This window comes from Candidatus Binatia bacterium (assembly GCA_023150935.1).
Lineage (GTDB): Bacteria > Desulfobacterota > Binatia > HRBIN30 > HRBIN30 > JAKLJW01.
In genome coordinates this window covers 1-56,335 of record JAKLJW010000024.1, presented here as the reverse complement: position 1 = coordinate 56,335, position 56,335 = coordinate 1, and the positions used below count along the sequence as shown (strand labels likewise).

Here is a 56,335-nt window from a genome sequence, read left to right as displayed (position 1 = left end):
CGGCTTGCTCACGCAGATGCACATCAACGCGTGGCCGCCCGACGACGACAATCGCCGGTATTACCAGCAGGATATCGCGAACGAGACGCAGTGGACGACGATGTGGGCGTTGACCGCCGGGCCGCGCTTCTCGCTGCCCGTCTTCGACGATCTGGTCGACTTGCACGTGGGCGCGCAGGGCGGTGGGTATAAGGCGATGGGCGGGCGCATGAACCAGTGGGCCCCCGGCTTCCAGGTGGGCGGCGGTATCGATTACAACCTCTCGCCGAACTGGGCCGTCGGTGCCTTCGGCCGCTGGAATCGGGCCTACATGTCGCCGCACCCCTACTATCTCGGCGGTCCTAAGCCGGCCCCCCTCGATCAGCAGGGCCCGGCCGACGCGCAGTGGGCTACCGCGGGTATCTCGGTGAAATACACGTTTGCGGAAGAGGCAGTTCCACCGCCGCCACCGCCGCCGCCTCCTCCCCCGCCGGTTGCCGCGCCGCCGATGAAGAAGAAGATCGTTCTGCGGTCGGTGCATTTCGATTTCGACAAGTCCAACATCCGGCCCGACGCGATCCCGGTCCTCGACGAGGCGATCAAGGTGCTCAAGTCCGAGCCCGAGAGCGTCGGCGTGATATGCGCCGGGTACACCGACAGCGTCGGCTCGGATGCGTACAACATGAAACTGTCGATGCGCCGCGCCGAGGCGGTACGCAATTACCTCGTCAAGGGCGGTATCTCGTCCAAGCGGATCAAGGTCGAGGGCTTTGGCGAGTCGAATCCCGTGGCTTCCAATGAGACGGCGGACGGACGCGCCCAGAACCGCCGCACGGAGCTGCGACTCGATTGAGGTATCGATCGTAACGAGCACCCGCCCGGCGGGTACTCTCTGACCGCGAAGCGAACGGGCCGCGATCTCGAAAGGGATCGCGGCCCGTGGCGTTTGTGGGGCCTGGAAATCCTTCCGACTCCCCGGGGGACGCTCGGACGGAGGGCGCAGCCATCGCGCTTCAGGATGGCAAAGCCTCGGGACTCTCCTGACGCCCGCTCTCCCCCTCCGCCGCCGGCGGGCCGGTAATCACGAGGATCGGTCGGTCTCCGCATTCGATGACCCGCTGCGTTATGCTGCCCATCAGCATGCGGCGCGGCCCGCTGCGTCCGCGCCGTCCCATAACGATCAGGTCCACGTCCATCCGCGCGGCGTTCTCGATAATCGCCACCGCCGGGTCGCCTTCACTCAGTTCTTCGCGATGGTCCACCCGCAATTCGCCGGCCAGACGCGCCACGTCGTGCAGGTACACCCGGCCGTTTTCCGTCAGCTCCTGCAGGGCGGCGCTCTCGCTCACCGTTCCTCGTCGGGTCAGCGCCTTGACCACCTTGCGGTCGACGACGTGCAGGAAGATCACTTCCGAACGCTGCGCGGCGGCCAGACGCAACGCATACTGGGCCGCGAAGCGGGAGAACTCCGAACCGTCGACGGGAACGAGCAAGCGTTTCACTCGATATGACTCACTCATCTCCGCCCCCTTCCGACGCCGCGATCTGGCGCCCCTTGAGCAGCTTCATCTGGAACAGTCCCTCCCGTTCCTTCTCCTCCAGCGATCCCTCTATGAACCGGATGGTGTCGCGGTACTCCGGGATGAAAATGTGTTCGAGCGCGTTCACTTTGCGCTGGGTCTTCTGCAGCTCCGTGGCCAGGCGGCGGCACGAAACTTCCACCTCGGCCTGATGGACCAGCGCGGGTAGCAGAGCGCGGAGGCGGCGTCCGACCAGCGCTGCGCCCGGGCTCGCCATGCCCCCGGCTACGGCAGCGACCGCCGCCGGCGGGCCCTCGAACGAGAGCAGCGGCACGGTGACCCCCATGACGCTGCGTTCCCGCACCCGCAGGGTAGCGGGCGGGGCGGGAGCGAGAGCTTCGGCTTCGATGGCCGGCTGCCCGTCGGTTACAAGGGCGGCGCGCAGCGTCGCATAGGCGCGCTGCAGCGCGGCGGTCAATTGCCGGCGCGATCGCTTGGCGTCGCGCGCGATTTGCATAAGCTCTTCGAGCAGGATCTCGCGTTTCTGCTCGAGCAGTTGGTGACCACTGCGCACGAAGACGAACTGTTCCCGCATGCGCAGCAGGTTGCTCTTGGTGGCTGGAACGTCGGTACGGCGCATGGCAAGCACCTCACACTCGGGCCGGCTCGCTCGCGCCCGCTGCCTCCGGCCGATGCCGCTGCAACAGGGCACGGCCGATGCGGGTGAGTTCGCTGTCCGGCAGCGGCGCCAACGCGTGCCAGCCCAAATCGAGGGTCTGGTCGAAGGTACGATTATCGGTCAGACCCTGGCCGACGAATTGGCGCTCGAAGCTCTCGCCGAACTGCAGATAGCGCCGGTTCACCTCCGAAAGCTCCTGCTCGCCGATGATGCTGGCGAGGCGCCCGACCTCCTTCATGCGCGCGTAGGCGGCGTATAGCTGGCTGGCCAGCGGAGAGTGGTCTCCCCGCGTCCGCGCCGCGCCAATGCCGTCCTCCATCAAGCGCGATAGCGACGGCATGACGTCGATCGGCGGATAAATACCCCTGGCGTGCAGGTCGCGAGACAGGACGATCTGCCCCTCGGTGATGTAGCCGGTCAGGTCGGGAATCGGGTGCGTGATGTCGTCGTTGGGCATCGTGAGGATCGGGATCTGCGTGATCGAGCCGGGCCGGCCCTTGAGACGGCCCGCTCGTTCGTAGATCGACGCCAGATCGCTGTAGAGATAACCGGGATAGCCCTTGCGGCTCGGCACCTCGCCCTTGGCGGTGGCGACCTCGCGCAGGGCTTCGCAGTAGTTGGTCAGGTCGGTCAGTACGACGAGAACGTGCAGGCCGATATCGAAGGCGAGGAACTCCGCGACGGTCAGAGCCGCCCGCGGCGTCACCAGCCGCTCGATGCTCGGATCGTCGGCGAGATTGAGAAACAGCACGCTGGTGCGCAGCGCGCCGCATTCCCGAATACTGCGCTGAAAGAACGCGGCGACATCGTGGTTGACGCCGATGGCTGCGAACACGACCGCGAACTGCTCGCCGGCTCCCGGAATCGTCGCCTGCCGCACGATCTGGGCGGCAAGCGCGTCATGCGGCAAACCGCTCCCCGAGAAGATCGGGAGCTTCTGACCGCGCACGAGCGTGTTCATGCCGTCGATCGTCGAAATGCCCGTCTGGATGCAATCGCGCGGGTAGTCGCGGCGCACCGGGTTGATCGGTTCGCCGTTGACGTCGCGCAGCGCCTCGGCCAGCGGCGGCGGGGCGCCGTCCAGCGGCCTGCCCAGACCGTCGAAGACCCGGCCGAGCATCTCCCGCGCCACCGGCACTTGCAGCGGATGACCAAGGAAGCGCACCCGCGTTTCGGCCACCGATAGCTCGCTGGTCCCCTCGAGCACCTCGACCACGGCGAGATCGTGCCGCAGTTCGAGCACCCGTCCGTGCAGCGTCTGCCCGGTCGGCGACACGATCTCCGCCAGCTCGCCGTATCCGACGCCGAGCACCCCACGCAGAAAGATCAGCGGCCCGCGGATCTGATGGAGCCCGCGATATTCCAGCCCGGCGTGGTCGGTTACGGGCGCGTCCATGACTCACTCCGTCGCGAGCCGGTCCATCTCCGCGTCGATCGCGTCGACCAGCTCGTCGAACCGCTCGATGGCGTCGTCGGGAATCTCGAAGCGCATGCGCATCAAGCGCGCGCGCACCCCCAGTTCCTTGACCCGGTAAATCGGGATCTTGCGCTCGATGACTTCCATGCCGCGCTCGACGTACCCGAACACGGCGCGCAGCATGCGTACCTGCTTCGCCGGCGAGCTGTAGCGGTCGATCGCGTCGAAGGCGTTCTGCTGCAGGAAGGCGTTGCGCAACACCCATGCGCCCTCGAGCACCATGCGTTCGCGGTCCGGCAACGACTCCTCGCCCACCAGCCTGACGATTTGTTGCAGCTTGATCTCCTCGTTCAGCAGCGCGACGGCGCGCGCGCGCAAACCCGGCCAGTCGGGAAAACCATTGGCGCGCCACCACTCCGCCAGGTCGTCGGCGTACTCGCTGTACGAATCGCGGAAATTGATCGCCGGAAAAAAGCGGGCACTCGCCAGCTCCTTGTCGAGACCCCAGAAGCAGCGCACGAAGCGCTTGGTGTGCTGCGTCACCGGCTCGGTGAAGTCGCCACCGGGAGGCGACACCGCCCCGATCACGCTGACGGAACCCTCCGTGCCGGCAAGGGTGGTGACGCTGCCGGCGCGCTCGTAAAACGCCGCCAGCCGCGTCGCCAGGTAAGCCGGAAACCCCTCCTCCGCCGGCATTTCTTCCAGACGACCGGAGATCTCGCGCAGCGCTTCCGCCCAGCGCGAGGTCGAGTCGGCCATCAGCGCGACGTGGTAACCCATGTCGCGGTAGTACTCGGCGATCGTGATGCCGGTGTAGATCGAGGCCTCCCGCGCCGCGACCGGCATGTTCGACGTGTTGGCGACCAGCACGGTGCGCTCGAGCAACGGCCGCCCGGTGCGCGGATCCTCGAGTTGCGGCAACTCGGTCAGCACCCCGGTCATTTCGTTCCCCCGCTCGCCGCAGCCGATGTACACGATGATGCTGGCGTGCGCCCACTTCGTCAGGTTGTGCTGCGTGACCGTCTTGCCGGTTCCGAAACCGCCGGGAATCGCCGCCGTACCGCCCCGGGCCAGCGGGAAGAATGCGTCGATTACCCTTTGCCCGGTGAGCAACGGGACGTTCGCGGCGTTGCGGGCGCGGGCCGGCCGTTCGCGCCGCACCGGCCAACGGTGAAAGAGAAAGACGTCGCGCACCATTCCGACCCCCGCCACCAGGGCCACCGGGTCGTCGAGCGTGTAGTCGCCGGCCGGGGCTACCCGCACGACCGTGCCGTTGACGTCGGGCGGCACGAGGACGCGATGCTCGATCAACGCGGTTTCCTGGACGGTGCCGAGCACTTCGCCGCCACTTACCACCTGCCCGGCCCGCAGCATCGGTTCGAATGACCACGCGCGGGCGCGGTCCAACGGCGCCGCCGCGGCCCCGCGACGAATGAATTCTCCGCCGCGGCGGGCAAGGGTTTCCAGCGGACGCTGAATGCCATCGAAGATGTTGCCGAGCAGACCCGGCCCGAGCTCTACGAACAACGGCAGGCGGGCCGCGTATACCGGGTCCCCGGGACGCAACCCGGTCGTTTCCTCGTAGACCTGTATCGTCGCCTGATCGTCGTGCAGCCCGATGACTTCGCCGACGAGCCGCGCCGCGCTGACCCATACCAGCTCCGCCATGCCCAGGGTCGGGGTGACTCGCGCCCTGACCACCGGACCATTGACGCCGGTGACAATACCGCAGGTTTCCGGGGCAGAAGTCATGGTCGTCAATCCGGCCTGGTAACCGCGGCGAGCTGGTCGATGTGCCGCGCTTCGGCAACTGCCCGCCGGAGGCGATCTGCCAACCGCCGAAGGCGCGCCCCGAAGGAATTGTCGAACCGCAGTCGACCCTCGGGCGTTTCGAGAATTACCCCTCCACCCGACGGAAAGTCAGGCTGCAGCTTGATCTCGATGCGCGCGCCCCCGAGACGGTCGAGGGCAGCGGCATCGAGAAGACCCGCGTAGGCCTCCGGCATCGATACGCGCACGGGACCCGGCGGAAGGATCTGCAATCCGGCGGCAATCAAGCGCTCGACGACGATCGCGGCGTCGGGTCGCGTGGCTAATCCGGCGAGCCGCTCGCTGGCGTGCGCGATGCTCTCCTCGATCAACCTTTCCCGCGCTTGCAGGTAACGGCGCTGACACTCCGTCTCCGCCGCGGCGAGGAGTTGTGCGGCCTCCCGGCGCCCGCGCGCGGTGCCCTCCTCCCGAGCGTCATGCTCGACGCGTTCGACCTGCCGCGCTCCCGCCTCCCGAATGCGTTCGGCGCGCTCCCGCCCCTGCGCCACGACGGCGGCCGCCTCTGCCGCCGATTGCTCGCGGATGAGCGCGGCGAGGCTTTCTGCCTCCAGGGCCGTTGCGGGAATCGTGTTCACAGTTGGACTCCCAGTACGCGCTCGACGAAGTGACCGACCGGATCGCCGCCGGGCTCGTCGCCGAAGCCGGGAATCTCGATCACCAACGGACCCCTGGTGTCGAGAACGGCCGCATCGACAAGGTCGCGCGCCAGGTCGGCCACCCGCGTGGTGATCACCAGCAGGCACGGGACGATCGTCCCGGACGCTTCTTCGGCGCGCATCGCGTCGATCGCCTCGGCAATGGCCGCGCGGGCATCGGCCGCGGCGTGGACGATGCGGCCGGCGACGCCGCCGAGCGCGAAGGCGAGCACGGTGTCCGCGTCGCCCAGGACTTGCAGTACGGTCATCCCAGCCGCCCCAGAATCATAATGGCGACGATCAGCCCGTAGATCGCGACCCCTTCCGCCAGGCCGACGAAGATCAGCGCCCGACCGGCAATCTCCGGTCGCTCGCCCATCGCTCCGACGGCGGCAGCGCCGACGTGTCCGACGGCGTAAGCCGCCCCCAAAGAGCCGATCCCGGTGGCCAGCGCGGCGGCCATGAATCCCCACATGACGGCCTGGTCACCGAGCGGGCCGGCCCGGCCCGCGGGCGCAGTCTCGGCGCCGACCGTGAACAGGCTGCCGAGAACCAGGGCGACGACCAGCGCCACCCCGCCCACGACGGCGAGGTTCGCAAGTACCGCCCATACAATCCGCCGCCGCGGCGTGGCCGCACCAGGTGCGATCGTTCTGTTATCGAGGATGGTCATGGATGCTCTTTCTCCTCTCTCCGCTCAGCGCGGGCTTCGCCCGCAACCCATTGCGGATTGCGGAATGCGGATTGCGGAACTCATGAATCCCTCGTCCGCAATCCGCAATCCGCATTCCGAAATTCTTCGCACCATGCGACGAACTCGCCAACTAGTAGCTCGGGATGGGCCGGGCGGAACCGCGGCGATCCGCAAGGGGCGATACTCCTCGCCGCCGCCGCCGTAGAACTTGCTGAAAAACTCGAAGTACTCGAGCCGCACACTCTGGATGGCGACGATCAATCCCTCCAGAACGATGATCAGCAGATTGCCGATCACCAGGACGAGTGCCGCCCCGGCACTTCCTGCCCCGCTCTGCCCGACAACGTCGGCCAGACTGAAGACGGCCAGGAAGAGGCCGGCGTGACTCAAGGCGAAGGCGGCCAGCCGGATGAACGTGGCCGTGTTGGAGACACTGCTGATAAACGTGTCCAGAACCTCCACCGCCGCCTGCACGAGGGAGGCGAACACCTCGTTGAAGTCGAGCCGCTTACCCTCCCGCCGCGCCCGCCACACCGCCGCCGCCGGATCCTTCAGGAAGATTGCCGCCAGCGGGACAGACACCCAGATCAGCGCGGTTCCGAGAGTGACCGCATCCGGTCCGCCGATCAGACGGCGCAGGAGCAGGCCAATGGCCGTCCAGTAGGCCACCGCGGCAAACAACCCGTTACGCTCCAAGAGCGCCCGGAGATCGCGCCGGCGCCAGGCGTTGAACAGGTTGAGGAGGAAGCCGAGACTGAGCAGCAGAGCGCCGAAGATCACCGCGGCGCGAATCAATGCCGGCATGTCCTCCATCGGCCGCAACCACAATGCCGGCAGCCAGTGCTCGACGCCGAAAACGCTGCCGTAAAGGAATCCGAAGACGATCGCCGAGACGCCGCATTCCATCAACATGACCGCGTAGTCGCGGTAGCCGGCCGGACGCCGGTACAGGAAGTAACCGACAGCGAACAGGACGGCGCCCTGACCGACATCGCCGAACATGAAGCCGAACATGAGAAGGAAGGTTGCTGCGAGAATCGTCGTGGGTTCGATCTCGTCGTACTGCGGCAGGCCGTAATTGCGCAGCAAATGCTCGAACGGCCGGATGAGCCACGGGTTGCGCAACAGGATCGGCACGCCGACCATGCCTCGCCGCACGGCGGTCAGAGCCTCCGGTGCGCTCCACTGCAGGACACAGCGATCTTGCGTTCCGTTCCGGACGGCGGCCTCGAGACGAGAGGCGAGGCGGGCGGGAACCCAGCCGGCCAGTAGCGCCGTGCGTTCCGAACGACCCATCTTGCCACGCGCCTCCAGGAACAACCGTTCGCGTTCGACCCGGGTCGCCAGGGCCCGCAACTCCACGCGCCGCTTCATCCCCAGCGCCCTCCGCTCCGTTTCCAGCCGATCGAGCTCGGCGTGCCGGGCGTCGATCCCGTCCGTTACTTCACCGAGTAAATCGTCGGGAGTGCCATCGAGATCGGCCGGCACTTCGACCCGTTCGAGCTGGGCGCCACGCAAGGCCCGATCGAGGACGTCCTTCGACGGCTGCAAGCAGACAGCGCTTATGAGCAATCGACCGTCCCGGCCCGGCGCGCTGCTGGGTATGAGCAGGTGCGGGATAGTGGCGAGGCTTTCGCGCAGGCGCGGCAGGTTGCGCTGCGGCAGTAAACCCGAAACGAGGGTCACGTAGCGCAGGTTGCGCAGGGTCTCGAGCGCGACGCCGACGGGAGCCAGCGCGCGCAGATGGCGCTGCCGCGTGGTCAGCCGCTCGATGTCGGCATTGACCGCCGCCATTTTCTCGCGGAGAGCGTCGATTTCGGCAGCGAGCGTGGTGACGCGCGCGTCTACCTCGCTCGCGGCTACCGTGTCGTCCGGCGGCGCCTCGCTCTCGTCGGAATCGAACCTGACCGCGCCGACGAAGGCGGTCGCCTGCCGCAGGGTTCGCGACAGACCTTCGAGATGCGCGACGCGCTCGGCCACGTCGTACGGGCGGACTGCGGACGGCGCGTGGATCGAGTGCCGGACGTCGAGCAGATGCAGTACGCCGGCGGTCGCCACCGCCCGGGTTGCCGCTTCGAGATCGCGGTCGAGCACCATGATCGAGAGATGGAGCATCGGTTCCGGTGTCAACATGCGATCGCCTCAGTGTCGAACGGTGGCCACCAGACCACTCTCACCCGCACCTCCGGCGCCCAGAGCCTTCGCCGCCAGGATGCGCTGCAGGTCCCGGATCTCGATCTCGTAGGACATCACGCACGCCAGGGGTACGCCGAGGTGGAAGGGGTACCCGGCACATGCGCTTTGCGCCGCCGCGGCCACCATGCGGGTAAGCTCCAACGCCGGGCGCTCGAAATTCACGTCCGGCGCGAATGCGGCGGCGTAAGGCGTCCGCTGCAAAGGCTGGTCCCAGTTACGGGCCGGGAGGGTCGCCAACTCTCGGCGCCGCCTCGTGGTCAGCCATCGCCCCTGGCGCAACGTGTACGCGAGCGTTTCCTCGGGCGACAGGCCGCAGGCTTCTCGGTAACGGACGATCCAGCTCAGGTTGAGAACGTCGAAAAGCGGACCAAGCAAGCCCCGTACGGCGTCCCGGTCGCGGCTTGTCAGGGTAGCGGTGGCCGCCCATAACCGGTCGTAGAAGTCCAGTTCGATGGCGACTTCCAGCGCAAACGGACCGGTGGTCCGCCACTGCGGCAGGGCCTGGCGGAGCGGGCCCGCGTAGGGGCTGGTTGCCAGCCGGTCGACGAGGTCGGGGATGTCCTTGCTCGCGAGCAGAGGTTCGAGATCGAGGGTGCCGACCCCGTCGAGCGCGACGAGGTGCGGCCGCAGCCGCTCGGCCGGGAGTCGCGCTGCCACGCCCCGTACGAGGACTTTGAGGTTGTCGACTTCATGGTGCAGGAGATACCGATGGAGGAACGCCCGTTCCGGGTCGTGAAGCGTGCGCAGCAGGGTCCGCCCGACGACGGCGGCCCGCTCGGCGAGGGCACGCTCGGCCCTTACCCCTGCCGGGGCCAGCGCCGCCGCGTACGGCGTCTGTTGCAGCGCGTCGACCACCGCGCCGGCGGATGGCTGGCCGGCGAGAGCTTCGAGTCCCTGGCCGCCGATCAGACGGCCGAGGAGAGAGCGGGCCCGGGCGTTGGCGACGGCGTAGCGGGCGAGATCAGTCGCCATGGCCGACCCCGATGGCGAGGACCAGAGCCAACACCGCCTCGACGGCGGCGCCGCCATGGGCGGCGGCCGTGGCCTCCATCCGTGCGATGGCGGTCTGGCCTTCCTGCCGCAGGCGCGCCGCTTCGGCGCGCGCGGCTTTGATCAGGTCGCCGGCGGCGGCTGCGGCGATAGCTTCGCGGGCAGCCTCGGCGGCCGCACGGTTACGGCGTACTTCATCCTCGGCGGCAGCGACGAGGGTGCGAACCTCCCCTTCTGCCGCGTCGAGTTCGGCGCGCGCGTCCGTTTCCGCTGCCAGGATGACGCGCAGTGGCTCTTGCATGGCCACGGCCTCCACGCTGCGCGTGGTTTGTAATGTGGCGCAGCCACGAAGGTACTGAAGCAGCAAACATGCCCGCGGCGTCGACCCACATTGCTAGCGAGGCCGGGCACCCCGCGGCGGACGCTTGCTTCGCAGTCCTGGGAAGATGCACTCTCAGGCAGGGTTGCCGTGGGGGTGCGCGGCGCTGGTGGGACGGTGTTGGACTGGGCGGAACGGGGTGTGCTTTGGGGGGCTTGTGGGATCGAGGGCTTGAGGGTTGGGGGGAGTTGGGGTGAGATGGTGAGCGACCAGGGAATGGATGCGCGGACTTACGCCGTACGCGAAATCCTCAAGGACGGGGGTTCGATCAACATCCGCGCCATTCGCCCCGACGATAAGGGGCGTCTGGTCGACCATTTCCAGCACATGAGTCAGCGCTCGGTCTACTTCCGCTTCTTCGGGGCGAAGAAGCGGCTGACCGAGGACGAGTTGCGCCGCTTTACCGAGCCTGACTTCGTACGTCATGTCGCCCTGGTGGCGACCCTGTGCATCGGCGGCGAGGAGCAAATCATCGGGGTTGGGCGCTTCATGGCGCTGGAACCGCCGGAAGGTGGGGACGAGGCGAGTTCCCCGTCACGGGCCGAGGTGGCGTTTGCCGTAGCGGACGATCACCAGGGTCGCGGCATCGGGACGGTGCTGCTCGAACATCTCGTGCCGCTGGCGCGAGCCAACGGTATTACCGAGTTTCAGGCCGACGTGCTGGGCGAGAACAACCAGATGCTGGAGGTGTTCGCCAACAGCGGCTTCGTGGCGCGGCAGTCGATCGAAGCCGGTGTCGTGCGGGTCACGTTTCCCACCGAAGAAACCGAGGAGTTCATGCAGGCCAGCGACACCCGGGACCGAATGGCGGCTTCCCGGAGTGTGCGCGGGATTCTGGAACCCCGGGCGGTTGCGGTGATCGGCGCGTCGCGGACTCCGGGGTCGATCGGCCATCGGCTGGTCGCCAACCTGCGGGCCGGCGGTTTCACCGGACCGATTTACCCGGTCAATCCCGGCGCGACGGAAATAGAGGGCTTGCGGGCCTACCCGACGGTCACGGCCATCGGTGCGCCGGTCGACCTCGCCGTTATCGCGGTGCCGGCCGCTGCCGTCGAGACGGTGGTGCAGGACTGTGCCGGGGCCGGCGTTCGCGGGGTCGTGGTGATCTCCGCGGGCTTCGCGGAAACGTCGGCGGCGGGGCGTGAGGCCGAAGCGCGCCTGACGTCGCTTGTCCGCGGCTCCGGCATGCGCATGGTCGGGCCGAACTGCATGGGTATCCTGAACACGGCACCCGAGGTCTCCCTCAATGCCACCTTCGCTCCGACGTGGCCGCCGCCCGGCAACATTGGCATGCTCTCGCAAAGTGGTGCGCTCGGCCTCGCCGTCCTCGATTATGCGCGCTCGCTCAACGTCGGGCTGTCCTCGTTCGTGTCCGTCGGCAACAAGGCGGACGTCTCCGGTAACGACCTCTTGTGTTACTGGGCCGAAGACCCGCACACGCGGGTGATCGTGCTTTACCTGGAGAGCTTCGGTAACCCGCGGAAGTTCGCCCGTATCGCTCCCGACGTGGCGCGGCAAAAGCCGATCGTGGCCGTGAAGTCGGGGCGGTCGGCGGCCGGGACACGGGCGGCGTCGAGCCATTCGGCGGCACTGGCCAACCTCGACGTTGCCGTCGACGCGCTGTTCGAGCAGGCCGGCGTGATTCGTACCGACACGCTCGAGCAGTTGTTCGATGTTGCCGCCCTGCTGGCGACGCAGCCGGTTCCCGCCGGCCCGCGCGTGGGCGTGGTGACCAATGCGGGCGGACCGGGCATCCTGGTGGCCGATGCGTGCGAGGCGCACGGGCTTTCGCTTCCGGAGCTCACGCCGGCGTCGCAGGCGCGGCTGCGAGAGATCCTCCCGGCGCAGGCCGCCGTGACCAATCCGGTGGACATGATCGCTTCGGCGACTGCGGAGCAGTTCGAGAAGTGCGTTGCCATCGTCGGTGACGATCCCAATATCGATTCGGTGGTGGCGATCTTCATTCCCGTCGACGAAGCGCAGATCGAGCCGGTCGTGGCGGCCCTGGGTGCGGGGGCGGGCCGAGTTCCTCCCGACAAGCCGGTCATCGCCGTCTTCATCGCTGCGCGCGCGGCCCCGGATCGCCTGCACGGCGGCGCCCGCGGGCGCCTGCCGGTGTACCGGTTCCCGGAAGACGCCGCGCTCGCGCTGGCCGCCGCGCACCGCTACGGCCGCTGGCGCTGCCGACCGCGTGGGACGATGCAGAGCCTCGACCGCTTTGCGTACACCGCCGTGCGGGCGGTGGTGGATCGCGTCCTGGCCGCCGCCGACGGTCCCGTGTGGGTGGGCCCGGCCGACCTGGCGACGATGCTGTGGGCCGCCGGCATCCGCTTCGCGCCGGGCCAGTTGACGACCGTGGCGGAGGCGCCCGCGGCGGCGGAGTGGCTGGGCTATCCGCTGGTGGTCAAGGCGGTGGCCCCGGGCCTGGTGCATAAGAGCGATGTCGGTGGCGTGGTCCTCGGGCTCGAATCGGCCGCTGAAGTGCGCGACGCGGTGGCCGCGCTCGATGCGCGTATGATCGCCGCCGGTTTGCCGCTCGAGGGCGTGCTGCTCCAACGCGAGGTGCGTGGCGGCATTGAAGCGCTCGTCGGCGTGACCACCGACCCGACCTTCGGTCCCTTGCTCGTCTGCGGTCTCGGCGGTGTGCTCGTCGAGCTGGTGCGCGACGTGTCGTTTCGTTTGACCCCGGTCACCGACGTCGACGCCGCCGAGATGCTCGACCGCTTGCGGGCCCGCAAGCTCCTCGACGGCTATCGCGGCGCACCGCCGGGGGACAAAGACGCCCTGATTTCCGCGATTATGCGTGTGTCCGCTCTTGTCGCAGCGGTTCCCGAGGTCCTGGAACTCGATCTTAACCCCGTGAAGGTCCTGGCACCCGGACAGGGGGCCATCGTCGTCGACGGGCGGATGCGCATTGCGCCGGTGCGGGCCCGGCCGGCGCCGGGTTGGGAGCCGGAAGGAGCGACGGATCGGTTTTGAGTTGTCACGGGTTTACTGCGGGGCCACGTAACGTATAACGGTCCCGGAAAGGGAGGTTCACATGGTAGCGAAGAAGCCAGCCCAGAGTGACCGTATTGGCGCCTTGGTGCGCGAACTCGAGACCGTGGCGAAGCGCCTGCGCACCGACATCCGCAAGCGGGCTGCCGCCAGCGGCATCCTGAAGCAGCTCGAGTCGGGCGCTGCACAACTGCGCAAGCGGGCGGCCGCCGTCGCGGCGCAGGTCGAGAAGTACGTGCACGAGTTGCGCATGGAGCTCGAACGCGCCCCCAAAGTCGCCAAGAAAGCGAAAGGAACCCGCAAGGCATCGCGGCGCCGTCCGGCCGCGCGCGCGAGCTGACAGGTAGCTGAAGACGCCGGCAGCGCCGTTCGACACGGCGCCGCCGCGGGGCGAACGGAAGGACGGCGACGATAGCAGCCCCGGAACCGTTCGGGCTGAGGCGGTCTCGGTTTACCCGAGACCGCTGTATCGAGAAATCCGGGCCGGCGGTTCGCAACCTCTTGCTAACGTTCGCGGGTGCCGCCTTTCGCCTCGCCCGCACCGCGTGCCCCGCCCTTCGTCACCGGACGACGCAGGCGCTCTCGCGGCACAGCCGTCCACATCTCCGTGGAGACGTAGCCGAACGACTGCACGATGGCCCGAACATGAGCCGCGGTCGCGTCGTCCGGCGCCTCGAAGATATCGAGGAAGTCGAACGGCCCGAGCAAGGCGTAACTGGTAACCCAGCGGACTCCGGGGTAATGCGCGCTCACCTGGCCGCGAACCAGATCGTCGATCTCGTGCAGGCGCTCGACGGTGCCCATCTGCTCGGGATTCACCCGGGTGACCAGTACGTACGCGCCCATCGTCAGACATCCTCCGGTCAAACGGCGAACGATGGGACTCGGGTCACGGCGCCACCATGGTCTTGATGTTGGTGAACTCCTTGATCCCGTATACACCAAGCTCTCGGCCGTGCCCGGACTTCTTCACGCCGCCGAAGGGGAGGCGCCGATCCGAGCGTACGAAGTCGTTTACGTAGACGGTTCCGACCTCGAGCTGACGGGCCACATGCGCGCAGCGATCGAGGTCGCGTCCCCATACCGAACCGCCCAGACCGAAGCGCGAGGCATTGGCGATGCGGACCGCGTCCGCTTCGTTGCGGGCGACGATGACGGCGCCGACGGGCCCGAAGACCTCCTCGTCGTGGGCGGGCATCCCCGACTTCACGCGGTCGAGCACGGTCGGCGCGTAGAAGTTGCCCACTCTTCCTATTCGGCGCCCGCCGGTCAGGACCCGCGCTCCCATGCGTACCGAGCGCCGCACCTGTCGGTCGATCTCATCGACGAGGTCGGGTCGGGCCAGCGGACCGACCTGCGTGGCCGGGTCCATCGGATCGCCCACCCGCAATGCGGCCATGGCCGCAACGAAGCGCGCGGTGAACTCGGCCGCGACGGCACGCTCGACGATGAACCGCTTGGCGGCAATGCAGCTTTGACCCGAGTTCATCGTACGGGCCTGCGCGGCAACCGCGGCGGCACGGCCGAGGTCGGCATCGTTCAATACGATGAACGGGTCGGCGCCGCCGAGCTCGAGCACAACCTTCTTAAGATGCCGTCCCGCGGCTCCGGCGACCTCGACCCCGGCGAGTTCGCTGCCGGTCAGGGTCACGGCCGCCACGCGGTCATCGGCGACGAGCTGGCTTACCGCGCCGGCACCGATCGACAGATTACGAAACACGCCGCGCGGGGAGCCGGACCGGCGGAACACGTCATCGATGGCCAGGGCACACTGCGGTACATTCGAGGCGTGTTTGAGGATGCCGACGTTGCCGGCCATCAGGGCCGGGGCGGCGAAACGGAACACCTGCCAGAAGGGGAAGTTCCACGGCATCACCGCGAGCACGACGCCAAGAGGCTGGAAAACGATGAGGCTCTTCCCGCCTTCGATCTTCACCGCCTCGTCGGCAAGCATGCGCGCCGCCTCGACGGCGTAATACTCGCATCCCTCGGCGCACTTCTCGATCTCGGCCTCGGACTGGGCAATGGGCTTGCCCATCTCGAGCGTGACGAGACGGGCGTAAGCGGCCTTGCGCTCCCGCAGCACCTCGGCCGCCCGGAGCAAGACGCGGCTGCGTTCGTCTATGCTACGTTCGCGCCAGCTCCGAAAGGCACGGTCGGCGTCGGCGAGCGCCCGCTCGATCTCCGCGCGCGGCGCCGCCTTGAACCGCCTCACCACCTCACCTGTCGCCGGATTTATCGAGCTGATCGCCATCCCCATCCTCCCTCCCTGCGCGTTCGCTTCATTCCGCGCATTCCCGGCAGTCGTGTCTCGTGTTGCCGTGCACGAGCGACAGAGTCTGACCCGGGCGCGTGCCGTAGCGGTATACGGTGATCCCTTTCAGACGCAAGCGGTGTGCAAGTCGGAACACGCCCCGGACGGCCGACAGGGGTGCCTCGGCGGGTAGATTCACCGTTTTCGACACCGCCGCGTCCATGTGCGCCTGGAAGGCGGCCTGCATACGGACATGGCGCTCCGGTGCGATCTCGAGTGCGATCGGGTAGCGACGGCGGAGAGCCGCCGGGAGAGCGGCGAGTTTGCCGATCGAGCCGTGTGCCAGGATGTGTTGCCGCGCCGGCTCGCTGGCATCTCCCAGAGCGTCGAGCGCGCGATCGATCGCTGGCAATACGTCCGTGAGGACGGTGCCATCGAGGACACGCCGGGCCACGGCCAGGGCGAAGTACGGCTCGATGCCGCTGGCAACGCCCGCCAGCAGGCTGATCGTTCCGGTCGGAGCCACGCACGTCGTGGTGGCGTTGCGCAGGTGCGTGTGGCCGCGCTGTGGCCACACGCTGGCGGCAAACGCCGGGAAAGAGCCGCGGCGAACGCCAAGTTCGTTGGACTTGGCCCGGGCTGTCCGGGTTATGAAGGCCGCCAGCTTTTCCCCGAGCGCCAGCGCTTCGTCGCAGTCGTAAGGGATACCGAGCCGCGCCAGCGCGTCGGCGAGCCCCATGACCCCGAGGCCGATCTTGCGGGTCCGCAGCGTCGCTGCGCGGATCTCCTCCGCAGGATGGCCGGTGGCCTCGATCACGTTGTCGAGGAACACCACCGCGTCCTGCGCGACGGCAGCGAGCCTTTCCCAGTCGATGTCCTCGTCGGTGGTACACGCGGCGAGGTTGATGGAAGCGAGGACGCACGATTCGTACGGAAGCAGCGGTTGCTCCCCGCAGGGGTTGGTAGCCTCGATGGCGCCCAGCCCGGGTGTCGGGTTGTGGCGGTTGATCTCGTCGAGAAACAAGAGGCCCGGATCGCCGTTGGTCCATGCCGCGGTGGCGATAGTCTCGAAGAGCATGCTGGCGTTGATGCTGCGCACCGTTCGCCCGGTGCGCGGGTTGCGCAAGGGAAACGCACTGCCGGCGTCGACCGCCGCCATGAACGCGTCGGTAATGCCGACCGATAGATTGAAGTTCTCCAGCCGTCCGGGGGTCTGCTTGGCGGCGACGAAGGCCTCGATGTCCGGGTGGTCGACCCGCAGGACTCCCATGTTGGCGCCGCGCCGGCGGCCGCCGGCGCGAATCACCGCCGTGGTGCGGTCGAACAGATCCATGAACGAAACGGGGCCCGACGTGCGGCCGCCGGTCGAGCGCACGTGGTCGTCGGACGGGCGCAGGCGACTGAACGAAAAACCGGTGCCGCCGCCGCTCTGATGGATGCGCGCCATGCGCGCCAGCGCGCCGAAGATGGCGTCGAGGTCGTCTTCGACCGGCAGCACGAAGCAGGCCGCCAGTTGTCCGTCGGGAAGACCGGCGTTCATGAGGGTGGGCGAATTCGGCAGGAACTCGAAACGTGCGAGGCGCTCGAAGAATCGCGCCTCCCAGAAGGCGCGATCGTCGCCGAAAGCGGCGGCGGGTGCGGCGATGGCCACGGCGACCCGCTGCAGCATGCCGTCCGAGTCTTCCGCCAGCGCACCGTTTTCGTCGCGCCGCAGATAGCGCTCGCGCAGGATCGTACGTGCGTGGTCCGAAAAGTCGGGAGCTGTTCGCGCTGCCCTGGTCAAGGTTCGTCTCCGTGGCCGCGAGCACCCCGCCCGCGCGCGGCCGCAGGGGAGTGCGGAGCCGTCTGTACTCGTCGTCTACTCGCTGTCGGGTCCGGCGACAAGGGTTGCCGGGAGTGGCCGGGCCTCGGTAGAGTCGTCACCATGCGTCGGGTGCAGGAGTCTGTCGTGGCGGATGCGGGACGAGGGCGGGCGCGGGAGTTGTCGACCGCGCGCGACCTGTGCCGTGCCATCGGCCGCCTGCTCTGCATCGGGCTTCCGGGGCCGTCGATCGAGGTCTCGACGCGGGAGCAGTTGGTGGCGCTTTGCGCCGGTACCGTCGTACTGTTCCGTCGCAACTTCGAGTCGGTGGATCAGCTTCGCGCGCTGACCGCCGAACTGCACGCCTTGCCCAGCCGGCCCCTGGTTGCCGTCGACCACGAGGGCGGGCGCGTGCAACGCCTCAATGATCCGTTCACCCGTTTTCCCCCGGCGGCGGCACTGGGCCGTCGCGGCGATCCCGAACTCGCGTACAGCGTGGGCCTCGCCATGGGGCGCGAGCTGGCGGCGGCCGGCATCGATCTGAACTTCGCCCCGGTGCTCGACGTGCACTCGAATCCGGCCAACCCGGTCATCGGCGACCGGGCGCTGTCTTCCGACCCGCAGGTGGTGGCTTCACTCGGCGTCGCGCTGATGCGTGGCTTGCGGGACGCCGGCGTGATTCCGTGCGGGAAGCACTTCCCGGGTCACGGCGACACGGCGGTGGATTCGCACCGCGAACTGCCGTGGGTCCAGCGCTCGCGTGCCGAGCTGGAGCGGACCGAACTGGTTCCGTTTCGCGCCGCCGTGGCGGCGGAGATCCCGATGATCATGACCGCGCACGTGGTCTTTCCGGCGCTCGACCCGGATCGTCCCGCGACGGTGTCGCGCGCCATCCTGTCCGAGCTGTTACGCGGCGAGTTGGGCTTCGGCGGCGTGATTGCGAGCGACGACCTGGAGATGCGCGCGATCGCGGGGCAACAGGATATCGGCGCCGCGGCGGTGGCGAGTCTGCGTGCCGGCGCCGATATGCTGCTGGTGTGCGAGCATCTGGCACGCGGCGGCGAGGTCTTTGCGGCTGTCGAGCGCGCCGTGCTGGACGGGACGCTGCCATCGGACGTTGTGGTGGCAGCGGCAACGCGCATCGAGGCGTTGCGCGAAGTTTGTCCGGGTCCAGCCGGCGACGACTGTCCGCTGCCGAACCCGGCGCACCGAGCGCTGGTGGAGCATCTGGAACTTGATCCCGTGACCGCCTAACACGTCGTCCTATGCGCATACACTCGTTCTTCCATGTCCCATTCGAAGGTCTGGGCAGTATTGCCGACTGGGCCGCGGTGCGCGGCCATGTGGTGACCGCGACGCCCTGGTACGGCGGTGGGGCGGCGCCGTCGCCGGAGGCGTACGACTGGCTGATCGTGATGGGCGGCCCGATGGGCGTGTACGACGAGGGGGAGTATCCGTGGCTCGTCGACGAGAAACGAGCGATTGCCGCGGCCATCGGGGCCGGCAAGCGCGTTCTCGGTGTCTGTCTCGGAGCGCAGTTGATCGCCGATGTCCTCGGTGCCCGCGTCTCCCGCAACCCTCACCGGGAAATCGGCTGGTTCCCGATCGAGCTCGCTTCGGAGGGGGCAAGTACGCGGACGGGCCGGTCCCTGGCGCCGATCGCTCGCGGTTCGCAGACTCCGGCCCCGGTTTTTCACTGGCACGGCGACACCTTCGACCTGCCGGCGGGAGCGGTCCATGTCGCGCGCAGCGAGGCCTGTGAGCATCAGGCGTTCAGTCTCGACGACCGCGTGGTGGGCTTGCAGTTTCACCTCGAGACGACGCCGGCGTCGGCGGCGGAGTTGATTGGCAACTGCCCGGGCGATCTCGTCGCGGGGCCTTACGTGCAGTCGGCGGAGACGATGGTCGCGGACGCGGGGCGGTTTTTGCGCATCAACGCGGTCATGCACGCGTTGCTGGACGCGCTGACGCGATCCTGATCCTGGTTCTCATGAACCTCTCTCGCGCCTCGATGCGCGCCGGAAAAGACGGCGCTACTCGGCACGAACGGAAACAGCCCGTCTCGGAAGAAACCGACCCGTTCGCCCCGAGTAGGACCTGTCTTCTCAGGGGCCGTATCGAGGGGCGGCGTCGGATTCACGAAGAACCGGGGGCCTGAGCGCCGATCCGAGCACAGCGCCAGAGGTCAGCGATGAGTGCGTTCATGGTTGTCGAGATCAAGATCAAGGACCAGGATGTCTACGACGACTACATGCGCCGGGTCCCGGCGGTCATTGAGCGGTACAAGGGCGAGTACGTGGTGAGGAGTAGCAGGGTTACCCCGGTCGCAGGCGGTTGGGCGCCGGATCGCATCGTCGTGATAAGGTTCGACAGCCTCGCCGAGCTCGCGGCGTGCTTTGGTTCTCCCGAGTACCGGGCGCTCGCCGTCCTGCGCGAGCGCTCGACGTCGACGCGTTCGATCGTCGTTGAAGAGTAGGGCATCGCACTCGGGCACGCGGCGACCGGGCCGCGTCGTCGTGGTTTGGCGGGGTACCCGGATTGCCGATTGGGGGGAAGGGCGTCACAACCGAAGCGGGACGCAGTTCATTGTCCATCCCTCATCCCGCCAGTCCGAGAAAGATCATCATCGCGCGGTTAACCCTCACCATGTCGGTGTGCGAGAGCTCTCCGATGCGTGTACCCAGTTTCGCCTTCGGGATCGTCTTGATCTTGTCGACCATCAGCCGCGAGGTCGTCCTGAGGCCGTTTGTTTCGTTTGGTTCGACGGCGACACGGAAGAGCGGCGCCTCCGTCGGATCGCTCGTGAAGGCACAGATCGTCACTGACCTGGTTGCATCGAAGCGATCATCCTGCACGATGACGATCGGACGCGGTTTGCCCGCGTAGTCAGCGCCGCCGGCTGCAGTCCAAACGTCCCCGCGCTTCACTCTTCGTCCCCGGTCGAGATCGCATCGATGAAGGCTTGGTCCGTGGCCGCGTATCGGCTTGACCCAACACGTCGCGACTGTCGGGAAGCTTCCGCGGCAAACTCGGGGGAGCGCGTATCGGGTAGCCACACCTGCACCGGGCGGAGACCCTGGGCGCGCAAGCGCTCGCGATGAACCCGCACCTTCTCGCGCGCGCTGATCGGTTTTCTGGTTCGCGCCGTACGCTTCGACACAGACGGCATGGTACCCTCCTTCATGGTTACATGTAACCTACGGTCTTGTGCCCCGGGCTGCAAGGCGCCTGCCGCAAGACCGCAGGCCGCTGCGGCGTTGCTCACGCTGGTCGGTTTCGCAACCGGCCTTCGACCGCCTGCTCCGGCGGGAGTAGAACCAGAGCCAGGCGCGCGTGTCGAGGACCACCGCCATCACGATGCCGCTGGTTACGGTTCGCCGGTCGAGAAGGTGTCGTCCGCTTCGCCCGTCTGTCAGACATCGGATACCAGCGCGAGGAGTTCCGGCGCCGAGCTCACGATGTCGTTGGCTCCCGCGCGCGCAAGCTCCTCGCGCGTCCCGAATCCCCAGGTGACGCCAATTGAACGGACGCCGTTCGCCCTGGCGGCCTCGATATCGTCGCGGCGGTCGCCGATCATCGCCGCGGCGCTCGCGGCAACGCCTTCCGACGCTAGCGCGCGACGAAGGAGCGTGGCCTTGACGATCCGCACATCGTCCAGGTCCGGGGCGTAAACGCGCGTGAAGTGCCGCGACAGGTCGAAGTAATCCAGGATCCGGCGCGCAAAGACATCGGCTTTGGAGGTGACGAGATACAACGAGAAGCCGCGCGCGGTCAGCGCCGAAAGCGCGGACGGGATCTCCGGATACACGCGGTTCTCGAAGATGCCGGTGTGGCTGAACCGCTCCCGGTACGAGGCGATTGCCTCCCGAATGACGTTCTCGTCGGCCGTGCCGAGGAGGGTCTCGAAGCTCGGGGCCAGTGGTGGACCGATGAAGCGTTCGAGGACGTCGGCGGGAGGGACCGTCCTACCGAGGGCCGCGAGTGCGTGAGCTAAGCAGCGCACGATGCCGTCGCGCGGGTCCGTCACCGTGCCATCGAGATCGAAAAAGAGGTGCGAGGCCATGACTCCCGGTGCCTCCGGTGGCGCCACGATGAAGTGCCGCTCCGTGCCAGTCAAACGCGCGCGAAGGTGGCGAGGGCGGGGATCGTCAGCGAGCGTAACCCGTCGGTTACCGGATTTCTTCGGCTCGTTCCCGTTCGCCGATCCACACACCAGACCGCGCCTCGCGAAGGCTCTCGTCGCGGTCGGCCTGTAAGCCGCACGACTTGGCCGTCCAACGGTGCGGGCCAAAGGTGCGGTTGTCACCGGTCTCGCCTGGTGGGCGTCGACCCCATGCCGTGTTCGCCGTCTTCGCGCGGCGCTCAGCGGACCGTGCACGAACAACCGTCGATACTCCCGGTTGCCGACCCGCAGCCCTCGACGGTGCAGCCGAACTCCGAGGCGGCCGGGGCCGGTTGGCCTGTGCAGCCGTCGAAGTTGACGACGAACAGGCGGCCATTACTGAAGCCGAGGGAGCGCGAGGCGACCACGCGGACTGCGTAGTTCAGGTCGTTCACACCGCGGGTGGTGTTGCTCGGCCACGAAATGAAACGGGACGCTGGCGCCGTCCCGGAGCCGGGCAGGCTGACCTTTGCGCTCTTGTACCCGAGCAGGAGCGTTACCGACTGCGGCGCCTGACCCGGCGGGTACCCGAGGTCGACGTTGAAGGTCTTGAAGGTCCCCGGTGTTGGCGCCGTGCAGGGACTGACGGCGCAGTCGGCGGCGCACACAGCGCCCTGCCCGCATTCCGCCACCAGACACGAAACGTCGCACCCCGGAGGGTCGGTGCAGCACCGTTCGCCGACGCCGAGGAATCCGTCGCCGCAGACCGGTGTGCCGGTAGGGGTAACAGTAGGTGTCGGCGTGTTCGTCGGCCCCGTTGTCGGCGTGTCCGTCGCGTTCGGGGTATCCGTTATCGTTGGCGTTACCGTAGGGGTGTCCGTCGGTCCGGCGGTCGGCGGCTCGGTGGGGGTTGGGGTGATCGTGGGGGTGACGGTGATGGTCGGCGTTTCGGTAATCGTCGGCGTTTCGGTCGGTGTCTGCGACGGGCCGGTGGTGGGACTGATCGTCGGCGAAAGGGTGGCCGGGACGGTCGCCGTCGGCGTCCGGGTCAGGGTGGGGACAGGCGACGGGGTGGGCGTGGCAAGCACTTCGTTCTGACAGGCCTGGTTGCAGCCGTCGCCGTTGATGCGGTTGCTGTCGTCGCAGGTTTCGTGATCGCTCTCGACAACCCCGTTGCCGCACGTGGTCGGACGGCATTCCAGCTTGATGGAGTCGTTATCGCGCTTGCCGGAGACGCTCTTGCCGGTCACTTTGATGACGCGGCGGGCCTTCCCGAAGCCGCCGTTGCTCCTGGACTTGAGGGGAACCAGCAGGTCGATCGTTGCGCTGCACGCGTTGCGGGTAGGGTTTGAAATGCCCGGCGTGATGGGCGGGTCGGTAACGGTAACGCCGAAGGTTCCATGGGTCAGGAGTGCCGCAAGGTTGGCGGCATCGGCGGCGTCGCGCAAGCGCTTCGAGTTGGGGCTGCGAACCGCGAAGCTCGTGAGGTCCACAGGCGTGCAGGGCAGTCGGGGATCGGTATTGTTGATGCAAAGCTGGACCTGAAACGTGCAGCTATTGTTCGTAATGCCGTCATAGTCACAGCGGGTGTCGCCGTCGTAGCAGAAGAGGCGATTGCGCCGAATGCCTTCCTTCACGTCCGGGACCGGGGTGCCGTTCTTCAGCAAGGGCACGGGAACCGCCAGCCATTCTAGCTGGCAGTCGGTCCTTGTCGGGCCGCCGCCCGGGATGCAGGGATTGGCGGGGACGCCGGAAACGCAGGGGCCTGAGGTCGGTGTCGGGGTTGGGCCGGTCGCTGTCGGCGTGGGAGACGGCACCATCATGTCGGTACTGCCGAGACCGTGAATGGTGCCGACGCCGGTTGTGCCGACGGGGGTGTAGACGCCGGTCGCCGGGTCGATCGTCAGGATCTGCCCCGAGTCGGTGCTGGCGTAAAGCGTGCTGCCGACGAAATCCAACCCGACGATGCCGGCGCCGAGCGGAACGCCGGTGCCGGTTCGGATCTGCCCCACGGCGGTGCCGATGCCGGTGGCCGTGTCGACCGTGTACAGGCGCGGCTCGCCGGGCGGGTTGAACACGGCGGTGGTTGCCGCATAGAGGGTTCCGGCAGGACTGAAGGCGAGTCCTTCGAAGTTGGTCACGGCGAAATTACCCAGGGCGTTGAAATCGTTGACCGGCGTGGCGGCGCCGGTGAGCGGATTGACGAGGCAGAGGGCATCGGGGAGTGCCGGCGATACGCTGAAACGGCTGCAAGTAGCGTAGAGAGCGGAGGCGTCGGGTTTCCAGGCGAGACCGCCTATCGGACGGGTGTTGGCGGCACCGACGGCGCTGCCGCCGCTGCCCGCGGCCGGTTCGATCGCAACGATCAGTCCGGCGGTCGGCTCGCCGTCGGCCGACGTCGCGCCCACGAGCCAACCGTCGGACGGATGGCCGGCGAGGCCACGTACGTCACGGAAGCCGATCGGACCCAGTTCCGTGGCCACTCCCGTCGTCGGGTTCACCGTAACCAGGATCGTATCGTTTCCCGACGGAACGGTTCCGTACAGGACCCCTTGCGCCGGTGCGTAGTCTCCGAGCAGGGCGACGACCACGAGAACCCTCACGCCGACGTGCCGCATCATTGCTCTTCTCCTCCCCGGGGCGACTGGAGCGTGGGCGCACTCTTCCTCGGCCCGGGTTCGGCGGTACCGGCGATCTTGCCGGTAGACCGCGTATGTTCACGAGCTGCGAATATACGAGATGACCGGCTACATGCGGGTTGCTGGCAGATGATGATTCGGTGACGCGTCGGGACCGCGGCGTCTCGCCGGCGGCATGCCCGGCGCGCGACACCAGTAGAGGACGCCGTCAAACGCCGTCGCCACGTGCCCCCGGTTGCCCGGGCACCGAGTTCGTCGTGGGCTTTGGATCGATACCGATGGCGATACCGACCCCGAGGGAGTGGGTGTCTCGGCAGTCCCTACGACGCCGGGATTGCATGAGTCCACCCGGTGGACTAACCAGATCTCATGGCAATCCAGGCGAACATTCACGAGGCGAAGACGCACTTCTCCGAGTTGCTGGAGCGCGCCCATCGCGGCGAGGAGGTAATCATCGCCAAGGCCGGCAAGCCCTATGCGCGGCTGGTCGCGGTGGTCGAGGCGGCGGACCGGGCACCCGGGACGTTCCGCGGGCAGATCGCGGGCGACGTGGTGGGCGGGTGTGGGCCTGACGATTCTCCGTGGGGATGAGCCCTTACCTGCTGGACACGTGCGCGTTGCTCTGGTGGATGGCGGACGCGCCGGAGCTCGGACGCGCGGCGCGTCGGGTCATCGCCGACCGGCGCACCCTGGTGCTCGTGTCCGTGGCCTCGCTGTGGGAGATTGCGATCAAGCGGCGTCGGGGCCGACTGGTCGGCGTGGACGAGTACCTGGCGCAATATCCGCGGCTGCACACCCGGTGGGGATTTTCTACCGTGGTGATCGAGGCGGGCGACGCCGTGACCGCGGGAAACTTGGCGGTGCCGCACGACGATCCGTTCGATCGGATGCTCATCGCGCAAGCGCGCCGCCTCGAAGCGCGCATTGTCACCTGTGACGACGCCATCCGCCAGCACGTCCCACACTGTGTTTGGTAGCGAGCCGGGCGTCGCGTGCGCCGGGGTCGGACAAGGAAAGACCGTGGGGTCGCCCAACGGCAACATCGCCGGTGGCGTCGGGTGGCACCCTGGCAAGATACGAACATACGGGATGACCGGCTACGTGCCGGTTGCTGGCAGATGATGATTCGGTGACGCCCCGGGCGACTCACCGGCGGCGCCGCGCAGCGGCACGGATCAGCCGGCGCTCTTTCGTCTTGCCATCGTTCACGAACGACGTCGCCCGGTTTCTTATCCTGCCACGATCTCGATAGCGCGCTGTTGACACGCTCCCGGCGGGACCGCTGATGAATACGGCTGTCGGTCAGGGTTCGGCCTTCACGTAGAAGACCTGATGCCGCTCTCGGAACCCGATCTGCACGACGTTGAAGAAATCGCGTCCGAGCAGGTTCCGGCGCAACGGGACCGTGCTGAACCCGATCTCCAGGTCGAACTCGCCGAGCTCGGGGTGCAACAGGCGCACCGGGTGCAGGATCCCTTCGATCGAAAATCCGGCGGCCGAAGCGAACGGTAGGCGTGGGCCGTCCATGAGATCGAGTCCGATGAATCCCGCAAGCGTCCCATCGAAGAGCGAGCGCTGCGCGCCGGAATCCAGATAGGCGACCACGTCTGCCGAGCGCGCAGACGATCGTGGATTGCTGACGGCGACGGGCAGAATCGGGAACATCCCGCCGGCCGGACTCGGCCGGTACGGGAACTCGTACTGGTACGCGATGGTCGGCACGGTCAAAGGCCGAAGTGCACGGTTCCTTCCGCGGTGGGCGGCTCGACGTAGAAGACGAACGGCACCGTGATGCCCTTGCGCTTGGCCGTGGCGAAAACCCGCGCCGCGTTCTTGCCATGTGCGACGAGCCGGTCACCCTCGATGACGACCCATTCACCGGCAAGCCGGCGCATCTCGTCGGCATGCGTCTCGATCCACTCGAACTCGCGTTGCCGATGCGTGGACCTGACGACCTCTTGCCGTTTCCGCGCTGCACCCGATCTCGCCATGACGATCAGCATACCTCCTCCGACCCCGAGTTTTCGAGGGCCATCCAATGCCAAACCACACGGGGTGGCACCTCTGCAAGTCATTGAGATGACAGGGGTACGGTCTTCGGCTCTGGCGGATCGTCGGCTTCGCGATGAGCTTTCGCCCACGAAAGCAGGCCCGTAGCCTTCGAACGCAGCGCGCCAGATGTGCTCCCGTCTCCACCGGTGTGGGCCGGACGATTCTCCGTGGGGATGAGCCCTTACCTGCTGGACACGTGCGCGTTGCTCCGGTGGATGGCGGACGCGCCGGAGCCCGGACGCGTGGCGCGTCGGGTCATCGCCGACCGGCGCACCGGGGTGTTCGTGTCTGTGGCCTCGCTGTGGGAGATCGCGATCAAACGGCGTCGGGGCCGACTGGTCGGCGTGGACGAATACCTGGCGCAATATCCGTGGCTGCACACCCGGTGGGGATTTTCTACCGTGGGCCAACTCGGTCGCCGGGGTGGCACCTCTGCAAGTCGCTGAAACAACAAGAAAACGGGGCTCCGCAGCGGGCGGATTCTGCGCTTAGGGATGCAGTTTCAGCGACGGAATCGCCTCCGTAGGCGGCGGCCGCGTCCCGCAGGACGTAGCCGTCGCCGTCCGGGTCGACCGCGCGGTAGCGCCCCCGCTGCGCGAGGTCGTGTTGCAGCGCTTCGACAAAGCCGCGACTGCCCACGCCGACACTGTCGGTCCACTGCCGGTCGCGGCGCACGTGCCCGTCCCGCAGCGCCGCCTCCACCCACTGGCGGTGCACGTCGGCCAGGGCCGGCAGCGCCACGCCGAGCGCCTCCGCCAGCGCAGCACGGTCGACGATCCGGTAACGGGCACGCGCCTGCTGAATCTCCTGGTAGCCACCCACCTCCCACGCCGCCGGGTGATCTACCACGCCTGCCCGGACCATATTGAGGTCGATGTACACCACGCAGCGCACCAGATGCGCACCCGTCTCCACGGCCGTCGCGTGATACTGATCCGCCCAGAATGCGCCGCTGCGCCGCTTGCGCCGATTGTAAGCCTGTCCCGTACACCCCTGGACGAGCTGCATGCTGGCGGCGATCTCGTCCTGGCCCCGGTCGCGGACGAGGAGGTGGACGTGATTGGCGGTCACCGCGTAGTCCAGCACGCACAGTCCGAAGCGCCGCCGCGCTTCGTACAGCCACGCCCGCCACACGCGCCGATCGCGCGCAAACTTCAGCAAGAACCGCCGGTCGTGACACCGATGGGTCAGGTGCCACACATGCCCCGGCACGTGGACCCGATGCGCACGCGCCATGCCCGCCCTCCCTACACGCCACCATTCGGGGCCCGGAAGCGGCACTGCAAGCCCCTGATTCAGACCTGTTTATCATGTACTGTCAAGTCTCTTCGGATACTTGCAGAGGTGCCACCCCGCCACCCTGCTTTCGTGGACGGGATGGAGCAAGAAGCGACTGAGGTGGACCGGCGGAGCTTCTTGCGCGAATCTGGCGAAGCGGGCAAAGTATGTGAGCGCACCCGGCCACGTTAGCGACCTAAACCGGGTGGCGTGAAGGAGGGGGCCAATGCGTGATGTCGGGTTACTCGCGCTGATCACGGCGATATCGGTGTGCGGATGCGCCGAGGGGGTCGCCATCAAGTCCTATCCTCTGGGTGCCAAGGCTTTCGTGGACGGGCAGTACATCGGGACCACGCCTGCCGAAGCTGAGATCCCCCGAGGCGCAGTTGGACAACCGCATTCCTGGCGTGTCGAGTACCGCAACTGCGACTCCGCCGAGGGGCAACTGCAAACCCGTGTCGCTGGGGGCCGGATCGTTGCCTACATTTTCACACTCGGCGTCGTGGCGATATTCAAGGGCCCAAGTTACTACCCGCCCGTCGATGCGGTCCTCACCGGTGGCGATTGCGAAGGGCCGTCTCGATCGAGAGCGCCAACCAACTCTGGAATTACGATTCAGCAAATTGTCGGCGACAAGAACACCGCGTCGCCGAACGCCGCCGATGTCGAGAAGACGCAGCGACTTTCCGAGCGCTTGACCACGCTCCGAGACCTGTACAACCGGAAGTTGTTGTCAGAGCAGGAATACCAGCGCGAGAAGGCAAAGGCCGTGCAGGAGTTCTCAGAGTGATGGCGCCGGTGCCCGCCTGCCGGTGCGCCCGCATCGGTGTCTGGACCAGACGCGGGGTGGCCACTGCGGGCTTTCCAGCCCACATGGAGGCAGGGGACGATGGGCCTGTGAGGGAATCGGGTTTTCGCAGGGAATAAGTAGCGGTGGGCGTGGTACCCGATTGCGGTGGCCAGGGTGTGGTCTGGTAAACGCGCCATGAGACGGGGCGCGCCGTGCCGCCAGGGGCGACAACGGGCCGGCGTGGACGTTGTGATCGTCGCGGCCCCGCCGGTGTTGCGTATCGGGTCTCAACTGACCGCGGTCAGCGCGAACCACCGCACCAGGTTGAGCGCCAGTGCATTCCAGAGCGCCACGCAAAGCACCTTGCCGACGCCGCGCACGACCATTCGATCCATCGTGCGATACGTGCGAACGTCGGCGTTGACGCGTTCGGCAGTAGGAGCCCGTTGCTTGTAGATCTCCCTGGCGCGGGCAGTCCCCATACGGCGGCGCCAGGCGCTGACTGCCGCCGAGTCCGCCATCTGCGCTTGAAAGGGGGCCTGACCCCGCCGCCCGGGCACCGCACCGTACAGCGTGCACAGCCGACTCTGCAGCCGGCGGTCGGCCAACGGGGCACTGCGAAATTCGTACTGCTCTTCGACGACACCCGCCTGCACGCCGATGGGTGCAGACGCAGGGGCGGATCGTCATTCGCCCGTCCAACCGGCGCCTGATGTCTGCGCGCGATGCGTGCAACTGTGACAATGGCGAGTCAGCGCACGGCGCACTTGCCGCCGGTGATGCTGCCTGACGCAGTTCCGGCGGTCTCGACCGTGCACCGAAACGCCTCAGCCGTCGGCGGCGCGCTTTCCGTACACCGATCGAATCGGACAGTAAAGAGGTCGCCAGCCTCGAAACCCTGCGCACGGCTCAGCACGACCGTGAGCGTGCCGTCGGTTGCGCTGGCCGCGGCGATGGTGTTGGCGGGCTTGTGCTCGATCCGTCGGCTGAGGACTTCCGGCGACGCGCTCGGGCCGAGGGTGACACGGTCGCTCGGGTACACGATACGCAGTGTCAGCGACTCCGCACGCCTGATGCCCGGTTGTTCGTACGTCACCATAACCGGGAACGGCTGCCCGCTGGAGGCACAAGGCGTCGCCGCGGCGGCTTCGCGTACACCGGGCGGCCACCCGAGCAAGGCAAGTCCGAACAGAAAAGCGCGGTACGCAGTCGATCGCATCGATGTTGTCCTCACGGAAGCGTGGCCCGACACGTGCAGTCCGGCGACGCACACTGCTCGACCGTGCAGGTGAAATCGCTCGGCTCTGGCAGCGGCCCGCCGGCGCAGCGGTCGAAATCGACCACGAACAAGCGTCCCTGCGGGAAGGTGCCGATCGGGCGGCTGACGGTGGCCCGCAGCGTGTTCGCACTCGCGCTCACGTCGCGCAACTGGGTGCCCTGGGGCCGTCCGGAGATCCGCGACTCGATGCCGCCCGCTGGCAGGCCGACGGCGTCACCCGGATAAGCCAGCGCGATGGCAATCGTCGCGGTGCCCCCGGTGGCGGAGGCGAAGTTGACCGTGACCGGGACGCGGCCGTCGGGAATGCACTCGCCACCCGGAGTCGCGGTTGGCCGTGGGCTCGGGGTTGGCGTGGCGGTCGGCGTTGCCGACACCACGGGCGTGGGCGTGAAAGCCGGCCCGCACTGCGACGTGACGAAGCCGCAGGCCCAACAGGACAATTCGCCGCCGTCGAAGCCGAGAGCGGTACATGTCTTTCGGTTCAGGTTGTTGGTGTCGCACTGCTCGACGCCGATGTAGACGAACCCGTCGCCGCAGAACGCCTGCTGGCAGATTGTGGTGCAGGCGCAGGTGTCGCAGTTGGCGGGTCCGTCGTCGCAGTTTTCCCCCTTGTCCATGGTGCCGTTGCCGCAGTTGGCGTACGGAAACTGCTGCACACCGCCGTTACCGCAGCCGGCTACCACGAGCAGCAGGAGCAGTACGCCAGGGGCAAGATGTCTGGAAGTCATGTTGCCTCGCTCATATCGATACGACGCGGTGAGTTGTTGGCTATCGTCATGGCACGCGCACCGTGCAGGTGCAGCCGTCGATGCTGCCGGTGGCGCTACCGCAGCCTTCAACCGTGCAGCCGAAATCGGCAATGGACGGCGCGGCGCTCCCGCTGCAACTGTCGAAGTTGACCACGAAAAGCCTTGCCGCATCGAACCCCAGTCCGCGCGAGGCGACGACGCGCGCCGCGTAGCCCAGACCGGTGACCCCGCGCAGGGTGTTGCTCGGGAAGGAAGTGAAGCGCGGAGTGGGCGGGTTGGGGAGACTGACGAGGGTGCTCCTGTAGCCGAGCAGGACTGTGACCGACCCGGGCTTCGGACTCCCGCCTGGGTAGCCGAGGTCGATGCGGAAGCTCCGCTGCGGGGTGCCGGGTGTGCAGGCGCCGACGACGCAATCCTGCGCGCAGGTCTCGCAGGTCTCTCCCGGTTCGATGAAGCCGTTGCCGCAGGAGGCCGCGGAGCCGCTCGTCGGTGTCGGCGTGGGGAGGGCCGGTGTTGCCGTGGGCGTCGGGGTTCCGGAGGGTGTCAGCGTGGCAGCCGGCGGCGTCGGTGTCGAGGTCGGATTGTCCGGCGCCGTGGGCGTTGCCGTTGCAGTATCGGTAGGCGCGAGGCTCGCGGTGGGCGACGCCGTTGCGGTTGCGCTGGGGCTGGCGGTGTGGGTCGGAGTGGACGTGGCGCTCGCCGTCGGGATTGCCGTCGCGGTCGCGGCGGTCGAGGGGGTCGGGGTGGCCGTGCCGGTCGGTGTCTGAGAGGGCGTTGGGGTGATGGTCGGAGGCACGGTGGGTGTTACCGTGGCCGTCGTCGTCGAGGTGCCGGTGACGGTGGCCGTTGCGCTGACCGTCGGCGTCGACGTGATCGTTGGCGTGGCGCTCGGCGTTTCGGGCGTGAAGGTCGCCGTCGGCGGGCGGGTCGCCGACGGCGTTTGCGGCCGAAGCGTTATGCCGACCGTCGGTCGGGGATTGACGGTGTAGTACGCCGTCACGTCACCGCCACAGCCGGCGGCGAGGGTGGCCATCGCAATCAACACCGCCGTCGGCACGCGAGAGAGTCGCGCAGTGTACCCGAGTTCCACAGCCCGTGCTCCACGTGGTCAGGGGATCGAGACCGAGCAGGTTGTCCCTGGAATGTCGCTCCCGGCGGGCGTCGACGCGCTGTCGACCCGGCACAGGAAATCGGCGACCTCGGGCGGGACGGCGCCGCTACAGTTGTCGAATTGCACCGTAAACAGGATGCCCGGGGCAATCGGCGACTGGTCGAAACTGACGACGACCATTTGCAGGCCGTAGTCCCGATCGTTGTGCTGAAAGAAGGTGTTCTCCGGCGAATTGGTAATGCGATCCGCCGTTAACTGACTGTCCCGCGATCCCGGGATGCGTACGCGGTCCTCCTGATATCGCAGGAACACGGAGAGTGCGGCGATGTCGGTATTCTCGGGCGGTGCAAAGCTCACGGTCACATCGAGCGTGGTGCCGTCCGGGGTGCACGTGCGGATGCGGCAGTTCGCCGGGCACGAGTCCCCTTCGACGAGATTGCCGTCGTCGCACGTTTCGCCGACGTCGAAGTTCACGACGCCGTTGCCGCAGAGCGCCGGCACGGTGGGCGTCGGGTTCGGCGTGACGGTACCGTCCGTTGGGGTCGGGGTCGGCGTCGGGGTCGGAGCCGGGCAGCCGTTGGTGGCATTGTTGACGGCGCTGATGATGTCGTCGATCGCGACAAGAGTATCTCCGTTGCCGTCGGCGGCGGGGCAGGTGTCGAGAACGGCAGCCCCGTTGGCGATATTTACCATGGTGATGATCTCGTCGACGGTGACCTCGCGGTCGCCGCCGCAGTCCCCCGTGCATTGGGCGCGTGCCAGGGTGGCACCGGCTACCAGCACGGCGAGAGCGCAGCCGCTTCTGACGAGCCAGCCTGAGCGAGTGCGACGAGCCTGGTTGTGCATGAACGGGTTCCTCCTGTGGGTGACGGTGTGGGCGCGATCAGTTGAGGAGATACGACAGACCAACGTTGAACGTGGCGCCGGTTCGGAACCGACTGGTGATGAAGCCGTTTTGGGTGTCGAGGTAGCGATCGTTGAGCATGTTCTCGACGCTGAACTTGCCGGTGAGAGGGATGTCGAGCGCCCGAAAGCGCCAGAGCAGGACGAGATCGAGCTGGTTGCGCGGTTCCTGGTACTCGTCGTCGAGGCCGTTCACGCCGGCGTAGGCGATCGAGCGGCCCGCGGTCGTGTAGAGCAGCCGCCCGATACCGCGCTCGCCGAAGTCGTATTCGAGGTTCGCGTTGATCGTGTAAGGCGCCTGCCCCTGAAGTGGGCGGTTGCGGTTGGTGATGTCGATGCGCGCGTCGGGCGAGATGTCGACCGTCGAGTCGATCAGCGAGACGTTGACGTTCAGGTTGAGGTTGGCGAAGTACGGCGCCGACCAGCGAGTGTAGTCCTGACGCGCGGCCCACGGGCCGACGAATCCGAAGTTCTTCCGCACTTCGAACTCGGCGCCATAGAGGGAGGCGCTCTCCGCATTGACAAACGTAATGACCGTGCTGCTGCTCTTCGTGTTCAGCACGTCCTCGATGGGGTTCGCGAGGTCCTTGTAGAACACGCTGATCGAGGCCAGCTCGACGGGGGAGAAGAACCAGTCCCATCGCAGGTCGAAGCTGTCGATGCTGCCGGAGACGAGATCCTGGTTGCCCTCGGTCGGCGGGTCGCCGGGCCTGGTAATGTAAAGCGTCGGGTCGAGTTCGCGAAAATCGGGTCGCGATACGGTCTGGCTGTAGCCGGCGCGCAGTGTCATGTCGGTGCGCGGCGACCAGATCAGGTTCACCCCGGGCAGGGGATCGAGGTTGTTGAGGTTGGTCTGCCGCGCCGATTTGGCACGGATGTAGGAGTACTCCGTGCGCACGCCGGCATTGAGACGGAGGACGTCCTGCAGCAGCGGTAGTTCGAGCAGGCCGTAGAATGCGGCCACTTCTTGCGAGGCTTCGAAGTTCTGGCAGCCGGCCTGCGGGTTGGAGGGGGAACAGATCCCGCTCAGGTCGTTGAGGCCGACCAGCGGTCCCAGGTTCGTCCCCCAGAGCACCGCCTCGGGTCGCCTGGAGAGATCGATCCCGGAATTCGAGAGATTCGGGCCGTTGTCGTAGACGAAGACGCGGTAGTTGACGTTGCGATCGCGGTACATGTAGGCCGGACCGAAACGGAAATGGGCATCCAGACCGCGCCAGACGTCGGTGTACGGCAACGCGGTCTTGAAGGGCAGGTCGGCGTCGATGGCCGAGTCGGTGAGGTACTCGTCGAGATCGAGGAACGTGCGCGTCGGGCTGCGGCCGGACGCGCCCTGGATGTCGAGCGCGGGGACCGCTCCGGGCGCAAAGGCGTAGCGGTAGTAACGGTTGTCCGGAGCCTGCTCGGTCGTTTGCGATAGCGCGGTGCGCCAATCGAGCGATAGCCAGTCCCAGCGGTGCCGGCCGGTAAGCTGCCCGAAGGCGAGTTGGTCTTCGGTGTACTCGAGAGACGTGGCAGTCGAGTCGAGGCCGTTGTCCTGCGTATCGAACCCGGTTTGGACGGCGGTCTGGTCGCTGGTGTTGCGGTTGACGAAGGTCCGGAAGCCGAGCCGATGACTGGTGCTGAGGTCGTATCCGGAGGTTAGTAAGGCGCCGAGATTGGTGCTGAACGTATCGACGGGGCCGGAGTAGCTTTGCCGCAACTCGATCGTGCCGCCGGTGCCCGGCTGCTGCATGACCTGATCGACCGTGTTCGGCTGGCTAACGTACTTGGTGCCGTAGGTCACACTGACGGTCCCGCCGAGTGGTCCCCATTTGTTACCGACGGAACCCTGGAGGCGGAAGTTCGGCGGCGCGGCCATCGTCTGCGGCGTCCAGATATTGCGGAACGCCGACGCGTAGACGCGATCCTGCGCCTGCGTGGCCTGGCTGCGAATGACCCTGGGATCGCTCGGAATGATAGCGGGCAGGGCCCGATATCCGGAGCCGAAGCCGAAGTAGTCGAGCGAGCTGCCCTGGTAGGTCAGGAAGTCCTGGAACGTCGAGTTGGTGTTGAAGCCGAGCGTGAAGCCGCCGCCGTAGGTCAGCCGGTCCGGCGCTTCTTCCAGGGTGATGTCGACGAGGCCGCCGGAGAAATCGCCGGGCAGGTCCGGCGAGTACGTTTTGACCACCGACAGCGCGTCGATGAAGTCGGCCGGGAAGAGATCGAGCGGGACAACGCGGACATTGGGGTCGGTGCTGGGCAGCCGGCTGCGGTTGAGCAGGCCGTAGCTGTAGCGCTCGCTCAGGCCGCGTACGTAGACGAACTTGCCGTCCTCGATGGTCACGGCCGGCAGCCGGGTCGCGATTTCCGCCGCGTCCGAATCGGGCGACTTGGCGATGGTTTGCGCACCGATGTTGTCTTCGACGACATCGCTGGCCTTGCGCTCGAGGAGCTGGGTGGCTTCCGCCGCCTTCTTCGCTTCGGCGACCACCTCGACGACTTCGACCCCGGCGCCGGCCTCGGGCTTGAGGTTGGTGTCGGCGACGGTGGTCAGGTTCGGCTTTACGACGACGTTTTGGAGGCGGGTCCCAACATATAACGGCGCAAAGACCCGCAGTTCGTACGTGCCGGGCGGGAGCCGCAACGAGTATTTGCCGTCGAGATCGGTGCGCACGCGCTTGCCGGTCTGCACGACTTCGACGCCCGCCTCGATGATCGGATCGCCGGTGCTCTTGTCGAGGACACGCCCCTGGACGGTACCTTGAGTGGACGGCGCTGCGCCGGAGGGCGAAGGCCGGGCGGTGGGCGCCGCCGCCGGGGCGGTCGCCGGCGGTCGGGGGGCGCGCGTCGGTGCAACAGGCTGCGCCTGGGCGAATGCAGTTCGGACCGCGAACACGGTGACCAGGGTCAGGAAGGTCAGCGGGGTCACAAGCGCACCCATGAGGCGCGGAAGCGTCGTTTCACAGCGCACGCGAATGGCTCCAGGGCAAACGGTCGGCGGTGGTCGCGTCCCTCTTGACGCTCCTTGCCGGCGACGCGGCACTTGATACTCGGGCGGGGTTACAGGGGGGTTACACCGCGGTGAAGGTTGCGTGACCCTCGCCGCAGTTACCGAACGGTAACGAAGCCGCAACCCGCGCGTAGCCGATCCGGGGTATCACGGGAGGCGTCGCGCAGGATGCAGATGTTCGACGGAGGATCGACCGCAGTCGACAGCTTACGGAGGGGATCAAGGACGAGCGCGGATGCCTCATGGGGTGAAGGTCCGTCCGCACGATACGAGGGCGGTAAGAGGGACGATCGATTGGGAGTTAAGAGGAGCAGTACCCGCCGCGCAGCCTTGCAGGGGAGTGCGTAACTACGCGGCGGGTCCCCAACCCAGCGGGTGCCGAGGTGGCGCCCGCGACCAACGGGAGGAGACCGAATCATGTATCACAGCATGTTGAGAACGCGAAAGGCGCTCGTCGTAGTCGCGGCATTGATGGCCGCGAACCTGGTGACGGCGCGTGCGGCGATGGCCGCATCGGATCCGGTTAAGTGCCAGCAGTCGATTTTGGCGGCGGCGCAGAAGTACGAGGACGCGCGCGCCAAGACGCTGGCGAAGTGCGAAGAGGCGAAGGTGAAGGGCAAGTTGGCGGTGACCACCGTCTGCGATGCCACCGTGGCCCCGCCGGGGGACCAGAAGACGATCGACAAGATTGCCAAGGCCGACCTGAAACGGGCCGGGGCGCTCGCCAAGGCGTGCGGCGGCGACGACAAGGCGTTTGGCGGCGGCGACGATCTCGCACTGAGCGCCATCGGTTGGGCCGGCCGCGTTCCGGCGTGCGACGAGGGCGAGCGGGACGGACTTAGCTGTCAGACTGGCGCCGACTGTCCGGGGAAGTGCCTGGACGGGACCCGCGAGGGCCAGGGCGTCAACTGCACGAGCGAGGCAAGCACGACCGGCCTGTGTCCCTCGGGTTGCGTTGGAACGTGCGTTAGCGGCGGGAATGCCGGCAACGACTGCACGACGGATAGTGACTGCCCGGGATCCACGTGTGGATCGAAGGTGTGTCTGGGCGGGACCAACGATGGCAACGCCTGTACGACTTCCGGGGACTGCCCGGGCAACAACTACTGCGACATCTCCAACGGGTGTGGGGCCTACGGCCGCGTGGCCGACGAGTGCCCGGACATCGAGAAGTCCGGCTGCAACAACGCCCTGGCGACCCTGGCGGACATCGACACGTGCGTGAAGTGCGTGAGCGAAACCGGCGTGGATCAGGTGGTCGACAATTTCTACGCCAGCCTCTCCCCGCTTTCGACGGATAAGGCGCTCGAGAAGTGCAAGCAGGCAATCGGGAAGAACGGCATGAAGTTCCTCTCGGCGCACCGCAAAGCCCTTGCCGGATGCCAGAAGAACGCACTGAAGGACGGTGCCCCGAACTCGTGCCCGGACACCAAGGCCACCGGCAAGATCGACAAGGCCCGGACCAAGCTCCTCGATGGCATCGCCAAGGCGTGCGGCGGGGACGACAAGGCCTTCGGCGGCGGGGACGACATCGCGCCGGACGCCATCGGCGCACCACTGTCCTGCCCGAACGTCGACCCGCCGGGTGCGACGCCGAGCTGCTACGACTTCATCGCGACGGTTCAGGACCTGGCGAACTGCGGCGCCTGCCTCGTCGACTACAAGGCCATCGTTCTCGATGCGGTTGCGGTGGCCGCGGACGATCCGACGCCGGGCGAGCTCAACGCGCTTTGTGGCAACGGCAAGATCGACGCGGGTGAAACCTGCGACGACGGCAACGTGGTGGACGGCGACGCTTGCCCGGGGGACTGCAGCATCGAGTCCTGCTCGGTGACCGGCTCGGCCACGGCGACCGTGTCCTTCACCGTTCCCGGGGGCATGGACGTGACCGCCCTCAGCATCTACCTCGATTACCCCGAAGCAGCGGTGGCCATTCCGGGCTCCGGCAGCCAGGCCGCGGTGCAGAATGCCATCACCCTCATTCCGGGCAACAACGCGACGTTCACGCCGAACGACCTCAACTACGCCCTGCGCAATGTCATAGTCGACAACGACGTGCCGCCGACGCCGCTGCCGCCGGGCGCTCCTGGCCTGTTCGACATCGCGTTGCAGCGCTGCGGGGCGGCACCGCTGCCCGTCCCGGGTGACTTCAACTGCCGCGTCGAGAGTGCCTCGGCCGCCGGAGGCGTCAGCGTCTTCTCGGCGACCTGCTCGGTGACGGCGGTGACGCCGTAACGGCGCGAGCGCGAGATGGTGCGAGTGTCCTGTAGACCTGTTTTTCGGACAACCGAACGAAGGAGACACGAAATCATGAAGTCGACGAGAATCCTTTTTGCACTGGCCGGTGCCTGCGCCGTCGTCCTCTGGGCGGCGGCGGCGCCGGCACAAGTGTCGCCGGCAGCGGACCTCAACAACGACGGGGCGGTGACCGCCGGGGACGTGACGATTCTAACGAGTTGCGCACTGGGGACGTGCAGTCCGGCGGCGGCGACGCTGTGTGGCGGCGCCGGCCTCGGCAGTGTCATTACCGGGTCGTCGCCGTCGGTTCGTTGCGGCGACACCTTTGGCGACGGCAACACAACGACGGAGATAAACAACGACCTGGCGGTGCTCGTCCGCCTCGTGGCCGGTCTGCAGATCGACTACACTCCGGCCGGCGCCTCGGTCGGATCGGACCGTGCCGGGTGCACCGGTACGCTGCCAACCTGCTCGTCCGGCACCTGCGTTGGCGGCAGCCGCTCCGGTGCGGCGTGCGTCGACGAGACCGACTGCCCCTCGATCGAGATCGCGGCTGACATCACCGCCAGCGAGGTCTGGCCTTCGACCTGCCGCGTCATGCTGACCGATACTGTCGAGGTGACCACGCCGGCCGCTGCGGCGGCGACGACGGTGCTCACCATCGAGAAAGGCACCCAGGTTGTCGGCGACACAACCGCGGTCGGGGTACCCGCCCTTGTCATTGCTCCGGGCGCGCGCATCGTCGCCATCGGCACGGAAGCGGAACCGATCGTCTTCACCAGCAACAACGCGCCGCGGGCCGCCAACGATTGGGGCGGACTCAACCTCAACGGCCGCTCGACGGTCAACCGGCCCGGATGCGTGAACGAGGCGGAAGGGCTGCCCTTTCAGTATGGCGGCTGCGTGACCGACGATAACTCGGGGATCGTGACCTACGCCCGCGTGGAGTTCGCGGGCCGCCTGTTCACCCCGGACAACGAGCTGAACAACTTCACGCTCAACGGCGTCGGGTCAGGTACGCGCGTGAGCTACGTGCACGCGCACAAAGGCGCCGACGACTGCATCGAATGGTTCGGGGGCACCGTCGAAACCGATCACCTCGTGGCCTCGGAGTGCGGCGACGACGGTTTCGACTGGCAGCTCGGTTTCACCGGAGCGATGCAGTTCGGCCTCTACGTCCACAGCGGCGGCAACCTCTCCGCCGGCAGCAGCCAGAGCCGTGGCATCGAGGCCGACAATTCGGAGTTCGGCTTCAACGACCTGCCGCGGTCGCGCCCGCAGATGTGCAACGTGACGTTGGTCGGGTCGACGGCAGGCGGACACGACCGCGGCATCATCCTGCGCCGCGGCAGCGCCGGGAATCTGGCGAACTTCGTCGTTACCGGATTCAAGAACGAGGGCGTGAATCTGAACGACGCCGACACCACGGCGGCGGCTTGCAGCGCCGGACCCGTGCTGACCGGCAACACGACGCTCGGCAGCTCGGTAATCTACGCGACCGGTGGCGGTGGGACGACCTACTGCTCGGGTGGCTCCGGTAACTGCACCACCTCGGCGTGGTGTGGACTGCAGACGAACCTCGGTCTGGGCACGAACGTCGGTGCGGCCGGCTACCCGGCGTCCGGCGAGCTTTACAACACGGTCCTGGCTACTCCGGGGGCGTTCTCGGTTACCAGCGGCGCCTGCTCGGCGATCAACGGTAACTTTGTCGACACAGCCTACGTCGGCGCGTTCAACCCGTCGCTTTCCTGCAGCGTGGCCGGCACGGGTGCGGGTGCCGATTGCGATTGGCTCAGCAAACCCTGGAACAACTTCGACTCGTAGTCGGGTTATCCATCGGTAGAGTCAGGACCTCGGCCGGGGGCGTTTGCGCGTCCCCGGCCGGGGATTCTTAAGGAGCGTGAAAGGCGTCATGCGAAACCACTGCACAACCGTCCGTGCGATACTTCCTGCTACGGCAAAGACGATCGCCGGCCTGCTGGTTGCGACGTGGCCGGCGTTTGCCGCCCCCGTGCCCACGCCGCCGAGTGCTTCCGCCCGCCCGCCCGCACTTGCCGGCGGGGCGCCGTCGATCGATGCGTTGGTCGACCGACTGCTGGCGGCCGTGGCGGCAAACGATCCGCAGCAGTTGCGGGCCCTGCGGGTGACGGAAGAGGAGTACCTCGGGATCATCGTGCCGTGGACCGTTCCGCCCGGGCAGGCGCCGCGCGGCACTTCGGCGAAGTCGGCCGCGTACATGTGGCGCGGCCTGGAAACCCGCAGCGACTATTTCATGCAGGCCCTGCTCGACGAGTTCGGCGGTCACGTGTTGCGGCGAACCGCGCCCAGCTTCACGAAGGAGCCACGGGGTTTCGCCGGCTACACGGCCTACGGCAAACTGCGGCTGGACGTGGTCGACGCCGACGGCCGTGCCGGCGTGCTGCGCAGCGGCACCATCGTCGACGTGAACGGGCAGTATAAGTTCATAGGCCTCAACTGGGACGATTGAGGCGACGCGTAATCGTTTCTTCATACTGCCGTAACTCCGCAGTAGCGCGGCGATGGCATACTTCGGCCGCTAGTCGGGGCTCCACCGCACCGGATCGCAACGACGTTCGGGACCTTGAGGCTACGACCGGATCTTATGGAGGAGACGGCCAGTTCATTCGGCAGTTACGGGCGTACCGACCAGGTGCAGCGCCACTGGATGGCCGCGGGGTTGGCGTCGCTGGCGTTGTACGGCGGGTTGCTTGTGGCGGCGGCCGTGGTCGGAACGGCGGCCAAGAACATGGTGGCCCCGCCGCCGTCGGTCGACGTCACCTTCGTCGAGAAGGTGGTCAAACCGGAACCGCCGCCACCGCCGCCGCCGGAACCGGTGATCGAAAAGCCGAAGCCGCCGCCGGCCGCTGCTCCGGTCATACCCAGGGACATGAAGGTGCGTAAGCTGGAGGCGCCGCCGCCGCCGAAGGAGCTGGTGGCACCGAAGGAGATGCCGCAAGCGGTGCCTGAAGAGGCCGACCCCAGCGAGGATAAGGGGATAGCGGTTTATGGCGAACCCGGGGACGGCGATCCGGCGGGGCTCGAAGGGGGTAGTGCGGACGGTGTGGCGGGCGGGCAAGTCGGGGCTATCGCCCTGCCGGAGGATGCCGAGCCGCCGATGCCGGTGGAAGCGAACGCACCGCCTGCTTATCCGCAAGAGGCGCGAGCGGCGGGCAAGACCGGTATGGTCATCCTCAAGGTCGTCATTCGCGCCGACGGTAGTATCGACAAGGACAACATTCAGGTGATGCGCGGCGACGAGCCGTTCGTGAGCGCCGCGCTGTCGGCCGTGAAGACGTGGCGGTACGAGCCGGCGCGCTATCAGGGCCAGCCGATCACCGTCTACCGAATCATCCAGATCCCGTTCAAGTTGACCGTCTGAAGTCGAACGACGAAGCCGTATGGCGTCCAGGGCAGAAACCGTCGGGTGTGCGCGCCAAGGAGGGAGAGCATGTCATTCAGTTGGATAGAGATCTGGCAACACATGGGTGCCCCGGCACTGGCGATCGCCGGGGTCCTGGCGATCATGGGCCTGGCGTCTCTGACCGTGTTGGTGGAGCGTCTGATCGTTTTGCGCCTGTCCCGTTCGTCGTCGCGCAAGTTTGCGGCGGCGATCGGCGAGGCCATGCGGCACGGCCAGTTCGACAGGGTCGTCGAGTTGGCGGAGGAGCATAAGCGCGGCCATCTGGCGCGGATCGTCCGCTCCGGGCTGACGACCTACCAGCACGCGACGCGCACTGCGGACGTCGGCGGGTTGCCGCCCGTCGAGCGCACGCGGCGGCATCTGGAACGTTTCATGGAGGAGGTCGGAGCGGATCTGCGGCGCGGCATGTCGGTGCTCGCCACGGTCGGGTCGACGGCACCTTTCGTGGGCCTGCTCGGCACCGTGGTCGGCATCATCACCGCCTTCCAGGGCATTGCGGCTACCGGTTCGGGCGGCCTGTCGTCGGTGTCGGCCGGCATTTCGGAAGCACTTGTCGAGACGGCCCTGGGCCTCGCCGTAGCGATCCCGGCAGTGCTGGCGTTCAACTATCTGTCGGGAAAGATCGCGGCCGAGGAACTCATGCTCAACCACTCCGCCGGGGAGCTGCTCGACACCGTCGACGATTTCGCGGAAAGGGCTGCCCTGGCCGCGATACCCGCCGTGCCGGTCAACAGGCCGGCCCGAGTCGACGGCGAGCCGCGCCCGGCACGGCTGGCGCGCCATAGCGCCGAGGCGGTGGCGTGACCGGCGGATTCGCCCGCAGGTGCGACCTCTCCGGCGGCGTAACGCCCACCATCAACGTTACGCCGCTGGTCGACGTGGTGCTGGTGCTGTTGATCATCTTCATGGTCGTGGCGCCGCAGCTCGAGAAGGACATCGCGCTGGACCTGCCGCAGATATTCAACCCCGATCCGGACGCGAAGATCGCCGAGCCGTTCAAGGTCAGTATCCCTGAGGCGGGCGAGTACTACCTTGACGACGAGGCCTACGATCTCGATCGCCTGATCGAGCACTTGAGCGCCGAGCGCGCTATCGACCCGATGCGACGGCTGGTCGTGCGGGCCGATGCCGGACTGAAATACAAGGACGTGCGCGAGTTCCAGAACCGGGTGCAAGAGGCGGGCTTTCCGGGAATGTCGTTCGTGGTGAATCAGAAGCACCGCGAAGGCGGCTCGGTGATGGTATCCGCAAAGGAGTCCGCGGCGGCGCCCGGCACCACGAATGACGAAGGCGCGGCGGCGAGCGCATCAGGCATGTCCGAGTCCTCGATGTCGTCGAGTGGTGCAGGGCCGGAAGCGGCGGCGGGTGCCATGCCGGGACCGGGGGCCGCACCGGCCGCGGGAGAGAACTGAGTCATGGCCATGCAGGTCGGCGGGGCGCGCGGCAAGGGGCCGGCGCCGGACATGAACGTGACGCCGCTGGTAGACGTTGTGCTCGTGTTGCTCATCATCTTCATGGTGATGACCCCGCTGGCCAACAAGAAGTTCTGGGTCCACACGCCCAAGCAGGAGAAACAGGAAATCGAGAAGAAGGAACTTGCCAACGAGCCGGAGCCGCCGCTGGTGTTGCGGGTCGAGGCCGACGCTACCGTCAAGGTCAATGGCGCCGCAGTGCCGCTGGCGGAACTTTCGGACCGGCTCCGGCGGATGTTCGCGGCTCGCGACGATCACATCTTATTTTTCGATGCCGCCGATGACGCCCCGTACGGGTTCGCGGTTCAGGCGATGGACGTGGCCCGCGAGGGGGGTGCCGTGACGATCGCTACGCTGACTACGGCGTTGCAGGCGGATCCCCCCGCCCCCGCCGCAGCAGCCGGGGACTCGGGGTCGTAAGGCGGGCGACGGGTGCCCGGGAGTGGGCATGCGGGACAACGACCGACGTACTGGAGTGCCGCCCGTGCGGGAACTGCTCGCGGCGCCATCGGAGCGCCTGCGTCGCGTGCCGCAACGCCGGCGCCTGGACGGCGGCGTACCCGACCGCCCCCGGCGACCCTACGAGCGGGGCCGGCTGCGCATCGACTTCGACGCCTACGAGGTCTACGTCGACGGCCGGGCGGCGCAGCTTTTTCTGCGCGAGTTCGAGTTACTGTGCTTCTTCGTCCAATGGCCGAATCGGGTATTCGACCGGGCCCAGATCATCGAGTCGATCTGGGGCGACGAGGGCGCCATCGACCAGCGAACGATCGACGTCCACGTTCGGCGCCTGCGCGCCTTGATCGAGCTTGATCCGGCGCGTCCCGAGCTGATCGTCACGGTGCGGCGGGTCGGTTACAAGTTCAACGAGCGAGCCCTCGCTCCCGCCCCGGACGGCGGGAGCCCGGCCTCGGTGCCGAGGTGGTAGTTGACGTCGATCATGCACCCGGCGATGCGAAAATCCCGGACGGACCACTTATACGGGTGAGGATGCCGTCGAGGTGGCGTTCCTCGCCATGGTGGTGCCTGGGGTGTTCGGGATGCGCCTCGAAAGCCCCGTCCGCGTCACGCCCCACGGCGGCGAGTTGCTTTGCTCGACGCTCCCGACGTTGACCGTGATCGGCGCATGAGCGCCGAGAAGACCGGCAGCGGCACCGGCAAGGGGGGCCGCCATCGGCACCGCCGTCGCCTGCAGCCGCTTGATCTAGAAATACCGGCGGCGGTCACCGTCGGTCGCCTTGCCGTTCCCCTCGGCGATATTCAGCGGGATCGCTGGCGATGCTCGCAGCAACTGCTCCTTCGCGTTTCGCTGCCCCTTGATGCCTTCACAGAGCCGATACGCCCAGCCAACGTACTCGATGGCCGCGCGATATACCTCAAGTCGCTCGTGGCCGAAGATCATCGTGCTGTCATCGATTCCGATGCCGATTCCGACCCCGACCCCGATCGATCAAGCCTAACGCTGCGTCTCAGGCGCCGCGCCGCCGAGCCGGCCTCTCCTCCGTACTCGTACTCGTTCACGTACTCGTACTCGTTCACGTACTCGTACACGGCCACGTCCCCGTGAACTTCCAACCGCTCGTGGTGCAATTTCTTCGCTGCGTGCCCTCAGTCCGTGTACGAGTACGTGTACCGCTTCGCCGAGTACGCGTACGGAGTGGAAGGCGAACGCCGAAGCTCACCACCAGGAGTACCATCGTCCCCTGACACCGGATGGGGCGTTTGTGCGGAGGATCGGCTCCGGGTCCAGGATGGCGCCGTGCAGGACTACCGCGCACGCCAGCGCAGGTGCGGCCCGTCCAGGACCAGCACCAGCGCGTTCAGGATGTTGCGGCCGAGGATCCCGACGGTGTCGTCGATGAGGAGAAACCGGCCAACGAAGGCGCGACCGAGCCAGGTGAGTTCGAGACGAACCGTTGGTGCACGGCTTGACGTCCCGTCGAACCCGAGCAACTCGTACTCCCTTCCGGGAACGACGGTCGCTTTGATCCGGCTGACGGCGCTGCGGGGGACGAGCGTGACGTCCGCGCCGCTGTCGGTGAGCATTGGCACGTCCGTGCACGCGAGGCGGCGCCTCACATTGGTGAGCGAGACATGAGCCAGTGGCGCAGGCGGCGCAAACGCCTCGGCGTCATACCGCGGCATCCGTAATGTCCATCTCGAAGTCAGCCGCCTCTTCCGGACGGCGCAAGCGCGGGCTGAAGATACGGGCGCGCGGTGCCTCACCTGGAACCAGCACGTACACACGGGCTCCGTCGGGGATTTCCGCGCCCGGGGGCAGGCGCACGGTCCCGCGCCGCACGATTCCTTCGACAGCCCGTACCGTTGGGACGCGCGGCTGCTGCGTGCCCCTGGGCGCTTTCGTGCGAGGCGCTCCCATGTGCTCTCTGGTACCGCCTTCGCGGCGCAAGGGCAAGCGGACGATCGGGGGGACGATCGGGGACACCCATGTCCTGCGTGAGGACGCGGGAGCATATCCCGCCGGTCTTGCCCTCGAAAACGACGCCATGGGCGTGAAATCGGCCTGATCTGGTCATCGAAAGCCAGGGATTACCGCAGGTAGTCGTGATCCGACCCGCGTAAAACCGGGCAGGTATGACGGTGCCGCATTAACGGCAATACGCCCTTACGAGCCGTTAACCGAGTTGCAGCCTGATTGTAACGTGGCTGTAACATTGATCCTGTACCCTGCTCGTCGACTGTGGTCGGTTTCCGCGCGTCGGAAGGACGTACGGACGGATCGTTGTAACTGCGCCGGCGGTACTGTCGGCAGCTGGCGCGGGCTGGGTCAGGTGCTCGACGACAAAGGAAAGAACCTGATGCGATTCGAATTTCTGGTGCTCTTCGGGGCGCTGCTGCTCCACCTGCCGTTGCCGGCGGCTGCGGACGCGCCGATCGAAGTTGACCCCGCTCTCGCCCCGTATCAGAAAGTCAGCGGTATCTCGGGCAATCTGAACAGCATCGGTTCCGACACGATGAACAACCTGATGACCTACTGGGCGGAGGGTTTCAGCAAGTTCTACCCCAACGTCCGCGTGCAGGTCGAAGGAAAGGGGTCGAGCACCGCGCCGCCGGCGCTGATCGCCCGCACCGCGCAGCTCGGGCCAATGTCGCGGCCGATGAAGGACACCGAGATCGACGCTTTCGAAACCCAGTTCGGCCACAAACCCACCGGTTTTCGGACCTCGCTGGATTCTCTGGCGGTGTACGTCAACAAGGACAACCCGCTGCAATCGCTCACCATGCCGCAAGTCGATGCGATGTACTCCAAGACCCGGCGTCTCGGGTACAAGGAGCCGATTTCTACGTGGGGGCAGGTCGGCCTGACGGGGGATTGGAAGTCGATGCCGATCAGCCTGTACGGCCGCAACTCGGCCTCCGGTACGTATGGGTTTTTCAAGGAGCACGCGCTGAACAACGGCGACTTCCGAAACGAGGTCAAGGAGCAGCCCGGGTCGGCGTCGGTGGTGCAGGGGGTCACGCGGGATCGCGCCGGGATCGGGTACAGCGGCATCGGCTACCGGACCTCGGGCGTCAAGGCGTTGGCGCTGGCGCCGGGGGAAGGTGCGGCGGCTGTGGCGGCGACCCCGGAGCACGTCTACGACGGCACGTATCCGCTGGCGCGCTTCCTGTTCGTTTACGTGAACAAGGACCCGGAGAAACCACTCGATCCGCTGGTGCGGGAGTTCGTCAAGTTCATCTTTTCTAGGGAGGGTCAGGCGGTGGTCATCAAAGATGGCTACCTGCCGGTGCCGGCGGTGGTAGCGCGGGAAGAGATCGAGAAGATCCAATAGGGGGCTGGCGCCGCCGCCGGCACGGGAGCCCACGATTCAGACTGCCGAGACAGATTCTCGCTGGTTGGCACGGCCGATTGCGGCGGGGTGGACCCGTCGCGCGGTTACCGACGGCGCGGCAAGGTGGCTCGTCCGTGCGGGCGGCATGGCAACCATCGCCAGCATTCTGGCGATTCTGGTGTTCATAGCGGCCGAAGTGTGGCCGCTTTTTCGCCCGCCGCACGCCCGGGTGAAAGCTACCCTCGATCCGTTCAGTGCTGCGCCTCCGCTGGCGGCCGCGGTCGATGAGTCGCGCGACGTTCTCGAGTTGATCGGCGGCGATGGTGTCGCGCGCTTCGTCTCGCTGGTCGACCGCTCCGTCTTGCAGGAAACCCCGCTTCCCGGACTGGCCGGGAAACGCATAGCGGCGGTGACGCGTGCCGGGATCGACGATCTGCTGATCGCGACCGACGACGGTAAGTTGTTCGGCGTGCGCATCCCTTTCGATGTGGTGCGTTCCGCCGGCCGGCGAACGGTGCGTCCGCGCTTGCAGGAAACCGGGGCGTGGACTCTGTCGGAGAAGGGCGAGACGCCGTATCTGCTGGCCGCGAGCGTGCCGGGGGACACCGGTATCACGGCGGTAACCGCGCGCGCGGAGGCGGGCCCCGAAGTGCTTGCCGTGCGGGAAAGCCGCAACCTTTTTGGGGCTGTGCGGCGCAAGGAAACGCGGCAACCGTTACCGCTCGACCGTGGTGGCCGGGCGACGGCGGTTGTTGTCGACCCGCCGGGGAGCGCCGCGTACATAGGCGCTTCCGACGGCCGCCTGTATCACTGGGACCTCGGCAATCCGGCGGCGCCGGTGCTCGTCGATGCGCGTGCGGCAACGGCCAACCCCGGCGTTGCGGTGACCGCGCTGGCATACTTGCTGGGCGGGCGATCGGTGATCGTCGGCGACGCCTCCGGTAAGGTGAGTGTCTGGTTTCCCGTGCGGGATGCTGCCCGGCCGAGCGGCTGGCGTCTGCAACGGGTGCACGAGTTCGAACCCCACGTGGCGGCGGTGACCGCGTTGGCGCCCTCGCCGCGGGGCCGCAGCTTTCTCAGCACCGACGCGAGTGGCAAGGTCGTCTTGCGCCACGCCACTTCGGGGGCGACGCTGCTCGAACTGCAGAATCCGCTCGGGCCGCTCACGACGTTGGCCTTCGCACCGAAGGCCAACGGCGCCCTGGCCGTCAACCCGGCCGGGGCCGCGCTCGAATGGGACATTCACAACCCGCATCCCGAGGTGTCGCTGAAGACGCTGTTCGGCAAGGTGTGGTACGAGGGCTATTCCCAGCCCGAATACGTATGGCAGTCGACGGGCGGAACCGACGACTTCGAGCCCAAGCTAAGTCTCGTGCCGCTGCTCTTCGGCACGATCAAGGGCACTCTGTACGCCCTGTTATTCGCCATTCCGCTGGCGGTACTGGCGGCAGTATACACTTCGCAGTTCGCGCACCCGAAGCTGCGTCACGTCGTCAAGCCGACGGTCGAGATCATGGCGGCGCTGCCGAGCGTCGTGCTCGGGTTCCTGGCCGGATTGTGGCTCGCCCCGGCGATCGAGCCGGTAGTGCCCGGCGTGCTGGCGGCAACGCTGGTGCTGCCCCTCCTGGTGCTCGGTTTCGGGGCGGTATGGCACCGGCTGCCGTTCGCGCTGCGGCGGCGGTGCGGAGTCGGAACCGAAGTGCTCGTCGTCATCCCCCTGCTCCTGATTGGCGTGCAGATCTGTCTGGCCGCCAACGGCCTGCTCGAACGCTGGTTCTTCGACGGCGACTTTCGCACCTGGCTGTTCCAGAGCGTCGACGTCAGGTTCGATCAGCGGAACGCCTTGATCGTCGGTTTTGTCATGGGCTTTGCGGTGATCCCGATCATCTTCACGATTTCCGAGGATGCGCTGGCCAACGTCCCGAACCATCTCACCTCGGCCTCGCTGGCCCTGGGCGCGACGGCGTGGCAAACCGCCGTGCGAGTGGTGCTGCCGACCGCGAGTCCGGGGATTTTCTCGGCAACGATGATCGGCTTCGGACGGGCCGTCGGCGAAACCATGATCGTGCTGATGGCAACGGGGAATACGCCGGTGCTCGATTGGAGCATCTTCAACGGCATGCGCACGTTGTCGGCGAACATCGCGGTCGAGATCCCGGAAGCGCCGCACGGCGGGACCCTGTATCGAGTTCTGTTCCTTACCGCGCTGCTCCTCTTCATCGCCACCTTCATCGTCAATACGGTGGCGGAACTGGTGCGCTTGCGGCTGCGCCGGCGCTACCAACAGCTCTGACCATGCAGAACCTGATCCGACGCGGGGATCCATTCATCTGGCTCACCGGTGGGGCGCTGGCGACGAGCTTACTCATGATCGTCGCCCTGCTGCTGTTGGTGCTCACGCGCGCCCTGGGCTTCTTCTGGCCGAACGACGTCGTCCAACTCAGCTTGCGCGACGGGCAGACGGTCATCGGACAGGTACGTGGCCGGGAGGCCATTCCGGCCGCCGACGGCGGCGCGACGGGGGCGTACCGGATTCAGGTGCAAGTCGGCAACCGCGACATCTCCGGGGCGGACTTTCGGTGGGTGGACGAACGGGACATCGTCGGTACGGCGTACCCCGCGGATGCGGTGGTACTGGAGCGGCGCGAGTGGGGTAACCTGTTCGGCATGGTCCGGGACGTTCGCGTCGGCGACGAGGTCGTCGCTTCCGGCCCGGCCGCGGGCTGGGACGCCCTGGTGACTCGCCTTCCCGCCGCTCACGCCTTGAACCGGCGCATTCGTCGCATCGAGCGAGGCACCATCGGCGATATCAACTACGCGATGGAACAGAGCCGTCTCGCCATCAAGCGGGCCACCGAGCGCGGTGAGGACGGCGGCGCGGTGGAGGCGGCTACGGCGCGACTGCGCGCGCTTGACGCGGAGTACGAGCGGGAGTACGCGCAGCTCGGGACGCTGGTCGCCCAGAGTCGTGTCGACCAGGTGGTTATGAGCGTCGCCGGTGGACAGACGAAGGATGTGCCGCTGACGCAGATCGTGCGGGCTTACCGGCCGAACTCGATGTCGGTCGCTGCGAAAGTGCGGCTTTATCTTGCCCGTCTCTGGGAGTTCGTATCGGCCGACCCGCGCGAGTCCAACACCGAGGGCGGGGTGTTCCCGGCCATTTTCGGCACTGTGCTGATGGTGATGATCATGAGCGTTGCCGTGGTTCCGTTCGGTGTGCTGGCTGCCCTCTACCTGCGGGAGTATGCCCGTCAGGGTGCGATCGTGCGGGTCGTGCGTATCGCCGTGAACAATCTCGCCGGCGTGCCGTCGATCGTCTTCGGCGTCTTCGGACTCGGTTTCTTCGTTTACTTCCTGGGCGGTAACCTCGACGCGCTGTTCTTCCCCGAGCGTCTGCCGACGCCGACCTTCGGTACCGGAGGCATACTGTGGGCTTCGCTGACGTTGGCGCTGCTCACCGTGCCGGTGGTGATCGTCGCGACGGAAGAGGCGTTGGGGGCCGTCCCGCGCGAGCATCGGGAGGGATCGCTGGCGCTCGGCGCGACGCAGTTCGAGACCATCTGGCGGGTGGTGCTGCCGGCGGCGCTGCCGGGCATTCTGACCGGTTTGATCCTGGCGATGGCGCGGGGGGCCGGCGAGGTGGCGCCGTTGATGATTACGGGCGTGGTGAAACTCGCTCCGACGTTGCCGATCGACGGGCACTTCCCCTTCCTGCACCTCGACCGCAAGTTCATGCACCTCGGCTTCCATATTTACGACGTCGGCTTTCAGTCGCCGAACGTCGAGGCCGCCAAGCCGATGGTGTATGCCACCACGTTGCTGCTCTTGGCCATCGTCATTACACTCAATCTCACCGCCATCGTCATTCGAGGGCGCTTGCGGCGCCGATTGGCAGGCTCGACGTTCTGAGGGGACTTATGAGCGCTAATGTGACCGGAGCCCGCATCATGATGCCACCGACCCTGCGCCGACCCCTTGCCGCAGCGGCGCCGGCGGCGATTGCGGAGGGAGCGGTAGCGGCGGGTACGCAAACGGTGATCGCGGTCGAGGGCCTGTCAATGTCCTACGACGGCAGCACGTTCGCCATTAGCGACATCACCCTCGACATCGGCAAGCACCGGGTGACGGCGTTCATCGGCCCGTCGGGATGCGGCAAGTCGACGCTCTTGCGCTGTTTCAATCGGCTGAACGACCTGATTGCCGGAGCCCGCGTGACCGGCCGCATAACCCTCGACGGTATGGACATCAACGATCCGCGCGTCGACGTTACCACCCTGCGCAAACGCGTCGGCATGGTCTTCCAGAAATCCAACCCGTTTCCCAAGTCGGTTTACGACAACGTCGCGTACGGGCCGCGGATCGCCGGCCTGCGCGACCGGCGCAAACTCGACCTCATCGTCGAGAAGAGCTTGCAAAACGCCGCGCTGTGGGACGAGGTCAAGGATCGCTTGCACGCGAGCGCGCTCGGTTTGTCGGGCGGACAACAGCAGCGGCTGTGCATTGCCCGGGCGCTGGCGGTCGAACCGGAAGTGATCCTGATGGACGAACCCTGCTCGGCGCTCGACCCGATCGCCACGGCGCGTATCGAGGCGCTGATTCACGAGCTCAAGCGGCAGTACACCATCGTTATCGTTACCCACAATATGCAGCAGGCCGGACGTGTTTCCGACTACACCGCCTTCCTGTATCTCGGGCAACTCGTCGAGTTCGGCGCCACCGAGCAGATCTTCACGACGCCGCGGCGGAAGGAAACGGAAGACTACATCACCGGCCGATTCGGATGATACGAAGGGAGTTTGCCGTGGAAGCGCGCCAGCACACCGACCCGCACTACGAAGAAGAGCTGAAGAGCCTGCACCTGCACATTCTCGAAATGGGCGGGTTCGTGGAGAAGCAGATTGCCAACGCCGTCCTGGCGCTGACCGAGCGCGACGACGCACTGGCGAGACTGACCATCGGCCGCGATCACACGGTCAACCGAATGGACGTCGAGATCGACGAACTCTGCCTGCGGCTCCTCGCCCTGCACCAGCCGGCGGCCCGGGACCTGCGGTTGATAACGACGGCCTTGAAGATCAATGCCGACCTCGAACGTATCGGCGACATGGCGGTCAATATGTGCGAGCGGGTGATCGAACTCAACCAGGAGTCGCAACTGAAGCCCTTCATCGACATCCCCCGCATGGCCGAAGTGGCGCAAGAGATGCTCCGCGAGAGTCTCGACGCCTTCGTGCGCGAGGACGTCGATCTCGCCCTCAAGGTCTGCCGCGACGACGACATGATCGACGGTCTGACCCATCAGTTGGTTCGCGAGTTGCTCTCGTTCATGATCGAAGATCCGCACACCACGACGCGCGGCCTGCGCCTGATCTTTATCGCCAAGTACATCGAACGCATTGCCGACCATGCCACCAACATCTCCGAGATGGTCGTCTTCATGGTGAAGGGAAAGAGCATACGTCACCTCGATCAGGTGCCGCCGTTCGTCTGATGCGAGGCCCGATCGAGATTGCGCATGCGACGGCGACGCCGCCACGGGAACCGTGATGAGGCCAGTTAGCCGCTCCAGATCGGTCGGCGCCTCGGTGGCCGGTCGCGGTGCCGACGGCGACCGCAAGCTCATTCTCGTCGTCGAGGACGAGCGGGATATCGGCGAGCTGGTCCGTTTCAATCTCGAGCAGGAGGGATTTGCCGTCGCCGTAGCCGAAGACGGCGAGGCGGCCCTGCAGGCGGTGAACCGCGAGCGTCCGGCGCTGGTCATTCTCGACCTCATGCTGCCCGGCGTTCCGGGTCTCGACGTTTGCCGGCAGCTTCGCGGCAACGAGGCCACCGCCACCCTGCCCATCGTCGTGCTCACCGCCAAGGCCGCGGAGAGCGATCGCATCGTCGGCCTCGAAATGGGCGCCGACGACTACCTTACCAAGCCTTTCAGTCCGCGCGAGCTGGTCGCCCGCGTGCGGGCGGTGCTGCGGCGCGCGTACGGCGGCGAGGTCGAGCGTCGCCAGGACGTCTACGAGAAAGGCCGACTGCGCATCGACTTCGACAGGTACGAGGTGTTCGTCGACGGCAAATCGGTGGAGCTCTCGCTGCGCGAGTTCGAATTGCTGCGCTTCTTCGTGCGATCGCCGAACCGGGTCTTCGATCGGTTGCAAATCCTCGATCTCGTCTGGGGGCACGAGACGCATGTCGAACCCCGCACCGTGGACGTGCACGTGCGTCGCTTGCGGACGCGCATCGAGCGTGACGATGCCCATCCGGAGCTGATCGTCACCGTGCGCGGCGTGGGATACAAGTTCAACGACCGTGCCCTCCATTCGTAGCCTCCCGGCGCGGTTGCTGCTCCCGTACGTCGCCGTCGGCGCGGTTGTAGGTGTCGGTCTCTATTTCCGCGGCGGACGTGTCGCCGCCGCCGGTTTTGCGGTCGCCGCGCTGACGGCGGTGGCGCTGTTTCTGTGGGCGTACGTGCGCCTCGCTCGGCGGCTGGCCCGAGTTGCCGAGTTTTCCGCCGCGATCGCGGCCGGACAACCGCCGCCGCCCCTGACCCCCGAAGGGGACGACGCCGTCAGTCGTCTCGAACGCAGCTTGCTCGCCACGGCTAACAGCCTCTGGACCCAGCTCGAATCGGCGCGCGAGGAGAAGAGCAAACTGGAGGCGGTTCTCAGGGGCATGGTCGAGGGCGTTCTCGTCATCGATCGGTTGGGAACCATTCTGTTGTCGAATCAGCGCGCCGAGTGGCTGTTCGGCACCGCGTCGACGCACGGCAGCATGGTCGGTCAGCCGCTGATTAACGTGACCCGGGATCCAGACATCCAGGAACTCGTGCGCGAGGTCATGCGGGGCGATACGCGCCGTGGCCGCATGCGGGAGATCACCCTCGAAGGTGCCGGGCGCGAGAACCTGCAAGTTACCGCCACGCCGATTGACGAGCCCGGCGGGGTGCCGCGGCTGTTCATTCTCGTCTTTCACGACACTACCGAGTTGCGCCGCCTCGAAGCCACCCGGCGCGACTTCGTGGCCAACGTGTCGCACGAGCTGCGCACGCCGCTGACGGCTATCCGCGGATACGCGGAAACGCTGCGCGGCGGCGCCCTGCAGGACACCGAACTGGCGGACAGGTTTCTGCGCGTGATCGAGCGGCACTCGGAGCGTCTTGGTCGCCTCATCGACGATCTGCTCACTCTGTCGGACCTCGAGCTGGGTCGCACGGAGATCCAGCGCGGGCCGATGCCGCTGGTCCCCGCCGTCGACGCGGCCATCGAGGTGGTGCGCGAGAAGGCGCAACGGGGCAACGTGGAGATCCGGCGTCAGGTGCCGGCCGATCTGCCGCCCTTGAACGCCGATGCGGACCGCATCGAACAGGTTCTCGTCAACCTGATCGACAACGCCGTGAAGTACTCGCGTCCCGGTGGGGCGGTAACGGTCAGTGCCGCGGCGGTCGAGCAGCCCGCCGGCCCGGGCGCCCCGGCGGTACGCGACGTTGGCGGCGGACCATGGATCGAAATCCGCGTTGCCGACACCGGGGTCGGCGTGCCACGGCAGGACCTGCCGCGGCTTACGGAAAGGTTCTATCGCGTCGACAAGGCCAGGTCGCGCGAGCTCGGCGGTACCGGTTTGGGATTGGCGATCGTCAAGCACATCGTCCAGGCGCACCGCGGAGCCCTCTGGATCGAAAGCGAGGTCAACAAAGGCACGACGGTATACGTCTCGCTGCCCGCCGCCGATCTCAATCGCGTGGCTCCGCCGGTTCCGGCAGCGTGAAATAGAATGTCGCCCCGTTGCCGGGGACCGATTCGGCCCAGACCCTGCCGCCGTGTTTTTCGACGATGCGCTTGACGATGCTCAGGCCGATGCCGGTGCCCTCGAAATCCTGCGCGTTGTGCAGGCGTTGGAAGACCCGAAAGAGCCGGTCGCCGTGGTCCGGATCGAAACCGACACCGTTGTCGCGCACGTAAAGGACCCGATCGCCGTTATGTTGCTCGGCGCCAACTTCGATGCGCGCCGGCACCACCGGGCGGGTGAACTTAATGGCGTTGCCGAGGAGGTTGTCGAACAACTCGCGCAGCAACACCGGATCGCCCGATACGCGGGGCAGTTGCCCGACGACGAAGTCGATCGCGTGGTCGTTGTCGTGCTGCCGCAGATCTTCGAATGTTGCCCGCGCCAGTTCGGTAAGGTTGACGCTGCGTGGCTGCATCTCGGCCCGCCCGATGCGCACCAGTCGCAACAAGGCGTCGATGAGCTGGTTGATACGGACGCTGCCGGCCCGGACTCGATCGAGGTAATGGCGGCCCTCCAGGGGGAGGGCGGCCGCGTAGTCCTCCTCGAGAATGCGGATGAAACCCTCAATGTGCCGCAACGGTGCGCGCAAGTCGTGCGAAACCGAATAGTTGAAGGCGCTTAGCTCGGCGTTCGCTTCCTCCAGAGCGGCGGTACGCTGGGCGACGCGCTCCTCCAACTCGGCATTGATGCGCTGAATCGCCTCTGCGGCCTCCTTCTGTCCGGTAATGTCGTCGAGGACGACGGCGACGTAGCGCGGCTGCCCGGTTCCGTCCCGGATTAGCGCGGCCGAGACGCGCGCCCACACGACGCGGGAGTCCGGGGCGACGAAGGGCCTCTCCACCGCGTACGAATCGGCCTCGCCACGCACCAGCCACTCGAATCGCTGCCGCGCCCGCTCCGCGTAGTCGGGATGGCTGAGTTCCATGAACGACCTGCCCAGCAACAGATCGCGAGGAACGCCGGTGAGTTTGCAGAGCGCATCGTTGACCTCCACGAACTTGCCTTCGAGGTCGACGATGCAGATCGCTACCGCGGCGTGGTCGAAAAGTGCCCGGAACCGCGCCTCGCTGGCGCGCAGTTGGCGTTCCCGGTGGAGTTCGGCATCGAGCGCACGTGCCCGTTGCCGGCGGCCGAGGGAAAGCATCCCGGCACCGAAGGCCACCACGGCGAGGAGGGCAATCACGGTCGATCGCCGTATGGCCTTCTTGTACGTGGCAAAGGCCTCGGTTCGGTCGATCTTGCGGATCAGTCCCCAGCCCGGAACGTCGAGCCCGCGCGTCGCGGCCAGGACGCGCTCGCCGCGGTAGTCGCTGAACTCGCCGAATACATTGCGGCCAGCGGTTGCATCGCGGGCGGCGAGCCCCGGTGTGTCCGCGGGCAGCCGCAGCACTTTGCCGGGCTCGGCAAAGCGCAACGGAGATAGATAGGAAATACTGTCCCCGTGCCGGCGAACGATCAGGGCCTCCCCGGTCGAGACCGGAAGGCCCTCGGCCATGAGCAAAGGCCAGAGACGCACGGCAGGATCGACCAGCGTCAGCACCCATCCCATGATACGGCCGTTCGGCGCATTCTCCTCACGCACCGCCGCCGAGAACATAAGGAGCAGACGCCCGTCGATGGTTACGTCGGTAACCGCCGGTGGGTTGACGCCCAGATCGGTCAGGATCGTCGTCGGCACGGTGACCGACCCTACCGTGAAGGCGACCCGGCCTTGCGGGTCGATCACCGTAATGGCGCCGGCCACGCGTTCGTCGAGCGCTGTCGCGATGGCATCACGCAGGTGCCGTTCCTCTGCCGGCGGCAGTGGCTCGAGTCTGTCACCGGCCAACCGCTGTTGGAGGGCGGCGCGAACGGTCGGGAAGCCTGCGACCATGCGCGCGTCGCCACCGCGCTCGGTCAGCCATTCGTTCATCCATCCCCTGCGGTACTCCGCCGATGCCGACAACTGAGATTGCCAGAGCGCGAGGACTGCCCGGTAGTCGGTCCGGACCGACCACCACAAGATGCCGGCGACGACCGCCGCAAACGCCATTGTCAGTGCCGCCACGTGCCGTTGCGTTAGCACGGGCCACACCGCCGGCGCTTCCGCCGGCACAGCGGTGCGGGGAGCAACCATGGCCACGCTTAAGGATACGTCACGACGCGCCCGTGGGGAAACGGCGGGACGGGGGCTTGGGGGCGTGATGGCGTGGGGGCGTGAGGGGGGGGGCGGGATCGATGTCATTACGTTAGGCGGACGCGTGCCAGGCAGGCACCCCCTTCGACGGGGCTCAGCGCGGGCTACCGCCCGCAACCCAAAGCGAACAACCAGCCCGTTCGCCCCGAGTAGGAGCCCTTCCCCCGGGCT

The 56,335-nt window shown here is 67.0% G+C and carries 54 protein-coding genes and 1 pseudogene (1 of these 55 cut by a window edge); 25 read left to right on the top strand and 30 right to left on the bottom strand.

The annotated features are described in order from the left end of the window. Positions 1 to 832 carry the 3' portion of an OmpA family protein gene (locus L6Q96_14850; GenBank protein MCK6555833.1) on the top strand. The gene continues 200 nt to the left of window position 1, outside the view, so 832 of the gene's 1,032 nt are visible here — the last part of the coding sequence; the start codon falls outside the window, past its left edge; the stop codon is at positions 830 to 832. Between the two features lie 160 nt (positions 833 to 992). Here L6Q96_14850 and L6Q96_14845 read toward each other — a convergent pair whose 3' ends face one another. Genes L6Q96_14845 through L6Q96_14800 form a run of 10 tightly spaced genes read right to left on the bottom strand, consistent with a single transcriptional unit; the run spans position 993 to position 10,241 of the window. Further along, positions 993 to 1,499, bottom strand: a complete 507-nt coding sequence (locus tag L6Q96_14845) for a universal stress protein (protein MCK6555832.1) — start codon at positions 1,497 to 1,499, stop codon at positions 993 to 995. Continuing rightward, positions 1,492 to 2,139 (bottom strand): V-type ATP synthase subunit D, encoded by a 648-nt coding sequence (locus L6Q96_14840; protein ID MCK6555831.1) that lies wholly within the window; start codon positions 2,137 to 2,139, stop codon positions 1,492 to 1,494. The genes L6Q96_14845 and L6Q96_14840 overlap by 8 nt, the downstream gene beginning before the upstream one ends. Before the next feature lie 10 nt (positions 2,140 to 2,149). Continuing rightward, positions 2,150 to 3,574: a V-type ATP synthase subunit B gene (locus L6Q96_14835; GenBank protein MCK6555830.1), complete on the bottom strand. Its 1,425-nt coding sequence runs from the start codon at positions 3,572 to 3,574 to the stop codon at positions 2,150 to 2,152. Between the two features lie 3 nt (positions 3,575 to 3,577). After that, on the bottom strand, positions 3,578 to 5,347 hold the full coding sequence (locus L6Q96_14830) for a V-type ATP synthase subunit A (GenBank protein MCK6555829.1): 1,770 nt from the start codon (positions 5,345 to 5,347) through the stop codon (positions 3,578 to 3,580). Positions 5,348 to 5,352: 5 nt separating this feature from the next. After that, complete coding sequence (locus L6Q96_14825; GenBank protein MCK6555828.1) at positions 5,353 to 6,000, bottom strand: V-type ATP synthase subunit E; 648 nt, start codon at positions 5,998 to 6,000, stop codon at positions 5,353 to 5,355. Next, complete coding sequence (locus tag L6Q96_14820) at positions 5,997 to 6,329, bottom strand: hypothetical protein (GenBank protein MCK6555827.1); 333 nt, start codon at positions 6,327 to 6,329, stop codon at positions 5,997 to 5,999. The genes L6Q96_14825 and L6Q96_14820 overlap by 4 nt, the downstream gene beginning before the upstream one ends. Continuing rightward, positions 6,326 to 6,733, bottom strand: a complete 408-nt coding sequence (locus L6Q96_14815; GenBank protein ID MCK6555826.1) for an ATP synthase subunit C — start codon at positions 6,731 to 6,733, stop codon at positions 6,326 to 6,328. The genes L6Q96_14820 and L6Q96_14815 overlap by 4 nt, the downstream gene beginning before the upstream one ends. A 24-nt stretch (positions 6,734 to 6,757) precedes the next feature. After that, on the bottom strand, positions 6,758 to 8,887 hold the full coding sequence (locus tag L6Q96_14810) for a hypothetical protein (protein MCK6555825.1): 2,130 nt from the start codon (positions 8,885 to 8,887) through the stop codon (positions 6,758 to 6,760). Positions 8,888 to 8,896: 9 nt separating this feature from the next. After that, a complete protein-coding gene (locus L6Q96_14805; GenBank protein MCK6555824.1) occupies positions 8,897 to 9,922 on the bottom strand; it encodes a V-type ATPase subunit in 1,026 nt (341 codons plus the stop codon). After that, positions 9,912 to 10,241 carry a hypothetical protein gene (locus L6Q96_14800; GenBank protein ID MCK6555823.1) on the bottom strand — a complete coding sequence of 110 codons (330 nt, stop codon included), beginning with the start codon at positions 10,239 to 10,241 and terminating at the stop codon, positions 9,912 to 9,914. The genes L6Q96_14805 and L6Q96_14800 overlap by 11 nt, the downstream gene beginning before the upstream one ends. A 276-nt stretch (positions 10,242 to 10,517) precedes the next feature. Here L6Q96_14800 and L6Q96_14795 point away from each other — a divergent pair, with 276 nt between their 5' ends. After that, positions 10,518 to 13,298: a GNAT family N-acetyltransferase gene (locus L6Q96_14795; GenBank protein ID MCK6555822.1), complete on the top strand. Its 2,781-nt coding sequence runs from the start codon at positions 10,518 to 10,520 to the stop codon at positions 13,296 to 13,298. Between the two features lie 61 nt (positions 13,299 to 13,359). After that, positions 13,360 to 13,656, top strand: a complete 297-nt coding sequence (locus L6Q96_14790) for a hypothetical protein (protein MCK6555821.1) — start codon at positions 13,360 to 13,362, stop codon at positions 13,654 to 13,656. A 164-nt stretch (positions 13,657 to 13,820) separates the two neighbouring features. Here L6Q96_14790 and L6Q96_14785 read toward each other — a convergent pair whose 3' ends face one another. The 3 genes from L6Q96_14785 to L6Q96_14775 are packed head-to-tail and all read right to left on the bottom strand — an operon-like array spanning position 13,821 to position 17,353. Continuing rightward, on the bottom strand, positions 13,821 to 14,162 hold the full coding sequence (locus L6Q96_14785) for a GYD domain-containing protein (GenBank protein MCK6555820.1): 342 nt from the start codon (positions 14,160 to 14,162) through the stop codon (positions 13,821 to 13,823). A 43-nt stretch (positions 14,163 to 14,205) separates the two neighbouring features. Continuing rightward, the gene (locus tag L6Q96_14780) at positions 14,206 to 15,570 is read right to left on the bottom strand and encodes an NAD-dependent succinate-semialdehyde dehydrogenase (protein MCK6555819.1); all 1,365 of its coding nucleotides are present in this window, start codon (positions 15,568 to 15,570) and stop codon (positions 14,206 to 14,208) included. 28 nt (positions 15,571 to 15,598) lie between these two features. Then, positions 15,599 to 17,353, bottom strand: a complete 1,755-nt coding sequence (locus L6Q96_14775; GenBank protein ID MCK6555818.1) for an adenosylcobalamin-dependent ribonucleoside-diphosphate reductase — start codon at positions 17,351 to 17,353, stop codon at positions 15,599 to 15,601. Between the two features lie 165 nt (positions 17,354 to 17,518). Here L6Q96_14775 and nagZ point away from each other — a divergent pair, with 165 nt between their 5' ends. The 3 genes from nagZ (at position 17,519) to L6Q96_14760 (ending at position 19,847) form a co-directional block, all read left to right on the top strand. Beyond that, on the top strand, positions 17,519 to 18,625 hold the full coding sequence (gene nagZ / locus L6Q96_14770; GenBank protein ID MCK6555817.1) for a beta-N-acetylhexosaminidase: 1,107 nt from the start codon (positions 17,519 to 17,521) through the stop codon (positions 18,623 to 18,625). 11 nt (positions 18,626 to 18,636) lie between these two features. Beyond that, the gene (locus L6Q96_14765) at positions 18,637 to 19,350 is read left to right on the top strand and encodes an amidotransferase (GenBank protein ID MCK6555816.1); all 714 of its coding nucleotides are present in this window, start codon (positions 18,637 to 18,639) and stop codon (positions 19,348 to 19,350) included. A 224-nt stretch (positions 19,351 to 19,574) separates the two neighbouring features. Next, entirely contained in the window at positions 19,575 to 19,847 is a 273-nt protein-coding gene (locus L6Q96_14760; GenBank protein ID MCK6555815.1) for a DUF1330 domain-containing protein, read from the top strand. 121 nt (positions 19,848 to 19,968) lie between these two features. Here the strand turns inward: L6Q96_14760 and L6Q96_14755 are convergent, their stop codons facing one another. From L6Q96_14755 to L6Q96_14740, 4 genes are all read right to left on the bottom strand, one after another. Next, on the bottom strand, positions 19,969 to 20,298 hold the full coding sequence (locus L6Q96_14755) for a type II toxin-antitoxin system PemK/MazF family toxin (protein ID MCK6555814.1): 330 nt from the start codon (positions 20,296 to 20,298) through the stop codon (positions 19,969 to 19,971). Continuing rightward, on the bottom strand, positions 20,295 to 20,540 hold the full coding sequence (locus tag L6Q96_14750) for an antitoxin MazE family protein (protein ID MCK6555813.1): 246 nt from the start codon (positions 20,538 to 20,540) through the stop codon (positions 20,295 to 20,297). Before L6Q96_14750 ends, L6Q96_14755 begins: the two co-directional genes overlap by 4 nt. 243 nt (positions 20,541 to 20,783) lie before the next feature. Next, positions 20,784 to 21,434 carry an HAD hydrolase-like protein gene (locus tag L6Q96_14745; protein MCK6555812.1) on the bottom strand — a complete coding sequence of 217 codons (651 nt, stop codon included), beginning with the start codon at positions 21,432 to 21,434 and terminating at the stop codon, positions 20,784 to 20,786. A 299-nt stretch (positions 21,435 to 21,733) separates the two neighbouring features. Continuing rightward, the gene (locus L6Q96_14740) at positions 21,734 to 24,094 is read right to left on the bottom strand and encodes a hypothetical protein (protein MCK6555811.1); all 2,361 of its coding nucleotides are present in this window, start codon (positions 24,092 to 24,094) and stop codon (positions 21,734 to 21,736) included. Between the two features lie 387 nt (positions 24,095 to 24,481). Between L6Q96_14740 and L6Q96_14735 the strand changes: the two genes are divergently transcribed. After that, positions 24,482 to 24,703, top strand: a complete 222-nt coding sequence (locus L6Q96_14735) for a type II toxin-antitoxin system prevent-host-death family antitoxin (protein ID MCK6555810.1) — start codon at positions 24,482 to 24,484, stop codon at positions 24,701 to 24,703. After that, positions 24,700 to 25,089, top strand: coding sequence for a type II toxin-antitoxin system VapC family toxin (locus tag L6Q96_14730; GenBank protein MCK6555809.1), 390 nt, complete (start codon positions 24,700 to 24,702; stop codon positions 25,087 to 25,089). The genes L6Q96_14735 and L6Q96_14730 overlap by 4 nt, the downstream gene beginning before the upstream one ends. A 325-nt stretch (positions 25,090 to 25,414) precedes the next feature. Here the strand turns inward: L6Q96_14730 and L6Q96_14725 are convergent, their stop codons facing one another. From L6Q96_14725 to L6Q96_14715, 3 genes are all read right to left on the bottom strand, one after another. Continuing rightward, a complete protein-coding gene (locus L6Q96_14725) occupies positions 25,415 to 25,834 on the bottom strand; it encodes a hypothetical protein (GenBank protein MCK6555808.1) in 420 nt (139 codons plus the stop codon). Positions 25,835 to 25,836: 2 nt separating this feature from the next. Next, entirely contained in the window at positions 25,837 to 26,115 is a 279-nt protein-coding gene (locus L6Q96_14720; protein MCK6555807.1) for a DUF5678 domain-containing protein, read from the bottom strand. A 445-nt stretch (positions 26,116 to 26,560) separates the two neighbouring features. Beyond that, positions 26,561 to 27,400 carry a transposase gene (locus L6Q96_14715; protein MCK6555806.1) on the bottom strand — a complete coding sequence of 280 codons (840 nt, stop codon included), beginning with the start codon at positions 27,398 to 27,400 and terminating at the stop codon, positions 26,561 to 26,563. A gap of 268 nt (positions 27,401 to 27,668) precedes the next feature. Between L6Q96_14715 and L6Q96_14710 the strand changes: the two genes are divergently transcribed. Next, complete coding sequence (locus L6Q96_14710; protein ID MCK6555805.1) at positions 27,669 to 28,232, top strand: PEGA domain-containing protein; 564 nt, start codon at positions 27,669 to 27,671, stop codon at positions 28,230 to 28,232. Between the two features lie 287 nt (positions 28,233 to 28,519). Here the strand turns inward: L6Q96_14710 and L6Q96_14705 are convergent, their stop codons facing one another. From L6Q96_14705 to L6Q96_14680, 6 genes and pseudogenes are all read right to left on the bottom strand, one after another. Further along, entirely contained in the window at positions 28,520 to 28,888 is a 369-nt protein-coding gene (locus L6Q96_14705) for a transposase (GenBank protein MCK6555804.1), read from the bottom strand. A gap of 95 nt (positions 28,889 to 28,983) precedes the next feature. Then, positions 28,984 to 29,451 carry a hypothetical protein gene (locus L6Q96_14700; GenBank protein ID MCK6555803.1) on the bottom strand — a complete coding sequence of 156 codons (468 nt, stop codon included), beginning with the start codon at positions 29,449 to 29,451 and terminating at the stop codon, positions 28,984 to 28,986. An 11-nt stretch (positions 29,452 to 29,462) separates the two neighbouring features. Further along, positions 29,463 to 30,239 (bottom strand): hypothetical protein, encoded by a 777-nt coding sequence (locus L6Q96_14695; GenBank protein ID MCK6555802.1) that lies wholly within the window; start codon positions 30,237 to 30,239, stop codon positions 29,463 to 29,465. A 46-nt stretch (positions 30,240 to 30,285) separates the two neighbouring features. Then, positions 30,286 to 31,350, bottom strand: coding sequence for a hypothetical protein (locus L6Q96_14690; protein ID MCK6555801.1), 1,065 nt, complete (start codon positions 31,348 to 31,350; stop codon positions 30,286 to 30,288). A gap of 420 nt (positions 31,351 to 31,770) precedes the next feature. Next, positions 31,771 to 31,863 (bottom strand): annotated as a pseudogene (locus L6Q96_14685) (hypothetical protein). 391 nt (positions 31,864 to 32,254) lie between these two features. Then, positions 32,255 to 35,194, bottom strand: coding sequence for a TonB-dependent receptor (locus L6Q96_14680; protein ID MCK6555800.1), 2,940 nt, complete (start codon positions 35,192 to 35,194; stop codon positions 32,255 to 32,257). A 498-nt stretch (positions 35,195 to 35,692) separates the two neighbouring features. Here L6Q96_14680 and L6Q96_14675 point away from each other — a divergent pair, with 498 nt between their 5' ends. From L6Q96_14675 to L6Q96_14640, 8 genes are all read left to right on the top strand, one after another. Beyond that, positions 35,693 to 37,498 carry a hypothetical protein gene (locus tag L6Q96_14675; GenBank protein ID MCK6555799.1) on the top strand — a complete coding sequence of 602 codons (1,806 nt, stop codon included), beginning with the start codon at positions 35,693 to 35,695 and terminating at the stop codon, positions 37,496 to 37,498. A gap of 75 nt (positions 37,499 to 37,573) precedes the next feature. Continuing rightward, entirely contained in the window at positions 37,574 to 39,325 is a 1,752-nt protein-coding gene (locus tag L6Q96_14670) for a hypothetical protein (GenBank protein MCK6555798.1), read from the top strand. An 88-nt stretch (positions 39,326 to 39,413) separates the two neighbouring features. Continuing rightward, positions 39,414 to 39,989: a hypothetical protein gene (locus L6Q96_14665; protein ID MCK6555797.1), complete on the top strand. Its 576-nt coding sequence runs from the start codon at positions 39,414 to 39,416 to the stop codon at positions 39,987 to 39,989. 114 nt (positions 39,990 to 40,103) lie between these two features. Then, a complete protein-coding gene (locus L6Q96_14660; protein ID MCK6555796.1) occupies positions 40,104 to 40,901 on the top strand; it encodes a TonB family protein in 798 nt (265 codons plus the stop codon). Between the two features lie 243 nt (positions 40,902 to 41,144). Next, positions 41,145 to 41,747, top strand: a complete 603-nt coding sequence (locus L6Q96_14655; GenBank protein ID MCK6555795.1) for a MotA/TolQ/ExbB proton channel family protein — start codon at positions 41,145 to 41,147, stop codon at positions 41,745 to 41,747. Then, positions 41,744 to 42,355 (top strand): biopolymer transporter ExbD, encoded by a 612-nt coding sequence (locus L6Q96_14650; protein MCK6555794.1) that lies wholly within the window; start codon positions 41,744 to 41,746, stop codon positions 42,353 to 42,355. Before L6Q96_14655 ends, L6Q96_14650 begins: the two co-directional genes overlap by 4 nt. Positions 42,356 to 42,358: 3 nt before the next feature. Then, positions 42,359 to 42,835 carry a biopolymer transporter ExbD gene (locus L6Q96_14645; GenBank protein MCK6555793.1) on the top strand — a complete coding sequence of 159 codons (477 nt, stop codon included), beginning with the start codon at positions 42,359 to 42,361 and terminating at the stop codon, positions 42,833 to 42,835. Between the two features lie 28 nt (positions 42,836 to 42,863). Then, positions 42,864 to 43,343, top strand: a complete 480-nt coding sequence (locus tag L6Q96_14640; protein MCK6555792.1) for a winged helix-turn-helix domain-containing protein — start codon at positions 42,864 to 42,866, stop codon at positions 43,341 to 43,343. 276 nt (positions 43,344 to 43,619) lie between these two features. Here the strand turns inward: L6Q96_14640 and L6Q96_14635 are convergent, their stop codons facing one another. From L6Q96_14635 to L6Q96_14625, 3 genes are all read right to left on the bottom strand, one after another. After that, positions 43,620 to 43,817 (bottom strand): four helix bundle protein, encoded by a 198-nt coding sequence (locus L6Q96_14635; protein ID MCK6555791.1) that lies wholly within the window; start codon positions 43,815 to 43,817, stop codon positions 43,620 to 43,622. A 365-nt stretch (positions 43,818 to 44,182) separates the two neighbouring features. After that, positions 44,183 to 44,560 carry a retropepsin-like domain-containing protein gene (locus L6Q96_14630; GenBank protein MCK6555790.1) on the bottom strand — a complete coding sequence of 126 codons (378 nt, stop codon included), beginning with the start codon at positions 44,558 to 44,560 and terminating at the stop codon, positions 44,183 to 44,185. Next, entirely contained in the window at positions 44,547 to 44,717 is a 171-nt protein-coding gene (locus tag L6Q96_14625) for a hypothetical protein (protein MCK6555789.1), read from the bottom strand. The genes L6Q96_14630 and L6Q96_14625 overlap by 14 nt, the downstream gene beginning before the upstream one ends. Before the next feature lie 76 nt (positions 44,718 to 44,793). On the opposite strand from L6Q96_14625, the gene L6Q96_14620 reads away from it, so the two are divergent. From L6Q96_14620 to L6Q96_14585, 8 genes are all read left to right on the top strand, one after another. Further along, on the top strand, positions 44,794 to 44,943 hold the full coding sequence (locus tag L6Q96_14620; GenBank protein MCK6555788.1) for a hypothetical protein: 150 nt from the start codon (positions 44,794 to 44,796) through the stop codon (positions 44,941 to 44,943). 291 nt (positions 44,944 to 45,234) lie between these two features. Continuing rightward, on the top strand, positions 45,235 to 46,209 hold the full coding sequence (locus tag L6Q96_14615; protein ID MCK6555787.1) for a phosphate ABC transporter substrate-binding protein: 975 nt from the start codon (positions 45,235 to 45,237) through the stop codon (positions 46,207 to 46,209). A gap of 64 nt (positions 46,210 to 46,273) precedes the next feature. Continuing rightward, a complete protein-coding gene (locus L6Q96_14610) occupies positions 46,274 to 48,502 on the top strand; it encodes an ABC transporter permease subunit (GenBank protein MCK6555786.1) in 2,229 nt (742 codons plus the stop codon). A 2-nt stretch (positions 48,503 to 48,504) separates the two neighbouring features. Then, the gene (gene pstA / locus L6Q96_14605; protein ID MCK6555785.1) at positions 48,505 to 50,118 is read left to right on the top strand and encodes a phosphate ABC transporter permease PstA; all 1,614 of its coding nucleotides are present in this window, start codon (positions 48,505 to 48,507) and stop codon (positions 50,116 to 50,118) included. Positions 50,119 to 50,267: 149 nt separating this feature from the next. After that, positions 50,268 to 50,993 (top strand): phosphate ABC transporter ATP-binding protein PstB, encoded by a 726-nt coding sequence (gene pstB, locus L6Q96_14600; protein MCK6555784.1) that lies wholly within the window; start codon positions 50,268 to 50,270, stop codon positions 50,991 to 50,993. Positions 50,994 to 51,082: 89 nt separating this feature from the next. Continuing rightward, on the top strand, positions 51,083 to 51,700 hold the full coding sequence (gene phoU, locus L6Q96_14595; GenBank protein ID MCK6555783.1) for a phosphate signaling complex protein PhoU: 618 nt from the start codon (positions 51,083 to 51,085) through the stop codon (positions 51,698 to 51,700). A gap of 55 nt (positions 51,701 to 51,755) precedes the next feature. After that, on the top strand, positions 51,756 to 52,529 hold the full coding sequence (locus L6Q96_14590) for a response regulator transcription factor (protein MCK6555782.1): 774 nt from the start codon (positions 51,756 to 51,758) through the stop codon (positions 52,527 to 52,529). Next, the gene (locus L6Q96_14585; GenBank protein ID MCK6555781.1) at positions 52,513 to 53,967 is read left to right on the top strand and encodes a cell wall metabolism sensor histidine kinase WalK; all 1,455 of its coding nucleotides are present in this window, start codon (positions 52,513 to 52,515) and stop codon (positions 53,965 to 53,967) included. The genes L6Q96_14590 and L6Q96_14585 overlap by 17 nt, the downstream gene beginning before the upstream one ends. Here L6Q96_14585 and L6Q96_14580 read toward each other — a convergent pair. Continuing rightward, positions 53,933 to 56,104 (bottom strand): PAS domain S-box protein, encoded by a 2,172-nt coding sequence (locus L6Q96_14580; protein ID MCK6555780.1) that lies wholly within the window; start codon positions 56,102 to 56,104, stop codon positions 53,933 to 53,935. The two genes, L6Q96_14585 and L6Q96_14580, sit on opposite strands and share 35 nt — an antisense overlap. Positions 56,105 to 56,335 lie beyond the last annotated feature (231 nt).

What these genes read in the sequence shown, in the direction of transcription:
- L6Q96_14635 (MCK6555791.1), bottom strand. Translation starts at nt 43,817, where the DNA reads ATGATCTTCGGCCACGAGCGACTTGAGGTATATCGCGCGGCCATCGAG.
- L6Q96_14845 (MCK6555832.1), bottom strand. Translation starts at nt 1,499, where the DNA reads ATGAGTGAGTCATATCGAGTGAAACGCTTGCTCGTTCCCGTCGACGGT.
- L6Q96_14665 (MCK6555797.1), top strand. Translation starts at nt 39,414, where the DNA reads ATGCGAAACCACTGCACAACCGTCCGTGCGATACTTCCTGCTACGGCA.
- L6Q96_14710 (MCK6555805.1), top strand. Translation starts at nt 27,669, where the DNA reads ATGCGTGATGTCGGGTTACTCGCGCTGATCACGGCGATATCGGTGTGC.
- L6Q96_14680 (MCK6555800.1), bottom strand. Translation starts at nt 35,194, where the DNA reads ATGGGTGCGCTTGTGACCCCGCTGACCTTCCTGACCCTGGTCACCGTG.
- L6Q96_14840 (MCK6555831.1), bottom strand. Translation starts at nt 2,139, where the DNA reads ATGCGCCGTACCGACGTTCCAGCCACCAAGAGCAACCTGCTGCGCATG.
- pstA (MCK6555785.1), top strand. Translation starts at nt 48,505, where the DNA reads ATGCAGAACCTGATCCGACGCGGGGATCCATTCATCTGGCTCACCGGT.
- L6Q96_14730 (MCK6555809.1), top strand. Translation starts at nt 24,700, where the DNA reads ATGAGCCCTTACCTGCTGGACACGTGCGCGTTGCTCTGGTGGATGGCG.
- L6Q96_14700 (MCK6555803.1), bottom strand. Translation starts at nt 29,451, where the DNA reads ATGCGATCGACTGCGTACCGCGCTTTTCTGTTCGGACTTGCCTTGCTC.
- L6Q96_14790 (MCK6555821.1), top strand. Translation starts at nt 13,360, where the DNA reads ATGGTAGCGAAGAAGCCAGCCCAGAGTGACCGTATTGGCGCCTTGGTG.
- L6Q96_14765 (MCK6555816.1), top strand. Translation starts at nt 18,637, where the DNA reads ATGCGCATACACTCGTTCTTCCATGTCCCATTCGAAGGTCTGGGCAGT.
- L6Q96_14645 (MCK6555793.1), top strand. Translation starts at nt 42,359, where the DNA reads ATGGCCATGCAGGTCGGCGGGGCGCGCGGCAAGGGGCCGGCGCCGGAC.
- L6Q96_14615 (MCK6555787.1), top strand. Translation starts at nt 45,235, where the DNA reads ATGCGATTCGAATTTCTGGTGCTCTTCGGGGCGCTGCTGCTCCACCTG.
- L6Q96_14745 (MCK6555812.1), bottom strand. Translation starts at nt 21,434, where the DNA reads ATGGCCTCGCACCTCTTTTTCGATCTCGATGGCACGGTGACGGACCCG.
- L6Q96_14640 (MCK6555792.1), top strand. Translation starts at nt 42,864, where the DNA reads ATGCGGGACAACGACCGACGTACTGGAGTGCCGCCCGTGCGGGAACTG.
- L6Q96_14735 (MCK6555810.1), top strand. Translation starts at nt 24,482, where the DNA reads ATGGCAATCCAGGCGAACATTCACGAGGCGAAGACGCACTTCTCCGAG.
- L6Q96_14830 (MCK6555829.1), bottom strand. Translation starts at nt 5,347, where the DNA reads ATGACTTCTGCCCCGGAAACCTGCGGTATTGTCACCGGCGTCAATGGT.
- L6Q96_14670 (MCK6555798.1), top strand. Translation starts at nt 37,574, where the DNA reads ATGAAGTCGACGAGAATCCTTTTTGCACTGGCCGGTGCCTGCGCCGTC.
- L6Q96_14695 (MCK6555802.1), bottom strand. Translation starts at nt 30,239, where the DNA reads ATGACTTCCAGACATCTTGCCCCTGGCGTACTGCTCCTGCTGCTCGTG.
- phoU (MCK6555783.1), top strand. Translation starts at nt 51,083, where the DNA reads ATGGGCGGGTTCGTGGAGAAGCAGATTGCCAACGCCGTCCTGGCGCTG.
- L6Q96_14630 (MCK6555790.1), bottom strand. Translation starts at nt 44,560, where the DNA reads ATGCCGCGGTATGACGCCGAGGCGTTTGCGCCGCCTGCGCCACTGGCT.
- L6Q96_14760 (MCK6555815.1), top strand. Translation starts at nt 19,575, where the DNA reads ATGGTTGTCGAGATCAAGATCAAGGACCAGGATGTCTACGACGACTAC.
- L6Q96_14580 (MCK6555780.1), bottom strand. Translation starts at nt 56,104, where the DNA reads ATGGTTGCTCCCCGCACCGCTGTGCCGGCGGAAGCGCCGGCGGTGTGG.
- L6Q96_14590 (MCK6555782.1), top strand. Translation starts at nt 51,756, where the DNA reads ATGAGGCCAGTTAGCCGCTCCAGATCGGTCGGCGCCTCGGTGGCCGGT.
- L6Q96_14805 (MCK6555824.1), bottom strand. Translation starts at nt 9,922, where the DNA reads ATGGCGACTGATCTCGCCCGCTACGCCGTCGCCAACGCCCGGGCCCGC.
- L6Q96_14720 (MCK6555807.1), bottom strand. Translation starts at nt 26,115, where the DNA reads ATGCTGATCGTCATGGCGAGATCGGGTGCAGCGCGGAAACGGCAAGAG.
- L6Q96_14810 (MCK6555825.1), bottom strand. Translation starts at nt 8,887, where the DNA reads ATGTTGACACCGGAACCGATGCTCCATCTCTCGATCATGGTGCTCGAC.
- L6Q96_14655 (MCK6555795.1), top strand. Translation starts at nt 41,145, where the DNA reads ATGCGGCACGGCCAGTTCGACAGGGTCGTCGAGTTGGCGGAGGAGCAT.
- L6Q96_14800 (MCK6555823.1), bottom strand. Translation starts at nt 10,241, where the DNA reads ATGCAAGAGCCACTGCGCGTCATCCTGGCAGCGGAAACGGACGCGCGC.
- L6Q96_14795 (MCK6555822.1), top strand. Translation starts at nt 10,518, where the DNA reads ATGGTGAGCGACCAGGGAATGGATGCGCGGACTTACGCCGTACGCGAA.
- L6Q96_14820 (MCK6555827.1), bottom strand. Translation starts at nt 6,329, where the DNA reads ATGACCGTACTGCAAGTCCTGGGCGACGCGGACACCGTGCTCGCCTTC.
- L6Q96_14785 (MCK6555820.1), bottom strand. Translation starts at nt 14,162, where the DNA reads ATGGGCGCGTACGTACTGGTCACCCGGGTGAATCCCGAGCAGATGGGC.
- L6Q96_14740 (MCK6555811.1), bottom strand. Translation starts at nt 24,094, where the DNA reads ATGATGCGGCACGTCGGCGTGAGGGTTCTCGTGGTCGTCGCCCTGCTC.
- L6Q96_14675 (MCK6555799.1), top strand. Translation starts at nt 35,693, where the DNA reads ATGTTGAGAACGCGAAAGGCGCTCGTCGTAGTCGCGGCATTGATGGCC.
- pstB (MCK6555784.1), top strand. Translation starts at nt 50,268, where the DNA reads ATGTCCTACGACGGCAGCACGTTCGCCATTAGCGACATCACCCTCGAC.
- L6Q96_14815 (MCK6555826.1), bottom strand. Translation starts at nt 6,733, where the DNA reads ATGACCATCCTCGATAACAGAACGATCGCACCTGGTGCGGCCACGCCG.
- L6Q96_14780 (MCK6555819.1), bottom strand. Translation starts at nt 15,570, where the DNA reads ATGGCGATCAGCTCGATAAATCCGGCGACAGGTGAGGTGGTGAGGCGG.
- L6Q96_14620 (MCK6555788.1), top strand. Translation starts at nt 44,794, where the DNA reads ATGTGCTCTCTGGTACCGCCTTCGCGGCGCAAGGGCAAGCGGACGATC.
- L6Q96_14835 (MCK6555830.1), bottom strand. Translation starts at nt 3,574, where the DNA reads ATGGACGCGCCCGTAACCGACCACGCCGGGCTGGAATATCGCGGGCTC.
- L6Q96_14715 (MCK6555806.1), bottom strand. Translation starts at nt 27,400, where the DNA reads ATGGCGCGTGCGCATCGGGTCCACGTGCCGGGGCATGTGTGGCACCTG.
- L6Q96_14750 (MCK6555813.1), bottom strand. Translation starts at nt 20,540, where the DNA reads ATGCCGTCTGTGTCGAAGCGTACGGCGCGAACCAGAAAACCGATCAGC.